This is a genomic window from Gemmatimonadaceae bacterium, from assembly GCA_020852815.1.
GTDB lineage: Bacteria > Gemmatimonadota > Gemmatimonadetes > Gemmatimonadales > Gemmatimonadaceae > SCN-70-22.
The window spans coordinates 1-57,671 of sequence record JADZAN010000036.1 but is presented as its reverse complement, the minus strand read 5'-3'; the positions used below and the strand labels follow the sequence as shown (position 1 = coordinate 57,671).

Below are 57,671 nucleotides of genomic sequence, written 5' to 3'. Positions count from 1 at the left end.
TTGGCGCCGATCACGAGCACGACGTCGGTTTCCGGGAAGTCCTGGTTGATCTCGTCCATCTCGAGGACGATGTCGTACGGAACGTTGGCCTCGGCGAGGAGGACGTTCATGTGTCCCGGGAGGCGCCCGGCCACCGGGTGGATCGCGAAGCGCACCGTCGTCCCCTGCTTGCGCAGGACCTCGACGATCTGGCGGAGCGGGTGCTGCGCGTGGGCCACCGCCATCCCGTAGCCCGGGACGATGATGACCGAGCGCGCCTGCTTGAGCTGGTCGGCGACGTCCTCGGCGGAGGTGGCGATCATCTCGCCCTCGACCTTGGCGCCGCCGGCGGGGGCGGCCCCCTCGTCGGCCCCGAAGCCGCCGAGGATGACGGAGATGAACGAGCGGTTCATCGCCTTGCACATGATGTAACTCAGGATTGCACCTGACGACCCGACCAGCGCCCCGGTGATGATGAGCAGGTCGTTGTTGAGCATGAAGCCCGCCGCCGACGCCGCCCACCCGGAGTAGGAGTTGAGCATCGAGACGACGACAGGCATGTCGGCGCCGCCGATCGCCATCACGAGGTGGATCCCGATGATGCCGGAAATCGCCGTCATGATCAGGAGCGACTGCATGGCCTGCGGCCCGTCCTGCACGAACAGGACGCCGAGCCAGAGCGACGCCACGAGCATCGCCACGTTGATCAGGTGGCGCCCGGGGAGGAGGAGGGGCTTGCTGCGGATGACTCCCTGCAGCTTCCCCCACGCGATGACCGACCCGGTAAAGGTGAGCGCCCCGATGAAGACGCCGAGAAATGTCTCCACGCCGTGCACCGTCTTTTCCGCGCCCTCGAGCTGCGCCAGCGGGGCGAGGTAGCCGGAGACGCCGACCAGCACCGCCGCCGCCCCAACGAAGGAGTGCAGGATGGCGACGAGCTGCGGCATCGACGTCATCTGCACGCGGGCCGCGAGGACCGCGCCGACGCCGCCGGCCACGAGGATGGCGCCGATGAGGAGCGGCGACGTGATGATTTGCGCCTGGATCGCGACCGCGAGGACGGCGATCGCCATCCCGATGGCACCGTACAGGTTGCCGCGCCGCGCCGTCTCGGGGTGCGAGAGCCCCTTGAGGCTCAGGATGAAGAGGACGGCGGCGCCGATGTAGGCAGAATTGAGAAGGGAGTCGCTCACCGGTGGAACATCCTCAGCATGCGCTGCGTGACGAGGAAACCGCCGGCGATGTTGATCGTGGCGAGGACGACGGCGGCAAGCCCGACGAGGGAAGCCGCGGAGCTCCCCCGCACCTGCAGCATGCCGCCGATGACGATGATGCCGCTGATCGCGTTGGTCACGCTCATGAGCGGGGTATGCAGCGCCGGCGTCACGCTCCAGATCACCTGGTAGCCGATGAAGCAGGCGAGGACGAAGACCGTGAAGTGCGTGATGAACGTCGCCGGGGCGGCGAGCCCGATCCCAAGCAGCGCGAGACCGGCGACGAGGAGGACCCACTTCCCTGAACTCGAGGGGCCGCCGGTGGGTGCGCCGTGCGCTTGCCCGTAGATCGGCGCCTTGGGAGCAGCGGGCTTCGGTACCGGAGGGGCGGCGGCGGGGGCTGGCGGCGGCCACTTCATCGCGCCCGCGTTCAGCACCGTCATCGGGCGAACGATGTCGTTGTCCTCTGACAGCGCGAACTTCTCCGCACCGCCCATCTCCTCGAGCAGGTGCGTGATGTTCGTGGCGTACAGCGTCGACGCCTGCTGCGCCATGCGCGACGGGAGGTCGGTGTAGCCGATCACGGTCACGCCGTTCACGTCGACCGCCTGGTCGCGTTGCGTCAGTTCACAATTTCCGCCTTGCTCGGCGGCGAGATCGACCACGACGGAGCCGCGCTTCATCGCCTTGACCATTTCGGCGGTGATCAGCGTCGGGGCCTTCTTGCCCGGGATGAGCGCCGTGGTGACGATGATGTCGACTTCCCTGGCCTGCGCCAGGAAGAGCGCCATCTCCGCCTCGATGAAGGCGGGGCTCATCTCCTTCGCGTAGCCCCCCTGACCGCTCCCGTCTTCCTCGAGGGTGATCTCGAGGAACTCGGCGCCCATCGACACCACCTGTTCCTTGGCGGCGGGGCGCGTGTCGAAGGCGCGGACGATGGCGCCGAGTGCGCGCGCCGCACCAATCGCCGCGAGTCCAGCGACGCCGGCGCCGATGATGAGCACCTTGGCGGGGTGAATCTTCCCCGCGGCGGTCGACTGGCCGCGCAGCGGACGCTGCATGACGTTGACCGCTTCGATGATGGCGCGATAGCCGGACAGGTTCCCCATCGACGACAGCGCATCGACTTTCTGCGCGCGCGTCGTGCGCGGGACCTGGTCCATCGCAATCGCGCTCACGCCGCGCGCGGCGAGCTTCTGCACCGTCTCGCCATTGAAGGCGGGATACAGGTAGCTGATGACGGTCTGCGATGCGTTGAGCCGCGCGATCTCGTCGTCGGCGGGGGGCCGGATCTTGGCAATGACTTCACTCGCCCAGACCTGATCCGGGGGGGCGATGGTGGCACCGGCAGCGAGATACGCGGCGTCGTCGAAGCCGGCGGCGAGGCCGGCGTTCGTCTCGACTCGCACCGCGAAGCCAAGCTTGGCCAGCTTCTTCACCGAGTCAGGGATAGCGGCCACCCGGCGCTCGCCGGGGAATCGCTCCCTTGGGATTCCAACGTTCATGGATGTCGTGGTCGCTCGAATGAGGCGGGAAACTGGTAACCGATTTCCTGCGAGCAGCACACAAAGCTCGCCTGACGGCGGTGCGCCGGACAAGAGAGGGACGTGAAGTGGCGGATGAAAAGCGTGCTCGGCGCCTCGCGGCAGGCGCGCCCTGGGGAGGCATGACCTCGTGCGCGGAGCGCGTCAGAACAGCTCGGGCTGCGCCTCGCTGGTGGTCGGCGGCGTGAAGCCGAAGTGCCGGTATGCGAGCGATGTGGCGACGCGTCCGCGCGGGGTGCGTTGCAGGAAGCCATTCTGGACGAGGAAGGGTTCGTAGACCTCCTCGATCGTTCCGGCGTCCTCGGCCACCGCGGCTGCAATGGAGCCGACGCCGACCGGTCCGCCCTCGAACTTCTCGATGATGGCGCGGAGGATGCGCGCGTCCATGTCGTCGAGGCCGAACTGGTCCACGTCCAGCAGCTGCAACGCGACGTCGGCCACGTCGCGCGTGATGGCGCCATCGGCGCGCACCTGTGCGTAGTCGCGCACGCGGCGCAGGAGGCGGTTGGCAATGCGTGGCGTCCCGCGCGAGCGGCGCGCGATCTCGTGGGCGCCCGCGGCATCGACCTCGACGCGCAGCACCTCCGCGGTGCGGCGCACGATGTGTTCGAGATCCTCGGCCGGGTAGTAGTTGAGCCGTTGCACGATGCCGAAGCGCGCACGCATGGGCGGCGTGAGCATCCCCTGGCGCGTGGTGGCGCCAATGAGCGTGAAGCGCTCGATGGGCATGGTGATCGTCTGCGCCTTGGGCCCTTCCGAGAGGCGGATATCGATGCGGTAGTCCTCCATGGCGGGATAGAGGAACTCCTCGATCACCGGGCGCAGGCGATGGATCTCGTCGATGAAGAGGATGTCACCTTCGCGCAGGTTGGTGAGCGTCCCCACCAGGTCGCCCGGCTTCTCCAGTGCCGGGCCCGATGTTGTGCGGATGTTGACGCCGAGTTCGCGAGCGATGAGTTCGGCCAGCGTCGTCTTGCCAAGGCCGGGCGGGCCGAAGAAGAGCGTGTGATCGAGCGGCTCACGCCGGGTGAGTGCGGCATCGATGGAGATGCGCAGGCTCTCCTTGACCTTCGTCTGCCCGATGAACTCGCCGAGCCGTTGCGGTCGGAGTGAGAGCTCGACCGGTCCTTCCTCGGGGAGTTCGTCGGGCGTCGTGATTTCGCGAGGCACGGGAGGGCGGAAGGGGACGGGGGACGGGAGACGGGGGACGGGGCGGCGTGCGGGGCAGACTCTTGCCGCGTGGGCGTGGCGCGGGTGTGAGCGCGGGCGCGGGTTTTGGCGCGCGGGCGACCGCGGGGAATATGGGCCGAATGAACGCCGAAAACAAAGATCGGGGGAGTGGGGGCGTGCTTGGAGGCGGGAGTTGTCGTGATGGGGTTCGTGTGGCGGTGGCGCGGGGGCGGGGGGGGGTGAGCGGGATTGGCTTGGGTGACGGGGCCGTCCGCGACTTCAACGGCAACGGCAACAGCAACTGCCTTTAACACGGAGGAGGCACGGAGGCACGGAGGACCACGGAGTACAACAGTGAAAAGGTCTCCCCCGTGTGCCTCCGTTCCTCCGTGAGTCCTTCGTGTTAAGAGCTCTTGAACTACGCGAACCGCAACGACTCCGTGTTAAGAGCTCTTGAACTACGCGAACCGCAACGACTGCACGGATCGGCCACCGCTATGCTCCCGACCCGCAGTCGGGCAAGCCTCACATCCCCAACCTACGCTGGGGCAGGCTGCTTGTCCTCGCGGCTGCTCGACCTGTGCAGTTCCAGAAAGCGGCGGTCGAGACTCAGCGGGAGACCATGTCGCTCATCGCCCCCTGCCTCACTCCCGCTCCGCGAGCGCTTCGCGGCGGCCGTGCCGCCGCTGGCGGTCGTCGGCGTTTCGGGGCGACGTCGTAGATGCGTCGTCGCGTTGGTTCGATCGCGGACACCGCGCTGATCGTCGGCGCCGTGGGGGCGCACGTGGCGCTGCTCGCGGTGTTGCAGCTGGTGCCCGGCACCACGCGCGACATGCGGCACGTGGTGCAGCTGTGCGCGAGCGTGGTCAGCTACGCCCTGCTGGCCCTCGCGGCGTGGCGCGTGTCGACCGATGCACGTGTCGACGAAGAGTCGCGCGATGCCTGGCGCCTGCTGTCGCTCGCGGTCGTCACGCAGTGGGTGTTCTACGCGGCGTATTTCGTCGTCGAATCCGGGTGGGGCGCCCCGCCGCCGCTGTCGTGGCTCGACGCCATCTATCTCCTCTCGTATCCGTTGCTGCTGGCGGGAATCCTCCGGCTGCCGCAACCGTCGCGCGCGGGCTTCCGCGTGGCCACGCACTGGATCGACGCGGCGCTCGTCATCGTGGCGGGTGGCGTCGCGATCGTCCACTTCGCCCTCCCCGACGGTGCGGTGCTCGAGCGCATGCCCGGGCGTGCGCTGGCCACCCTCCTGGTGTATCCCGCCGGCGACGTCGTGCTCCTGCTCGGCGCGACGACGCTCTGGATGCGCGAACCGGCCATGCGCCGGCATGGAACGGCGCTGCTGCTCACGCTGGCGCTGGTCGCGATGATGGGCGCAGACGTGACCTACTCGTCTCGCATGGCGCACGGCAGATACCACGTGGGGAGCTGGCTCGACGTCGCCTGGACGATCCCGGTGGCGCTGATGGCGATGGCCGCGCACTGGCAGCGCGTCATGGCGCGCCGCGTGTATGCGCATGGAGAGCCGTCGGCGATTCGGACGCGCCCGGCGGGACTCCCCTACGTGGCAACGGCGTTCGTGTACCTGCTCGCCATCGGCTACCGTGCCTTTACCGGAACGACGGCACCGCGAGTCCTGGCGGTCGGCGCGGTCGTCGTGACGGTGCTGGTCCTCCTGCGCCAGTGGCTTGCGCTCAACGAGAACGCCCGCCTGGTGGGCGCCGCCGCCGCGCGCGAGAGCGAGGCGCGCTTCCGAGCCCTCGTGCAGCACGCCTCGGAGATGCTCCTCATCGTCGACGGTGACTTCACGGTCACCTACGCGAGCCCTGCAGCCGTGAAGGCGCTGGCGATGCGCACGGAAGACGTGGTCGGCGCGCGCCTGCTGTCGCTGGTTGAGAAAGATGATGTCCCGGCCGCGGTGCGCCTGCTGGGGAGAGCGGTGGCGGCGGGGCGCGAGTCGGTGCGCGGCGAGTGGCGCCTGCGCGCCTCGGATGAACGCGTGGTCCTGGCCGAGCACGTGGCCACCTGTCTCCTCGACGAGCCGGCTGTGCGCGGCATCGTGCTCAACTCGCGCGACGTCACCGAACGTTCGGAGCTGGAACAGAAGCTCACGCACCAGGCGCTGCACGATCCACTCACGCAGCTGGCCAACCGCACGCTCTTTCAGGATCGACTCGACCACGCCTGCCGCCGCGCGGCGCGCGCGCCGGGGTCGGTGGCGCTCCTCTTTCTCGACCTCGACGACTTCAAGCGCATCAACGATTCGCTGGGGCATGCAGCTGGCGACGCCCTCCTGGTGGAGACGGGCGCGCGTGTGGCGTCACAGCTTCGCGACGGCGACACGCTGGCGCGCCTGGGCGGCGACGAGTTCGCCATCCTCCTCGAGGGAGTGGAGGATGTGGAGATGCCGACCTCGGTCGCGGCCCGCGTCCTCTCGGCGTTGCGCGACCCGATCACGATTGCCGGGAAGGAGATCCATGTGTGCGTGAGCATCGGGATCGCGACCACACGCGATGCCGTCACGCCAGTGGAGCTGATGCGAAACGCCGACCTGGCGATGTACCTCGCCAAGTCGCGCGGGAAGGACGGCTGCGCGGCCTACGAGCCGCACATGTACGAGGCGATGGCGATGCGCCTCGACGTCGAGGCGGACCTGCGCCGCGCCATCGATGCTGGCGAGTTGCGGCTGGTCTTCCAGCCGGTGATCAGGCTGCGCGACCGTCAGGTGGTGGGCGCCGAGGCGCTCGTGCGCTGGACGCACCCCGTGCGTGGCGAGATCTCCCCGTCGACGTTCATCCCGATCGCCGAGGAAGCGGGGCTCATCGTCCCCATCGAGCGGTGGGTGCTGCACGAGGCATGTCGCCACGCACGACGTTGGCACGATGAGGAAGGCGTACCGATCGTCGTCGGCGTCAACATCTCGGCGCGGCATATCCACGACCCGTCGCTCCTCGGCGACGTGCGCGACGCCCTGGCGGCGAGCGACCTGTCGCCGGATCAGCTGGCGCTCGAGATCACCGAGAGCGTCCTGCTGCGCGACAGCGCCGATGTGGCGCGTGTGCTCGGCGATCTCAAGCGCCTGGGCGTGCGGCTCGCGCTGGACGACTTTGGCACGGGCTACTCGTCGCTGAGCTATCTGCAGCGCTTTCCCATCGACATGCTCAAGATCGACAAGGCGTTCGTGGCGCCGATGGCGGCGGCGTCGTTCGATGCGCGTCTCGTGCGGGCCATCATCGCGTTAGGCGAGAGTCTCGGCATGCTGATCGTGGCCGAGGGGATCGAGACCGAGGTGCAGCGCCGCGCGCTGTGCGAGCTGGGGTGCGCGGTGGGGCAGGGGTTCCTCTTCTCGCGCCCGCTGGAGTCCGGTGCCCTCGTGGCGCTGGTGCGCCGCCTGGGCGTGGCCGCGCCGGAGCTGCACCTGCCGGTCGCGGCGCGGGCGCTCGAAGCCGCGGATCGTTAGGCGCGCGCGGGAATCGTGGCCAGGCGCTCCGCCGCCGCCTGCAACGTCTCGGCACGCTTGCAGAAGGCGAAGCGCACGTAGTGGCGTGGGGCGCCCCCCGCCACGTGGAACGATGAACCGGGAACCGTCGCCACGCCCACCTCGCGCGCCAGCCAGCGCGCGAAGTCGACGTCGCCCAGGGCACTCATCGACTCGTAGCTGGCCAGGATGTAGTACGCTCCCTCGGGCGCGGTGAAGGTGAAGCCGGCGTTGCGCAGCGCGTCACACAGGATCTCGCGCCGGGCGCGGTAGTCGAGCGCGAGGTGGTTGTAGTAGTCGGCGTCGAGCGCCATCCCGACCGCCGCCGCCTGCTGCAACGGGGCGGGCGCCCCCACCGTGAGGAAGTCGTGCACCTTGCGGATCGCCACCGACTCGCGCTCCGGCGCGATGGCGTAGCCCAGGCGCCATCCCGTGCAGCTGAACGTCTTCGAGAGCCCGGAGATCGTGATGGTCCGCTCGGCCATGCCTGGCCACGTGGCGAGGACGTGGTGCGAGCCAGCGTAGCGGATGTGCTCGTAGATCTCGTCGGTGATGGCCCAGACGTCGTTCCCGATGCACAGCTCGGCGATGAGGTCGAGCTCCTCGCGCGTGAAGACGCGTCCCGTGGGGTTGTGCGGCGTGTTGACGATGATGGCCTTGGTGCGCTCGGTGAAGGCGTCGCGCAGGCGCTGTGGGTCGAAGTTCCACCCGGGCGGCTCGAGCGGGACGAAGACCGGGCGCGCGCCGGCCAGGATGGCGTCGGGGCCGTAGTTCTCGTAGAACGGGTCGAAGACGATCACCTCGTCACCCGGGTCGAGCAGGGCGAGGAAGACCGCCGCCATCGCCTCGGTGGCGCCGCATGTCACCGTCACGTGCTTGTCGGGATCGACCGTGTAGTCGTACATGCGGTGGTACTTCTCGGCGATCGCCAGCCGCAACGCCGGTGCCCCCCAGGTGATCGCGTACTGGTTGATGTCACCATGGATCGCGGCGCAGGCGGCGTCCTTCATGACCTCGGGCATCGGGAAGTCGGGGAAGCCCTGGGCGAGGTTGATCGCGCCATACTGCTGGGCGACGCGCGTCATCTCGCGGATGACCGATTCGGTGAAGGTCGCGGTGCGTGCGGCGGGCATGGGGAGATGTGGGCGGGAGACGGGAGTCGGGAATCGGACGATGCGCCGCGCCTAACGCGCGAAGCTATCGCCGTCCCACCAGCGGAAGGGCGGCACGGACAAGTTCTGCGGTGGTCGGGGGTGCGCCAGTGGGGCTCAGCGAGTCGCGCGACGCGCGCACCGCCTTCTCGGCGTCGGGAGCAGCGTAGCCCAGGGAGACGAGGGCGCGGATCGCGTCCGCATCCGAGGCACCGGCCGCTCGCGCCCCGTCGACGGGACCGGCGGCGACCTCATCGAGCTTGTCGGCCAAGTCCAGGATCAGTTGCTCCGCCTTCTTGCGCCCGACGCGCGGAACCTGCTGCAGGGTGGCGATGTCCTTCTCGCGGATTGCGCGGACCAGACGCTCGGCCGAGAGGGTGGAGAGCATCCCGAGCGCGAGCGACGGGCCGACCCCCTTGGCCTGAAGGAGCTTGCGGAAGACCGCGCGCTCGAAGGGCGTGGCGAAACCGTACAGCAGCCACTCGTCCTCTCGCACGACGAGTGACGTGTGGAGGCGCACCTGCTCGCCGGCACGCGGGAGCGACTCGTAGGTGCCGAGTGGGATCGCGAGTTCATAGCCCACGCCGCCCGAGGTGAGGACTTCGGCGCGATCGAGGTCCTTGGCGACGAGTGTTCCGGTGAGGAGTGAGATCATGGGGTCGCTCGGGCGGTTCGGCGCGCGGAGGCTCGCCGGATGCTACCCAGTCGGTGGCGGCGGCGGAATGATGCGGGGGGCGGCGGTTGGGGGGGGGCGGAATCTGGGGAGGGGGATTGGGACGGAGATTGGGGTCAGCGGAAATCGGGGGGGAATCGGGGTCAGAGTCACCGAGAATTTGGTTCGGTGACTCTGACCCCAATGCTGGAAATGTGGAAAACTCGGTTCGATGGCGCCGGCTGGAGTAACTGCCTCGAGTGCTAAGTCTCTTCAGCACACGATCTTGGGTCGGCGAAAGTTGGGGTCAGAGTCAGCGAGAATGTGGTTCGGGGACTCTGCCCCCAACTCGCTGACACCAATTCGGCGCTTCAGCGGAACGGCCTACCACTCAGCGTCGCCACCCGCGCCGTCATCAGGCAGGTGATCGCCGCCGCCACTCCGTCGGCGGCGTCGGCCGGCGTCGGCGCCGCTTTCAGGCGCAGCAACCGCGCGACCATGAACTGCACCTGCTCCTTGGTCGCCGCCCCGGTCCCGACGATCGCCTTCTTGATCTCCGACGGCGGGTACTCGTAGATCGCCAGCCCCGCCCGTTCCCCAGCCAGCAGGATCACCCCGCGCGCCTGCGACAGCGTCACGGTCGTGCGGACGTTACGGGCGTAGAAAACGCTCTCGATCGCCAGCGCGTCGGGGCGGTGGCGGTCGATGAGTTCACGGATGCCGTCGAAGATCTCGGCGAGGCGGGAGGGGAGCGGGTCGCGCGAGCGCGTGCGGATCACGCCGCACTCGACCAGCGTGCTCACCCCGCGCTCGCCCGGGCGCACGACGCCGTAGCCGGTGACGGCGGTCCCGGGGTCGACGCCGAGTACGATCACGGGAGCGGTCGGCGCACGAATGGGCGTTCGAAGTCGTCGCCGTGCACTACGGCGTCACGCCTTCTCGAGCTCCGCATCGTCCATCTCGAAGTTCGCGTCGACCTTCTGCACGTCGTCGAGGTCCTCGAGCGCCTCGATGAGCCTGAGCAGCGTCTGCGCGGCCTCGCCTTCCACGCGCACGGTGCTCTTGGGGATCCACGACAGCTCGGCTTCGGTCGCCTTGAGACCGACCGCTTCCAGCTCCGAGCGCACGGCGTGCAGGTCGGCCGGTGCGGTGGAGATGACGAAGACGTCGTCCTCCTTCACGAAGTCCTCGGCACCTGCCTCGAGCGCCTTCTCCAGCGCTGCGTCCTCGCTCATCGCGCTCGCCGGGACGACGATCTGTCCCTTCCGGTCGAACATGAACGAGACCGAGTTGGTGGTTCCCATGTTGCCGCCGCCGCGCGAGAGCTTGGCGCGGACCTCGGCCACGGTGCGCGTGGCGTTGTCGGTGAGCGCCTGGATCATCAGCGCCACGCCGCCGGGGCCATACGCCTCGTACAGCACATCCACGTAGTCGACGCCTTCCAGCTCGCCGGTTCCCTTCTTCACGGCGCGCTCGATGTTCTCCTTCGGCATCGACGCGGCCTTGGCCGTTTCGATCGCCGTACGCAGGCGCGGGTTTCCGCTGGGGTCACCGCCGCCGAACTTCGCGGCGACGGTGATCTCCCGGATCAGCTTCGTGAATTTCGCGCCGCGCTTGGCGTCGGCCGCGGCCTTGTAGTGCTTGATCTGCTTCCACTTGCTATGACCGGCCATGGTTCGCGTCCCGTGGGTCCTGGCGAGGGGTGGGGGCGAAATATAGGCGCGCGCTGCGGGATGGGAGATGGGTCCGATCTCGCGGGAAGGGTCGAGCGACGTTCAGCGATCGGGCTCCACCATGTCCTCGAAGCGAAGCCATTGCTTGTAGAAGTACAGGTCGGCGTAGCCGGTCCCGCCGCCTCGATGCTTGAGGACGTGCAACTCGGTGGCGCCGTCGACGTCGCGCGACGTCTCGTACAGCTCCTCGCGGTAGACGGCGAGGACGGTGTCGGCGAGCTGGCGCAGCGAGCCTAACGCGCCCAGGTCCTGCAGCTGCGGTCGCGCGTCGCCGCGGTCGCGAACCGACGTGGCGAGGTGCGACACGAGGATCACCGCGCAGTCGCGCCGCACGGCGAGCCCCTTGAGGTCGCGCACCGCCTGCGCGAGTTCCTCGTCCATGGGGAGCGCGCCGCGGGCGAGTGATTGCACCGGGTCGACGACGAGGAGGTCGAGGCCGAGGTGCTCGATGAGGAGGTCGGACAGCCCGGCCACTCCGGTGGGAGGGAGATGGGCGAAGAGCGGTGCGCGCTCGCGCATCGCGAGTGCGGCGCTGGCGACGGCGGCATACGACAGTTCGTCGAGCCGGCCGTGGCGCAGGTCGTCCACGCGCGCCCTCCCTTGTACGGCGAGCGCGCGCTCCAGCAGCCGCTCGGCGCTGAACTCCCCCGAGAAGAAGGCGACGCTGCGCCCCGCCTCGGCCGCACGGAGTGCGATCGCCATGGCCAACGACGTCTTGCCGCAGCCCACGTCGCCGGCCAGGACAACGAGATCGCCGCGCCGGAGGCCTCCGCCTAACAAGGCGTCGACCGAGGGGAAGCCGGTCGACAGCGTGTCGGCCGTGCCGCCAGCCGCATGGATCCCCTCCAGGTAGCTGGCCGCGTCCAGCACGCGCGCCGGCTCACCGCGCGCCGGCTCACCGCGCGCCGGCGGTTGCTGGGGTTCGCCATCGGGAGGCGGACCTTGGTCGTCGGTGGGGTCGTCGGGGGGGATCAAGTCGGAGGCGGACATCGGCGATGCGTGAGCGCGAGAGTGACGGGTGGAGCGGCAGTCGGACCAACCTAGGCGCGGGCAGCGCGCGTCCCAGACGCATCGCTCGCTCGTCGGCCGGCGTGCCGACGCGTCGGCTCGCATGCCGCTAACCGCGCTACGGCGCGCGCAGTTGGACGAGCAACTGACGGAGCTCCGAGCGCGACGGGGGGTCGAGGATCGGGGCGACGACCGACATGAGCTTGTCGAGCGCGGCGGCGACGCTTTCACGGGACTCCCCAGCCGTGGCCTCGGCAACCTGTTGGGCGGCGGTGCGGGCCGCTGGCGTCAGGGTGAGCGTTCCCATCCAGTGTCGTGCGCCCTGGCCGCGTGCCTTGCGCAACTCACCGGGCAGCGCGGCGCGCGCGGTGCAACCGTCGGCGAGTCGCGCCCCGAGGAGGAGCGCCATCGCCTGTTCGCGTTCACCCCCGAGCGGAAGTCGACCGGCGAGCGCTTGCAGGGCGCGGTACCGGAACACGACCGGCGAGAGGGCGTATGGGGGATTGGAGAGCACGCGGGGAATCTACGGCTCCAGCGTCCCTCGGCAAACGTACGCGCCATCCCCTACATTACCACGCCATGCCGTCGTTCCCGAAGCTCGGCCAGCCACCGAAGCAGGTCCTGTGGGTCGATGATGAGGCCGAACTGCTCGAGCCGCATCGCCTGTTCCTCGCCGACAAGGGGTACGACGTCACCGTGGCGACCAACGCCGACGACGCGGTGGAACTCATCCGGCGGCGCCCCTTCGACGTCCTGCTTCTCGACGAGCAGATGCCGGGAAAGCGCGGCATGGAGGCCTTTCGCGAGGTGCGCGAGCTGTCCCCCACGCTCCCGGTCGTCATGGTCACCAAGAGCGAGGACGACGCCACGCTCCGCGAGGCGTTAGGCGCCAACGTCCGCGACTACCTCGTCAAACCGGTGTCGCCGCGACAGGTGCTCACCGCGGTCACGAAGATCCTGGAAGGGTCGAGGATCAGGAAGCAGGCCGTGGCGCGCGCCTTCGTGGACCGTTTTCGCGCCATCGAGCACGAACGTCACGGGGCGCTCGACTGGCGCGGATGGATCGAGCGCTTCGACGAGTTGATGCGCTGGGACGTGGACCTGGCCGATGCCGGGGAGATGGGGCTCTACGAGTCGTTGCGCGGCCTGTATCCCGACTTGCAGCGCGAGTTCGCCGGCTTCATGCAGCGCGCCTATCCACGCTGGCTGCGTGAACTCGAGGGCGATCGGCCCCCGCTGTCGATCGACATCGTCCCCGAGTTCGTCCTCCCCGTGCTGCAGCGCCAGAAGCGCGTGATGCTGGTGGTGGTGGACTGCATGCGTGTCGACCAGTGGCGCATCCTGGAGCCCACGCTCACCTCGCTGTTCGACGTGGAGACGACGCACTATTTCGCCGTCCTCCCCACGGCGACGCCGTATTCGCGCAACGCGCTCTTCAGCGGGCTCTTTCCCGGCGAGATCGCGGCGCGTTTTCCCGACTGGTGGGGCGAACGCGACGACGAGACGCTCAACGCGCACGAACGCGACCTGCTGGAGGCGCAGGTGCGGGAGCTGCGCATCGGCGCGCCCGTGCGCTACCAGAAGATCTCGACGCCGTACGACTCCGAGGAGTTGGAGCGGCACCTGGCCAACGCCATCGCGCCCGAGGGGATCAGCGCCTTCGTCTTCAACTTCGTCGACCTGCTCACGCACGGACGTTCGGAGTCGGCGATCCTGTTCGAGGTGGCGAAGGATGAGATCGCGCTCCGGCAGCTCACGCTGCAGTGGTTCCAGCGCTCGTCGCTCCTGTCGCTGCTCAAGGAGGCGGCGCGCAAGAAGGTCCACGTCGTGCTCACGAGCGATCACGGCTCGATTCACTGCACGACACCGGCGACGGTCTTCGCCAAGCGCGACGCGACGCAGAACCTGCGCTACAAGTTCGGCGAGGACCTGCGCGCCGAGCGGCCGGAGCAGGCGCTCCTCTTTCCCAACGAGGATGCGTTGCGGCTGCCGAGGCGCGGGCTGGGGGCCAACACCCTGATGGCGGTCGGGAACACCTTCTTCGTGTATCCCACCAAGCTGCGCGAGTACCAGAGCCGGTATCGCGGGTCGTTCCTCCATGGCGGCGTGACGCCGGAGGAAGTGATCGTCCCGCTGGCCCTGCTGACGCCCAGGGCGTGACGAGACATCCGGACGGGAGACGGGGGACGGGAGACGGGGGATGTATCGGCGCCTCCTAGTCTTCCTGCGGCCGCATGCCTGGCGCATGACGGCGACCGTCGCCTGCAACATCGGGGCGGCGTTGCTCGACGTCTTCTCGTTCACGCTGCTGATCCCGTTCCTCGATGCCCTGTTCGGGACGCAGACGGTGGGACGCGTGTCCGCCATCCAGCAACGGATCGTTGGGGCCTTCCTGCGTTCCGGCGACGCGATGGGATCGCTGCGCAACATCATCATCGTCATCCTCATCGCCGTCACCCTCAAGAACGTCCTGGTCTGGCTCAGCGGACAGTTCGGCGCGGCGCTGCAGGAGTACGTGACGCGCGACCTGCGCAACACGCTGTACGCGCACCTGCAACGCCTCCCGCTCGCCTACTTCACGCGCACCAGGGCGGGGCAGATCCTCGCCCGCGTCCTGCAGGACACGCAGCAGACCAAGCAGGTCATCACCGAGGCGGTCACGCGTTCCATCCAGAGCGCGGCGATGGTGATCACGTCGATCGTCGCGATGTTCATCATGTCGTGGCGCCTGTCGCTGCTGGCGCTCGTCGTTGCCCCGCTCCTCATCGGGCTGCTGCAGCCGATCCTGCGCAAGCTGCGCAAGGGGCACAAGCGACTCGGCAACCAGTACGGCGAGATGACGAGCGTGGTGCAGGAAGCCGTCAGCGGCATGCGCCTCGTGAAGTCGTACCGCGGCGAAGCGTACGAGGAGGGGCGCTTTCGCGAGGCAAGTGACCGCTACTCGCGCGGGATGGTGAAGGTGACGCGCCTGGCCTTCCTCGCCCAGCCCATCACGGAGACGGTGGCCACGGTCATCGCCATGCTCATCCTCCTCGTCGGTGCCCGACAGGTGCAAGTCGAGGGGACGCTCACGGGGTCGGAGCTGATCGCCTTCCTCGCCATCGTGATGCGCATGTTGCAGCCGCTCAAGCAGCTGTCGCAGGTGCCGACGGTGGCGCAGCAATCGCTGGCCGCCGCGGAGCGACTGTTCGAGGTCTTCGACCAGCCCACCGAGGTGGCGCGCGACCGCGGGACGCGCGACGTGGCCGACGCCGTCGGGACGGTGACCTTCGAGGGCGTGGGCTTTGCCTACGACGACGAGCCGGTGCTGCGCGACGTCTCGTTCACGGCGCGGCGCGGCGAGGTGATCGCGCTCGTGGGGCCGAGCGGGGCGGGGAAGAGCACGCTCGTCGACCTCATCCCGCGTTTCTACGACCCCACGCAGGGGCGCATTCTCCTCGACGGTATCGATACGCGGGAGATTCGCCTCGCGTCGCTGCGCGCGCTGACGGGAATCGTGTCGCAGGACACGGTGCTGTTCAACGATACCGTGCGGGCCAACATCGCCTATGGCGCGCCGGGAAAGTACACGCCGGCGCAGGTGGAGGCGGCGGCGCGCGCGGCCAACGCGCACGACTTCATCGTCGCCCTCCCCGAAGGCTACGAGACGGTGCTGGGTGAGCGCGGCACGCGCCTCTCCGGCGGCCAGCGCCAGCGCCTCGCCATTGCGCGCGCCCTCCTTGCCGACCCGCCCATCCTCATCCTCGATGAAGCCACCTCGGCGCTCGACACCGAGAGTGAGCGCCTGGTGCAGGAGGCGATCGACCGGTTGCTGTCGGGGCGCACGGTCTTCGTCATCGCGCATCGCCTGTCCACCATCCAGCACGCCTCGCAGATCCTCGTGCTGGAGCGGGGGCTCGTGGTGGAGCGGGGGACGCACGACTCCCTGCTGTCGTTAGGCGGGACGTATCGCCGGCTGCACGCGCTGCAGTTCGCCGAGCGTGTGGCGGCGGGGGCGACCTGAGATGCGGGCGCTCTTCCTGAGCGGAATGACGGCGTACGAAGGGTCGGCGCGGATCTTCGAGACGGTGGCGCGTGCGCTGGGGGTGCGCGGCTACGAGACCTGGTTCGCCGTCCCCGCGGAGAGCGAGGCGGCCCGCTGCGCGGCGGCGCGTGGCGCGCGCGTGGTCCTCATTCCCGAACGCCGGAACGCCCGCGCCGACGCCCGCGCACTGCGCGAACAACTGCCGCGCGACTTCGTCGACGTCGTCTTCACGGACGACGAGCGTGTGCAGCTGGCGGCCACCTTCGCGGTGCGCGGCGCCAAGCGCGGCGGGATCGTGCGGCGCGTCCCGGCCGGGGGGGCGCTGGTGCAGGGGTGGCGCGGACGGCGTGCCGAGCGACTCGTGCCGGCGCGCCACCTGTACACCAGCGAGTCGCCGCCCACCGGCTACGCCGCCCCCAGTGGCACGCTCTCGCCGATGCGGGCCGAACTGGGCGCCGAGGTAGCACCGCTTGCCGATGCTGCCTCCGAGTCCGCGACCGATGGCTCGGGTGACTCCAACTCTGGAGTGCGTGACATGGCCGAGCGCGACGCGCCCGCTGCCCAGGCGCCGCCCGTCACCCTGGCCTGCGTGGCGACGCGCGCCTCCCTCCGCCGCGCCACCAACGTGGTGCGCGCCGCCGCGCTGCTGGCGCAGCGGCACACCGCGCTGCGCCTGCGCGTCTTCGGGTCGGTCGCCCACGACGAGGAGATGAAGCTCCTCGCGGCCGCGTTAGGCATCGCGCGCCGGGTCGAGTGGGTGGGGTATCCGCTCGACTGGCGGGCGGCGATGCGCGACGTGGCCGCGGGATGGGTGGTGGCCGATGGCGACGACGCGGCGATGGGGGCGCTGGACCTGATGGCGCACGGAGTCGCCGTCCTCGCCGAGCGAACCTCGGTGGCGGCGCGCTACGTGAGTCACGGCATCCAGGGGACGTTGATGGCGACGCCGGATCCACCCCTCATGGCGGCCGAGACGGCGATCCTCCTCTCCGATCGCGCCCGGCGCATGGCGATGGGGGCGGCAGGACGCTCGCGCGTCGAGCGCGAGTTCCCCCTGCGCGACATGCTCTCGGCCTTTGAGCACGCCGCGCGCTCGGCGCGCGAGCGCGGAAGCGAGCGTTTAAGCGAGCGCCCTGGCGACCGCGGAAGCGAACGGCGCGGCGCGCGTGGCGGGAAGGAGGGGTGGCTGCGCGGGGGTGAGCGCGACGGCGGGCGCCCGTGACAGCGGCAGCGCCGGACGGGATCGTCGCACGCGGGGCGGTTCCGGTAAGCGTCGTGATCGCCGCGCGCAACGAGGCGGGAGAGATCGGCGATTGCGTGCGCAGCGTGGCATGGGCGCGCGAGATCATCGTCGTCGAGAACGACTCGACCGACGACACGGTGCGTGAGGCACAGGACGCGGGGGCAACCGTCTTCTCGCATCCGTTCACGACCATCGGGGCGCAACGCAACGCGGCGATCGCGCGCGCAACGGAGCGATGGATCCTGGTCGTCGATGCCGATGAGCGCGGAACGCCGGCGTTAGGTGTCGAGGTGGCGGGGCTCGTGGGCGCGCCGACGGTTGCAGCCACAGGCGCAACGACAGGCGCGCCGGCAGGCGCAACGCGCGAGGTGGGCGGAACGAACGCGGCGCCGGGCGATGGCCCGGCGTGCCGCGCGTACCGGGCGCGACGCCGCAACTTCTTCCTCGGGCGTGAGATCCTGCATGGCGGATGGGAACGTGACCGCCCGGTGCGCCTGTTCGATGCGTCGCTGCGCTACGACGAGCGACCGGTGCACGAGCACGTGATCGTGGAGGGGGCGGTGGGACTGCTGCGCGAGTCGCTGTTGCATACGCCGTACGCGTCGCTGGATGAGTACATGGCGAAGCTCGCTCGCTACTCGCGCGCGTGGGCGGAGCAGCATCACGCGCGTGGGCGGCGTGCGGGCGTGAGCGACCTGTTGCTGCGGCCGGTGGCGCGGTCGATGAGCATGCTGGTACTGCGCGGCGGGTGGCGCGACGGGATGCACGGCGTGGTGCTGGCGACGCTCGCGGGGGTGAGCGTGGCGGCGAAGTACGCGCAGTTGTGGGCGGTGGAGAGGGCGGTGGAGAGGGCGGTGGAGAAGGCGGTGGAGAGGCGTGGGGGGCCCCCCCCAAAGACACGTTAACCCCCATGCGTCACCTCTTCGTCACTCAGGACTTCGCCCCAGACCTCGGCGGCATGGCACGCCGGCACGTCGAACTCTGTCGGCGCTTCGCCCCAGACTCCCTCGTCGTCTCTACCGTCGCCGCCCCCCACGCCGCTGCGTTCGACCGCGGCGAACCCTATCGCATTGCGCGCGAGCCGTTCCCCTTCGCCGCCGCCAAGCGATTCTCGTCACAGCTCACCTGGTCGTCGCACCTCACCCGGCTCATCGGCGATGGCGTCGACGTCGTTCACCTCGGCAACATCCGCCCCTGCGGCTACGCCATCGCGATCGCCACGCGCCGCGCTCCCACGCCGTACCTCGTCTACGTCTACGGCGGTGACCTCCTGCGCGAGCGCCAGAAGACCGCCCGCTCGCTCGTCAAGCGCTGGTCGGCGCGCGACATCCTCGGGCGTGCGGCCGGAGTTGTCGCCATTTCGCAGTGGAGCGCCGCGCTCGCCCGCGAGGTGATGGCGGACGTCGGCATCGGCGATCCCCCACCGGTCGCCGCCATCGACCTTGGCACCGATCCCGTGCAGTTCCATCCCGCTCGCGACACGCGCGCCCTGCGCACCAAACTCGGGATAGGCAACGCGCCGCTCATCCTCACCGTTGCACGGCTGGTGCCGCACAAGGGGCAGGACACGGCGATCCGCGCCATTGGCGCGCTTGGCCCATCGTACGGCGACACGCACTACGTGGTGGTGGGCGATGGCGAGGACGGCGCTCGCCTCCGCGCCCTGGCCGATGCCCTCGGCATCGGGGCGCGTGTGCACCTGACGGGCGCACTCCCCGACGAGGCGATCGCCGAGGCGTATGCCACGGCCGATGTCTACGTCGGGCTGTCGCGCGTCGACAGCGCGATCAACGCCGAGGGGTTCGGGCTCGCCTTTGTCGAGGCATCGGCCAGCGCGACCCCGTGCATTGCCGGCGATTCGGGCGGCGTGCGATCGGCGGTGCGCGACGGCGAGAGCGGCTTCGTGGTCGCCCCCAACGACGTGGCGGCGGTGTCGTCGGCGCTGCGTCGCCTCCTGGGCGACTCCGAGTTGCGCACTTCCATGGGGAACGCAGGGCGGAGAGCCGTCGAATCCCATTACAATTGGGATCGCGTGGCGCGCGAGACGCTCGACTTCACGCGCACCGTCGTCACCTCCTCTCCCCGTCGCTGAACGTGGACGCACCGAACGACCCGCCCCCCATCGCACCCACGTCCGCGCCCACTCCCGCGAGCACCGCAGCGCCCACTCCCGCGGCACGCGTCGCCCGGGGCGCGGCCGTCGCGCCGAGCCAGCGCCCGCCAACGCTCGCGCATCGCGCGCAGTTCGCGATTGCCAAGGGGTTGGTGGGATGGCTGTCGACGATGCCGCTGGACCAGGCGCGGCGCGTGGGCGAGCGCATCGGGATGCTCGGCTATTGGCCGTTAGGGATCCGCAAGCGCGTGGTGACGCGGCAGATTGCCGCCGCCTTTCCCGGCCTCGATGACAGGCAGGTCCGCACGATCGCGAAGCGGGCCTACGCGCACATCGGACGCGTCTTCGTGGAGGCGGCGCTCGTGGGGCGGCTCGGGCGCGACGGCGTGCTCTCGATGTTCGAGGACGAGTCGGACATCGACATCATCCGGAGGCACCTCGTCGATGGGCGCGGCATCATCGCCTTTGCGGGGCATGTGGGGAGCTGGGAACTCACGGGGGCGTACCTCGTGGCGCGCGGCATCCCGACCGATGCGGTGGCGCGTCGCATGAACAACCAACTGTTCGATGCCTTCGTGAACGAGGCCCGGACCTCGGCGGGGATCACCGTCGTGTACGACAACGAGGCGGTGCGTCGCATCCCGCGCTCGATGAAGGAGGGGCGCCTGGTGGGGCTCATCGCCGACCAGGGGGTGATGGGACTCGCTTCGTCGTATGTCCCCTTCTTTGGTCGGCCGGCCAAGACACCCAAGGGACCGGCGGTGTTTGCGCTCCGCTACAAGGTCCCCATCATCTTCGTCGGCGCGCTGTTGCAGCCCAGCGGCAAGTACCGGTTCTTCGCCACCGAGATCGAGCCGGCCGACACCGGCGATCGCGAGCGCGACGTGGACGAGACGGTGGCGCGCTTCACCGCGGCACTCGAGCGCGTGGTCCGTCGCTACCCCGAGCAGTACTTCTGGCATCATCGCCGCTGGAAGCGACAACCGCCCGACACGCCAGTCGAGCTGCGCGAACCCCGATGAACGGCCCGGCCATCCCCATGACCATTGCACCTGACGAGACCCGCGCGACCACCCAGGCGGCGTTCGCCACGCTCGACGCGGTGGCGGCGCGCGAGTTTCCCCGCGTGCGGCGCCCCGGGATCGCCTTCCTCAACAATGCCTCCACGGGGCCGCTCCCCGAGTCGGCGTTGCGCGCGCTTGCCGACTTCAACGCGATGCGCGCCGAGCCGTGGACCATCACGCAGGAGTTCCAGTTCGGGACCGTTGCGCGCTCGCGCGAGCTGCTCGCCCGGCTGGTGGGGGCCGCGCCCACCGAGATTGCGCTGATGACCAACACGAGCTACGGCCTCAACCTCGCCGCGCGCGCGCTCGACCTGCGCGAGCGCGACGTCGTGGTCACCAGCGACCGCGAGTTCCCGTCGAACATCTACACCTGGATGGCGCTGGCCAGGGCGCGGGGGGTGGTGTTCGACCGCATTCCCTGTGTAGGGCGCCTCGCCGACGAGGCGGCGATCCTCGCCGCCCTCGACCGGCCGGGGGTGCGCGTCCTCGTCCTGTCGTGGGTCTCGTTCGAGACCGGCTACACGCTCGACTTGGCGCGCCTGGGGCGCGCCTGCCGCGAGCGGGGGATCACCTTCGTCGTCGACGCCATCCAGGGACTTGGCGCGCTCACCCTCGACCTGTCCTCGCTCGACGTCGACATCCTTGCCTGCGGCTGCCAGAAGTGGCTCGTGTCGCCGTGGGGGACGGGCTTCGTCTACGTGCGGCAGGGGCTCGTGACGCAGCTCGAGCCCAGCGATGTGGGGTGGATGTCGGTGCAGGGGTCTGATGACTTCACGCGCATGCTCGACTACCGCTTCACCTATCGCGACGATGCGCGCCGCTTCGAGGTCGTGACGCTCCCGTTCCAGGAGTTCGCCGCGCTCAACGCCGCGCTCGACCTCTTCTTCGAGGTGGGCCCATCGGTCGCCGCGGCGCGCATCGCCCGGCACGTGGCGCACCTCTACGACTGGGCAGCGGCGCACGCGCGCGTGCAGCTCGTCTCGTCCAGCGAGCCCGCGAGGCGCTCGGGGATCGTCGCGCTCGTGCCGCCGGACCCGTCACGCGCCAGCGCGGCGCTCAGCGCGGCTGGGGTGGCGCACTCGCTGCGGGAGGGGGCCATCCGCCTCTCGCCGCACTGGTTCACGCCGGGCGAGCACGTGACGTACGCGCTCGACGTGCTGGAGCGGGCGACGGACCGGGCCTGACCCGCCGGCGCCTGCTCGTTAGGCTCCGGCGCGCGCCAGCGCCACGTCGCGCCCCCCCTTCCGCACCAGGAAGTAGCCCCCCGCCAGCGCTTCGTGCCGCGGGACGGTGGTTTCGTCGGCGGCGAGCTTGCGCCCGTTGACCGTTACCGCTCCCTGTTGCAGCTGTCGGCGGGCATCCCCCTTGCTCTTGACCAGCCCCGTCTCGGCCAGGACGTCGACCACCGACACCGGCGCGTCGTCGCCCGGCGGCAGGGTCGCGTGCGGCAGCTCCTCCCACAACATCGCCAGCACCGGCAGCCGCAACGTGCGCGGGTCCAGCTTGCGGTCGAACACCACGCGCGACGCCTCGCGCGCCGCGGCGGTCGCGTCCGCGCCATGCACCCGCGTCGTCACGTCGGCCGCCAGCGCCGCCTGGGCCTCGCGCTGCTCCGGCGCGCTCGCCACCTGGGCGTCGAAGGCCTCGATCGCCTCCTTGTCCAGCAGCGAGAACATCCGCAGGTAGCGCCCCACGTCACGGTCGTCGCAGTTGATCCAGTACTGGAAGAACTTGTACGGCGACGTGCGCGCCGGGTCGAGCCAGACGCTCGTCCCCGCGGCCGTCTTCCCGAACTTGCTCCCGTCGGCGTTCGTGACCAGCGGCAGCGTCACGCCGTGCGCCTCGAGCCCCGCGTGCTTGCGGATCAGCTCCGTCCCCGCCGTGATGTTCCCCCACTGGTCGCTCCCTCCCAGCTGCAACGTCACCCCGTCGCGACGGTTGAGCTCGAGGAAATCGTATGCCTGCAGGAGCATGTAGCTGAACTCGGTGTATGAGATCCCCGTCTCCAGCCGCGACTTCACCGAGTCCTTGGCCATCATCTGGTTGATGCTGAAGTGCTTCCCCGTGTCGCGCAAAAAGTCCACCAGGGAGATCGACATCAGCCAGTCGGCGTTGTTGCGCATGCGCGCCGCGTACGCTCCCTCGAAGTCGAGGAACCGCTCCAGCTGCCCCTGGATCGACGACGCATTCGCGCCCACCTGCTCCAGCGTCAGCAGGTTGCGCTCGGCGCTCTTCCCGCTCGGGTCGCCGATCATCCCCGTCCCACCCCCGACCAGTGCCACCGGGTAGTGCCCCGCGCGCTGGAGGTGCACCAGCCCCATGACGGGGACCAGGTTGCCGATGTGCAGGCTCGACCCGGTGGGGTCGAAGCCGCAGTAGCCCACGACGCCCGTGCCGGCGAGCGCCCGCGTGGCGCCTTCGGTATGCTGGAAGAGGAGCCCGCGCCAGGCGAGCTCGTCGAGGAAGGGACGAGTCATGCGCGCAAGATAACCGCGCATGAAGACCGCTGAATTGCCCGCCTCGCAGATCGCGGGTTAGCTTCACCTCCCCAACGCCTCACCCCGCCGCATGGCCAGCTCGTCCCGTCCTTCCCGACGCTCCGGCAGCTCCTGGTTCGCCCGGCATCCCCGCTCGACGCGCGTGCTCACCCTCGGGATCACGTTCGGCGCGGCGGTGGGACTGGGCGGGGCCTACGGGATGTGGTCGCTCATTTGCCGCGGGAACCGCTGCCCATCGATCGCGGTCCTCGAGAGCTATCAGCCCAAGCAGACGTCCAAGCTCTACGCCATCGACGGGCGCTTCGTGGCCGAACTCGGGCTCGAGCGCCGCACGCTGGTCCGCATCACCGATATTCCGCAGGTGGTCAAGGACGCCTTCGTGATCACCGAGGACAAGCGCTTCTACTCGCACTCGGGGATCGACTGGTTGCGCGTGCCCGGCTCGGTGCTGAGCAACCTGCGCGCCGGCTACTTCAAGGAGGGCTTCTCGACCATCACGATGCAGCTGGCGAGGAACATCTTTCCCGAGCACCTGTCGCGCGAGAAGTCGGTCATTCGCAAGGTCAAGGAAGCGCGCGTGGCCCGTGACATCGAGGCGCGCTACCCCAAGGACAAGATCCTCGAGCTGTACCTCAACCAGATCAACCTCGGGAGCGGGGCATACGGCGTCGAGACGGCGTCGCAGCGTTACTTCGGCAAGCACGTCCGCGACCTCAACCTGGCCGAGGCGGCCACGCTGGCCGCGATGCCCAAGGCGCCGGGGCGCTACAACCCGCGCCGATTCCCCGAGCGCGCGGTGCAGCGCCGCAACACGATCATCGAGCTGATGCGCCGCAGCGACGCCGTCACCGATGGCGATGCCTCGCTGGCCAAGGCGTACCCGTTGCAGCTGGCGAGACGCGTGGAGTCGGGCGACGTCGCCCCGTACTTCGTGGAGTGGGTGCGCCAGCAACTGGAGAAGAAGTTCGGCGCGCGACTCTACGACGAGGGGCTCAAGGTCTACACCTCGCTCGACCTCGACATCCAGACCGCCGCCGATCGCGCCCTCGAAAACCAGCTCCGCGTCATCGAGGGCGGGAAGTACGGGAAGTGGAATCACCAGACGTACGAGCAGTACCAGGCCAGGGGAGGCGGCAGCGGCGAAGCGGCGACCAGCGAGTCGCCCTACATCCAGGGTGCAGTGGTCGTGATCGAGCCGCGCACCGGGGCGGTGCGGGCCATGATCGGCGGCCGCGACTTCGACGACTCCAAGTTCAACCGCGCCACGCAGGCGCTGCGGCAGCCCGGCTCCACCTTCAAGCCCATCGTGTACGCCGCGGCGGTGCAGGCCGGCCGCACCCCCGCCACTCGCGTCGACGACTCGCCCATCTCGGTCCCGCAGGTCGACGGCACCGAGTGGACCCCGCAGAACTACGACATGAAGTTCGAGGGGACGATGTCGATGCGGCGCGGCCTCGCCCAGTCGCGCAACCTCGTCGCCATTCGCACGGGGATGGAAATCGGCGAGCAGGCCGTCATCAACGAGGCCAAGCGCTTCGGCATCAACACCCCCATCCCGCCCTACCCGTCGATCTTCATCGGCTCGGCCGACGTCTATCCGCTCGAGCTCATCGCCAGCTACGGCACGTTTGCCAACCTCGGCTCCCGCGTGCAGCCTAACGCGATCCTGCGTGTCGAGAACCAGCAGGGACAGGTGATCTGGGAGCCCAAGCCGGCGCGCACGCAGGTGCTGGCCCCGGGTGAGGCGTGGCTGATGGTGAGCATGATGAAGGACGTGGTGCTGCGCGGCACGGCGGCGGGGAGCGTGTGGGGGGCCGGCTTCCACGTTCCCTCGGCCGGGAAGACCGGAACGACGAACGACGGCGCCGATGTCTGGTACGTGGGATACACGGCCGACCTCGTGGCCGGCGTCTGGATGGGCTTCGACAAGCCGCAGAAGATCATGGCCAACGCGCAGGGCGGGCGACTGGCCGCGCCGGCCTACACGCAGCTCATGCTCGAGGTCTATCGCCGCAAGCCGTCGCCGCCGGACTGGCCGCGCCCCGAGTCGGTGATCATGAAGGAAGCGTGCGGCGCCAACGGGACGTATGCCGAGTACTTCCTGGCCGGCACGGAGAGCGACGATGGGTGCGGGGGCGCGGAAGGCGACATCTTCCACATCCCCGCCGATACCACCGACAAACAGGCGAATGCCGCCCGTCGCCTGCCGCCGGGTGCACCGGCGCCGAACGCGCGCGCCCGCGCCGACACCGCCAATCCCTTCAGGATCCCGGACGCGCGATGAGCTGGGCGCCGCTCGACTGCCACGCCCACACGACGTGGTCGGACGGGCACCTCGATCTCGACGCGATGCTGGACGCGGTGCGCGCGCGCGGGGTGCGTCCCACCGTGGCCGATCACGTGTCGCGCGACGTGAACGGCGCCATCGACTCCGTGCCACGACTCGAGGCGTACCTCGAGGCGCTGGAGGGGCGCGACACGCTTCGCTCGGCGGAGTACTGCTGGCATGACGCCCTCTGGCGCGAGGTTCCGCCGGCGCTGGACGCGCGCTTCACCCACACCATCGGCTCGCTGCACGCGGTCTGGTTCCCAAACGGTTCGCTGCAGCGCGTCTTCACCCGCCAGTGGCCCGAGGGGCTCGCCCCCAGCGCCTATGTCGTGGCGCTGGTCGACAACCTGGAGCGCCTGGCCCGCGACATGCCGGTCGACCTCATCGCGCACCCCACCCTCCTCCCGCTCCCCATCCGCGGAATCCCCGCCGAGGAGCTGTGGCGGGAAGAGGACGAGGAGCGGTATGCGCGCGCCTTCGCCGAGTCGGGACTCGTCTTCGAGGTGTCGTCGCGCTACCGCCCCCACGAACGCCTGGTGCGGCGCGTGCTCGATGCCGGCGTGCGGTTGTCTTTGGGCTCGGACGGTCACCATGCGGACCAGGTCGGCGACATTGCCTTCTCCCTGGCGTTGACGCGCGCCCTCGGCGTCCCCGACACATCGCTGTACGATCCGGCCGTCCACGGCCGCCGCGAGCGCTGACCGGCGGCCACACGCGAGTCCAGGATGAAGACCTACACCGCACGCTGGATCGTTCCCATCGCCGCTCCCCCGATCGCCAACGGCGCGGTTACCGTCGAGCGGGGGCGCATTGCATACGTGGGATCGCGCGAGGGTGCGCCGGGCGGGGCCGTCGTCGACCTGGGTGATGCCGTCCTCCTCCCCGGGCTCGTCAACGTGCACTCGCACCTCGAGCTTACCGCGATGCGCGGCTTCCTCGAGGAGCTTCCCTTCCGGCGCTGGGTGTTGCGCCTGACGAAGGCGCGCGCGGCCGTCCTGTCGCCCGATCTCCTCCTCGCCTCCGCCAAGGCGGGGATTGCCGAAGGGTTCCTGAGCGGCGTCACCACCTACGCCGACACCTGCGAGTCGGGGGTCGTGCTGCAGGCGCTGGTGGAGATGGGGGCGCGCGGCATCATGTACCAGGAGGTCTTTGGCCCCGATCCCGCGCAGTGCGACGCCGCGATGGCTGCCCTGCAGGGCACACTCGAGCGCCTGCGCGACGCCGCGACGCCACGCGTGCGACTGGGTATCTCCCCGCATGCGCCGTACACCGTGAGCGATGCGCTCTTTGCCGCGTGCGCGCGCCTCGCGGCGAGCGACGGATGGCCTGTCGCCGTGCACCTGGCGGAGAGCGATGCGGAATCGAGGCTGGTGCGCGACGGAAGCGGGATGTTCGGCGACGCGCTGCGCGCGCGTGGCATCGCGGTGGCGCCGCGCGCCGACTCCCCCGTCTTCCTCCTCGATCGACTGGGGGTGCTGGCGCAGCGGCCACTCCTCATCCACTGCGTGCGCGCCACCGCGCCCGACATTGCCCGAATTGCGCGACACGACTGCGCCGTGGCGCACTGTCCCGTCTCCAACGCCAAGCTCGGACACGGCATTGCCCCGCTCGTCGCGTTCGTCGAGGCCGGGGTGCGCCTCGGGCTGGGGACCGACTCCGTAGCGGCGAACAATCGCCTCGATCTCCTGGACGAGGCGCGCACCGCGCTCCTGATGCAGCGCGCCGCCACGCACCGCTTCGATGCGTTGAGCGCGGCGCACCTCCTCGAGATGGCAACGCTGGGCGGGGCGAACGCGCTGGGAATTGCCCACGAGGTGGGATCGCTGGAGGTGGGGAAGCGCGCCGACCTCGCCGCCTTCTCGTTAGGGTCGCCGCGCACCACCCCCTCCTATGCGCCCGAGGATGCCCTCGTCTGGGCCGCGGCGGGGCGCGAGGCGTTGCTCGTCGTGGTCGATGGCGAGGAGCGCGTCCGCGACGGGCGACTCGTCTCGCCGCCCACCGAGGCACTCGCCGCCCTGCACGACGTGGGCAAGTCGCTGGCGGCGTGGCAGCGCGCGCATGACGCGTCGACGCGCGGTGAGGGCGGCGCAGGGTAGGGCGCCGCGCCTCCGATTTGCCGCGCCTCCGATCCGCTACGCCTCCGATCTGCTACGCCAGCGGCGTGAAACGCGCACCGCCAGCGCGGCGCGACACTCCCCCCGCCTGCGCTCGCCAGTTATTCTTGGCCATACCCCTTCAGGAGATCGGCATGGCGGACGCCTCCTCCGGGCGCACCGACAAGATCTGGCGTGACGGCGAGCTGGTGAACTGGGAAGACGCCACGCTCCACGTCATGTCACACGTGGTGCACTATGGGTCGTCCGTCTTCGAGGGGATCCGCTGTTACGACACGCCCAACGGCGGCGCGGTCTTCCGCCTCCGGGAGCACATGCGGCGCCTGCTCGACTCGGCGCAGATCTACCGCATGCCGCTGCGTTACACCGCCGACGAATTGGTGCAAGCGGTCGTCGATACGGTGGCGGCCAACGAGCTGCGCGAGTGCTACCTGCGCCCCCTCGTGGTGCGCACCGGGCAGCAGATGGGGTTCTACCCCGTCGGCGTCCCCGTCGAGTGCTTCATCATCGCCTACAAGTGGCCCACGTACCTGGGGGCCGAGGCGCTGGAGAAGGGGGTCGACGTCTGCGTGTCGTCGTGGCGGCGAGCCGCCCCCGACACCTTTCCCACGCTGGCCAAGGCCGGCGGCAACTACCTGAACTCACAGCTCTCCAAGCTGGAAGCCAAGCAGAACCAATACAGCGAAGGGATCATGCTCGACGCCTTCGGCTACGTGGCCGAGGGAAGCGGGGAGAACCTGTTCCTGGTGCGTGACGGTGTGCTCTACACCGCCGGCGTGTCCAACGGAATCCTGCAGGGAATCACCCGCGACACGATCATCACGCTCGCCCGCGACTTCGGCTACGAAGTGCGCGAGCAGCAGATCCCGCGCGAGATGCTCTATATCGCGGACGAGATGTTCTTCACCGGCACCGCCGCCGAACTCACCCCGATCCGGTCGGTCGACCAGGTCCCGGTGGGCGAGGGGAAGCCGGGCGAGATCACGCGGAAGCTCCAGGCCGAGTTCCTCGGGATCGCGAAGGGACGCCTTGCCGACCGCTATGACTGGCTGACGCCAGTCCCGGCGGGCGCGCTGAGCCGGTAACCATGCCGTCGTCGCGCCCGGGCGTGAGCGGTATTCAACTGTCAGGCTTTCCAAGTACCAGGAGGCCCCGTCGTGTCGCGCGGCGGGACCTTTGGCGGTCCATCAACTGCGCCACGCGCGTTGCCTGCACCAGCGCGAGTCGCACCAGGAGCATCGCCGCCATGTAGTGTCATCGCGACTCCCGCCCCGGCCTGGGCGGGAGTTCGTGCATAGAAGTGGTTTCAGAACCGGTGGCTGCAGCGCCGGCGTACTTCGCCGGCGTACTGCGCCGGCGAGGGTGCGGCCAACGGTTTTGAAACCACGTTTACAGCCGTCAGGTGCGTCGCGTCGCCCCAGCCAGGGGCGAGGCTCGTTCCGGGCACCACCGTGAGGAGGGCCGCGTGATTGTCGGTTGTCTCGCACTCAACGCCTCGTTCGAGCCGCTCACCATGGTTCCACTGAAGCGGGCGCTCCGTCTCGTGATCGACGGCAAGGCCGAGATCGTGGAGGCGGACGACGGGCGACTGGTGCGCTCCGAGCGCCTGGCGGTCCCGCGCCCGGTGGTGATTCGGCTGACCAAGTTCATCCACGTTCCGCGCAAGTTCCGCCGGCAGGTGACCAACACCTTCCTCTTTGCGCGCGACGGCTACAAGTGCCAGTACTGCGGGCGCACGGGGATCGACCTCAAGCCGCGCGAGGCGCTCACGCGCGACCACCTCATCCCGCTCTCCCGCGGTGGCTCCAACGAGTGGACCAACGTCGTGACGGCGTGCTCGTCGTGCAACACGCGCAAGTCCAACCGTCTCCCCAGCGAGATCGGGATGTACCCGTTGCACGTGCCGGTGGAGCCGCACTTCGTGCACCTGAGCTGGGCGGTGCGCCGCCTCACGCCGATCCAGGCGCGCTACATCCGCTTCTTCTACGGCGAAGCGACGCTGCACCAGTTGGAGGAACTCGAGGCGCGCACGCAGCACAAGGTGCCGGCGCCGCAGAAGTCGCACGGCCATGGGCATGGCCACGGGCACGGTCATGGTCATGGTCATGGTCATGGTCATGGTCATGGACCGACGCATGCCCACGGCCCCTCGCACGCACTTGATGGTTAGCGTTCACCGCACGATCGGCCGCCGGCGCGTGGCGGGGCGTGGTGTGCCGATGCGATGCGGGGCGTTTGCTCGCCTCAGGGCCTGAACGTCTTGCTGCGCGCGTCGAGCCGGCGCATCTCGCCCCCCAGCACGCGCGCCAGGAGGGTGCGCATCCCGCGCCCCACCGCCGTGCCGGGATTCCGCTCGCCGCGCACCGCCGGCTTGAGCTCCCCGCGTAGCCAGCGCTCCACCTCGTCGAGGTCGGAGACGGAGAGCATCTCCAGCTCCAGCGTCACGCTGTAGTACTGCGACTTTCCCTTGATGGGGGCGATGGGGATGCGCATGGCGCGCTCCACGTCGGCCACCATCTCCTCGAACCGCGCAAAGCGGTCGCGCGCCGTGGCCGAGTCACCGCGCACGCGAACCACCTCGTACTGCTGGCCGAGCGCGTCGAAGCGCACGAGCACGTCCCATTCGGCGCGCCGCTGCATCGAGTTGAACAACCCGCCGGCGCTCCACAGCTCGGCGCGAAAGTGCAGGCGCGCCGGGAAGCCGTTGCCCAGGAGGTCGCGCACGTAGCGTTCTCTGAGCGCGTTCTGCACCCGCACCGTGGCCGTCACCTCGCCCGGAACACCGCCAGGTGCACCGCCGGGCGATGCGGTCGACGACGCGCTCGACGCGGCGCTCGGCGATGCGCCAGGCGTTGCGCCTGACGAGCCACCGGTCACGAGCGCGACGTCGAGGCGCGGCCGCTGCTGGGCGTACGCGGATGCCGCCGCCCCCGCCAACGCCAGCCCGACGAGGATCGCGCGGACCAACGCCCCGCGCCTCGCACGCCGCATCATCGCCCCCACAAACGGCACCTCCACGCGCGTACCCCTAGAATCTCGGCTTGATGCGAACGAACACATTCACCGGCGCGTCGCGATCTGACAGCGACTTGGCCGCATAGATCCCCACGTCGTCGAGGACGATCCCGATCCCGACGTCGGTCTTGAACGTCCCCAGCCGCGGCAGCGCGCCCTTGCGGTAGGTAAGCCCGTTGTCCGGCTCGCCCACCATCCAGCCGCGGCCGGCGTCGGCAAAGAGCACCCACTGCGTCCCGCGCCCCCACCCCGCCCGCCGCCTGTCCCGCTCCTCGTCCAGGATCCCGAAGAAGTCGAAGTGGAGGTCGCCCCTGAACTCGGCCTGCGCCATCGCGAAGCGCTCGCACAAGGCCGGCGCGCCTAACGGGACCGAGGCGTCGAGCGCCACCGGCCCCGAGCACTGCCACACGTCGGGGGTCGACGAGACGCGACGGAAGTCGTAGCCGGGAAGCGTCCCCGGGCCGCCCACGCTGAAGCGACGCTGCAGCGGAAGGTCGTCGCCCGACAGCCACCCGCCAGCTACAAGCCGCAGGTTGAGCGAGGCGTCGGGGGCAATGCGGTTGTACCGCCGGACATCCAGGAAGAGGCGGTCGTACGTCGTGAGCCCGTCCACGTTCTCCTGGCGCGTGGACGGGTAGGCGATCCCGTAGCGGGAGATCTCACCCGTGCCGTACTCGTAGTCGGCCAGGATGTACCAACCCGTCCACGGGTTTCGATCGTCGTTGCGAGTGTCGTAGCGCAACGTGGCGTTGACCAGGTGGAAGTTCCCCTCGTCCAGCACCGGGTTCTCGCGCCACGGCTGCTCGTCGCGAAAGAGCGTCCACGGGTCGCGCGTGCGCCGCGCGCCCCACCGCTGGTCGGAGTACGACACCGTGGCGTCGAGCGCCCTGCCGCGGAACAGCGAGGCGTACACGCTCCCGCCATGCCGGTCGTAGTAGTCGCGGAAGTCACGATGAAGGAGGAACGACGCGAGCCCCACCTCCTCGTCGGAGAGGTGCCACGTTTCCACCGGTTCGACGAGGTCAAAGAGGCGCCCGCCTAACCGCACGCCGCGCCGCTCGCCGAGCTTGACCTCGGTCTTGGCCGAGTGACCGATGTTCTCCGGCTTCCACTCGAAGCCCTCGGCGCTGCGCCATACGCCAAGCATGTCGACCGAGAGCCGCCCCCACCCGAAGTCGCGCCCGAACGCTGGGCCAAGAAAGACGGGCAACCCCTCGACGCGATTGTACGTGCGCGCCGACACGAGCCGCAGGTCGCCCCACCCGCGATCGCGCCAGCGCTCGTTGCGGCGCCACCACGGGCGCGGCGGTTCCTCGTCGCCACGGCGCGGCGTGATGCGATCGCCCTCGCGCGCGTACTCGAGGCGCGCGCGATAGGTGCGAATCTGGCCGCCCACCGTTGCCACGTCACGCCCCGTGACGCGCCCGCCGACCACGAGGATCTCGCCATCCACGCGCGCGCCACTCGTCAGGCGCACGTCGGCGTTCACCGCCACGACGCGCCCGCCGACGTGCCCGGCAACGACCAGCTCGCCGCCAATCACCCCCACGTCGCCCGCCACGTCGCGCCCTGCTTCGATCGTGTAGGGCCCGTCGACGCGCAGCGTGGCCGGTGCATTCCAGATGGCCAGCAGCTCGTCGGCCACCTCGCGGGGAAGGACGCGCTCGTCAGGCGCCTGCGGGGGCTGCGCTCCCGCTCGCCCGGGAGGATCCTGCTGCCCCCACGCGACGCGCCCGCCCGACACCATCATTGCCAGGAGTGGCACCCCCGCCAGCATCCATCGGTTTCGCATATCGGCTCCAGTCGTAGCGAACGGATCCCGCGCAAGGCACGTCGCGTACCGCGCCGAACGATCTCCCCGTGAACGCTGTCACACAACGACTTCCACGTCTGTCGTCCGTTCGCCGATGCGCGCGGGCGCCCTCCGCTGTCCCCGCGTGGTGTCAGGGGAGGTGTGTCAGATTGCCTTCCGCTCCCACCGCCCGCACGTCCAGCCGCTTCATGCGGCGATAAAGGTTGGGGCGATCGGTCTGCAGGCGGCGCGCCGCCTCGGAGATGTTGCCGCTGGAGGCGGCGAGCGCGCGCGCGATGAGGAGGCGCTCGTAGTCGTCGAGCTGTTCGCCGAGCGAGCGATCCAGCCCCGACGGGTCGGGGAGCGTGGCGCGCTCCGGCGCGGCCAGCGGGGCATCCTCCACCGCGATCACGCGCCGCACGTCGTCCACGTGGATCGGTTGCCCCGCGTGCAAGATGATGAGGCGCTCGACGATGTTGCCCAGTTCGCGCACGTTGCCGGGCCAGCGATAGCGCGTAAACAGCTGCAACGCGTCGTCGTCCCACTCCGGGAGGCGATGGCCGGTGCGCAGTCGCGTGAGCGTGGCGAAGTGCCGCACGAGGAGCGGGATGTCATCCGGCCGCTCGCGCAGCGGCGCCAGCGCCACCGGAATCACGTTGAGGCGGAAGAAGAGATCCTCGCGAAAGACCCCATCGCGCACGGCGCGCGGCAGGTCCTTGTTGGTCGCCGCCACCACGCGCACGTCCACCGGGATCGGCTTGCCGCCGCCGACGCGTTCGATCTCCCGCGCCTCGATGGCGCGCAGCAGCTTGGCCTGCGCCTCGCTTCCCAGGTCGCCCACCTCGTCGAGGAAGAGCGTCCCGCGATGCGCCAGCTCGAAGCGTCCGATGCGGCGCTCGGTGGCACCGGTAAAGGCGCCGCGCTCATGCCCGAACATCTCGCTCTCCACCAGGTCGCGCGGGATGGCGGCGCAGTTCACGCGCACGAACGGGCGGTCGCGCCGCGGGCTCCCGGCGTGGATCGCCGCCGCGACCAACTCCTTCCCCGTCCCCGATTCTCCCGAGATGAGGACGCGGGCATCGGTGGGGGCAATGCGCTCGATGAGTGCGCGCATCCCCTGCATTGCCGCGCTCCCGCCGATCATCTCCCCCGCCAGCCCCAGGTCGGCGCGCAGCACCTGCGCCTCCCGCTTCGCCAGCCGCAACTCCAGCGCCGAGCTGAGCGAGAGCAGCACGCCCTCCGGCGTGAGCGGCTTCTCGAGGAAGTTGAAGGCCCCGAGCTTGGTGGCGCGCACCGCATCGGCCAGCCCTGCCTTTCCGCTCATCATCACGACCGGGAGGTCGGGGTGCCGGTCCCGCAGCGCCCCGAGCACGGCAATCCCGTCCATCGTCCCCGGCATCATCAGGTCGACGAGTGCGACGTCGGGCTCGGCCTCGGCGGCGAGTGCAACGCCCGCCTCGCCACTCGCCGCCTCGCGCACTTCGTATCCCTCCGACGTGAGCAGCGCCCCCACCATGCGGCGGATGTTCGGCTCGTCGTCGACGATGAGGATGGTGGGCATGCGGGGCGGACGGGAGACGGGGGAGGGGGAGGGGGGAGGGGGAGGGGGAGGGGGCGGGGGGAGCGGCGTTGCGGCCGGCGGAGTGCGCCGTCAGCCGCCGGCGCGGCGGTCGACGGGAATGGCTTCCTTCTGTGCGCCCTGCGGCCACTGCTCCATCGCGTTAGGGGCGGGGAGGGCCCGCATCTCGCTCATCAGCTTGTTGGTGAAGCGCTGCCCCTCGGACACGCGCTCCACCTCGATGGCAATCGCATCCACGCCCTGTTCCAGCCGGTCGAGTCGTTGGGCGAGGTCGGCGGGGATGGCTGGCGATGGCCTCGCTCCGCGACGGTCGAGCCAGCGGGCAAAGGCGCGCGCCAGCGGAACTCCGATGGCGACTACTGCCACCGTCGTGAAGAACATCGCCGTCATCGCGACCGCTTCGCGCGGAATCACCTCCACGTCGGGCGGCGGCGGTGGCGCGGTGGTTCCCGCGATCGTGGCCGGAGGGCCGCCGCGCGCCATGTCGAGTTGCACCTGCAGCGACGACAGGCGCTGTTGCGCCGCTTGCAGCTGCTCGGTGATCGCGTTCTCCTTGGCGTCCGAAAGCCCGGGGACGAGTTGTTGCGTGAGCTTGTCGATCGCCACGCGCTCGGCCGTCATCTGTGCCGTGATCGCGTCGATCATCGCCTGTGACGCCTGCGGTGACGCCACGACGGGCGCCGCCGGGGCCGGTGCCCCCTGTGCCGCGGCGCGCGCGTCGTTGACCGCATCGCGCACCGCTTCCCGCACCGCATCCTGCACCACGCCGCCAACGTCGCCTTGCAGCTCGCCGCCGTGCGCGGCGCCGGAGACGGGAAGGCTCGATGAGGAGTAGATCGTCGGGTGTGACATGGGCGTGTCCCTTCAGCTGGACTGGTTGGGCGGGAGCGACTTGCCCGCGCCGGGGAGCCGCTCCGCCAGCACCTTGGCCGTGAAGCGCTGCGATTCCGACATCCGTTCCATTTCGACGGCGATCGCGTCGATGGCCTGCTCGAGACGTTGCAGCCGCAGCTCGCTTTCCGGATTCGCTCCGGCGCGCAGCTGGTCGCGGGCGTTGGCGCGATTGGCGATCGTCTTCACGACCGTGATGATCGTCCCGCTGATCGTGCCCAGGATCACGGCGGCCATGGCGACATCGGCGCCCGTCGTCATCAGCATGCGCTCGCCTCCCTACGGACGGCGCGGCTCGCCAGCCGCAACGCCGCTCGCGGCGCCGGCGCCAAGGCTGGCCGGCTCCTTCGCCCGCTCCGACAGGAGCTTGGTCACGAAGCGCTGCCCCTCCGAGATGCGCTCGACTTCCACCGCCATCGCCTCGATCGCCTGCTCGATGCGGTCCAGGCGCTGCGACGTGTCGCCGTGCGACGGCATCAGCGCCTCGCGGTCCATCATCCGCATTCGCTCGCGCGACTTGATAGCCGTCGTGACGATCGTCGTGATCATGATGAACGCCCCGAGCGGGACGAGGATTCCGGGATCCATCAGGCTACCTCGGGTGGTGCAGGTGAATGGGACGCGACGCTGGCGAGTGGTGGCGTGACCGGGAGCACGAAGGCGATCGTCGTCCCCACGCCGGGAGTGCTCTCCGCGTGCACCGACCCATGATGGGCGAGAATCGTCTGCCGCGCGATGGCGAGCCCCAGCCCCGTTCCTCCCGCCTTGTGCGTGACGTAGGGGTCCCAGATCGACGCCAGAAGCGTCGGGTCGATCCCCTTGCCGCTATCGGTCACCGCAAGTCGAAGCGCCTCGCGACCGTTGAGCGGCGCCGACCGTTCCACGCGCACGCGAATCGTGCCCGGCATCTCGCGGCCATGGCAGGCATCCACCGCATTGAGGAGGACGTTGCTCAGCGCGCGCTGCAGCGCATCGTGGTGACCCATCACCAGCGGGAGTCCGTCTTCACACTCCACCGACACCGTGAGCCCCGGTGGAACCGACGCCTGCGCCGTATATCGCGCGAGTTCGGCCAGGTCGACCTCGGCGGCGGGCCCCGATGGCAGCCGGCCAAACTGCGAAAAGGAGCGCGCCAGCATGTCGAGCCGGCGCGTTTCCGTCTCCAGGACCTCGATCGCGTCGCGCTGTGACTCGCTGGCGTCGCGCCGCAGGCGGGCGACGGCGAACTGGATGGGAGTGAGCGGGTTCTTGATCTCGTGCGCCACGCGCTGCGCCGTTTCGCGATAGGCGCGCAGTCGCTCGGCCTCCACCGCGCGATCGCGCCCCAGCGCCAGTTCGCTCGCCATGGAGCGCATGCGATCGCGCAGCATCCCGAACTCGGGCGCCCCGCGTGCGGCGTCCCCATCGGGGAGTGGCGCGCCGCGCTCGATGAGGCCCGTCCACCCCACCAGCTCGTCGAGCGGGCGACTCATCTGCCGCGACAGGTGCCCGGCCACGCGCGACGCCGCCACCCAGAGCACCGCCAGCGTGATGAGCGCGCTGACGACGACCACCGGCACAAGGCGCGTGGCCAGGAAGCGAAAGCGGCGAGCCTGGGTCACCGACTCCTCGAGTTCGAGTTCGTGTGCGCGCAGCGCCTGGCGCTGCGCGGGCGAGAGCGGCGCGCGCCTGACGGCCCCCACCGCCGCTCGCCCCGACTCCGCCAGTCGCTCCCACGCCGCGCTCCCCGAGACCAACGGGAGCGTGCGAGTCGCCACCACCCCCCACACCAGCGTCAGCGCGAGCGCCGGCACCAGGGCAAAGACCGAGAGGATGGCGAAAAGGCGTGTGCGGAATCCGGGCGATTTCACGTACGAGTGACGGGGGATGCGGTTTCGGATAAGCTACGGGATTTCCCGTCTCCCGTCTCCCGTCCCATGCAAACCCACACCAACTACCTCACCTTCAACACGAAGAAACGCCAGGAGATCATCGACATCACCGACCAGGTGGAGGCATGCCGAGCCGCCGCCGCGATCCGGGAGGGATTTGTCCTGGTGTCGGCGATGCACATCTCGGCGTCCGTCTTCGTGAACGACCACGAATCCGGGCTCTGGCACGACATCCTGCGCTGGCTCGAGGAGCGCATCGCCCCCTGGAGCCCCGAGGCGTATCGCCACAACGATACCGGGGAGGACAACGCCGCCGCGCACCTTCGGTCGCTCACGGTTGGGCATGAGGTGATTGTCCCGGTCACCGCCGGGCGGCTGGACCTGGGCCCGTGGCAGCGCGTCTTCTACGGCGAGTGGGACGGCCAACGCCCCAAGCGCGTGATCGTGAAGGCGTTGGGCGTGTAGGGGCACGCGGGAGGGGGAGGGGGAGGAGGAGGGGAGCGGGCGCAACGACTCCGTCGGGGGGTGGCTAACCGTTTGCGGGCATTCGCATTACATTTCTGCGTCCAACGGTCGTGCCACCTGACGGGGGTTGGGGATCCCAGGCGATCCATCCCCGGTGGGCGGTGCCGGCGAAGTTGTGCGACATCGGTGTCTCCGCGACCGCGTGGGGAGTCGGTGCGCGCGCAGCCCGTCACCCGGGGGACCTGGCGTAACGAGCGGACTGCGGCCCAGTGGGTCGCGCCGTCGGCGCCCGAGTCATTCGCCCCACGCGCGGCATAGCGCGCGACGGAGCGGCACCCAAACCATGGGCGCCAAGCGCCCGCACACCGTTTTCACCACATGATCGCTCGTACCCCACGGCACGCCGCTCCGCGCGCGCCGATCGCCCCGTTGCACCGGGGCCCGCAGGCGCTGCCGCAGGGAGCTGCGGCCACGTACGGCGCCCCCATCCAGCACGCGCCTAACGCCGCGTTGCTCATCGACTTCGACAACGTCACGATGGGGATCCGCTCCGACCTGGCCAGCGAGCTTCGCTCGCTCCTCTCCTCGGACATCATCAAGGGAAAGGTCGCCGTCCAGCGCGCCTACGCCGACTGGCGCCGCTATCCGCAGTATATCGTCCCCCTCGCCGAGTCCTCGATCGACATGATCATGGCCCCGGCGTACGGCTCGTCGAAGAAGAACGCCACCGACATCCGCCTCGCGGTCGATGCGATGGAACTCGTCTTCACGCGCCCGGAAATCGGGACGTACATCCTCCTCTCCGGCGACTCCGACTTTGCCTCGCTGGTGACCAAGCTCAAGGAGTACGGCAAGTACGTCATCGGCGTCGGCATTCGCGAGTCGTCGAGCGACCTGCTCGTCATGAACTGCGACGAGTACTACAGCTACAACGCCCTTGCCGGCCTGGTGAAGGCCAGCGAGGAGGACGTGCACAAGTGGGACCCGTGGGAGCTGGTGGTCGAGGCCATCGGGCGCATGAAGAAGAACGGCGACGTGATGCGCTCCGATCGCCTCAAGCAGGTCATGCAGGACATCGACGCAACGTTCGACGAGAAGAACTACGGTTACTCGAAGTTCTCCAAGTTCGTCTCCGATGCCTCCGAGAAGGGGCTCGTCACAATCACCAAGCTCGAGAACGGCCAGCTCGAAGTCGGCCCCGCCGACACGGCGCCGGCAGCTGCATCGCAGGGCGAGCGCCGCGCCGCCCCGGATGAGGAAGGCGCGAGTGCGCGTGACGCCCGCGAAGGGCGTGAGGACCGCGGCGCGCGTCGCGGGCGTCGCGGTGGACGCGGGCGCGGACGCGATCGCGACGATCGTGGTGAGCGCAGCGACCGTGGTGAACGCAGTGAACGCGGCGAGCGCGCAGTCGCGCTCGTGGGTGACGGCCCTGCCGCTCCAGCCGCTCCCGTGGAATCGGCCGACGAGAGCACGCCGGAGACTGCCTCCGAGGCGCGGCAGGAGTCGCGCCCCGAGGCGCGGCAGGAGTCACGGCACGAAGGGCGGCACGAATCGCGTCGCGACCGTCGTCATGACGGGCGCGGCGACCAGCGCTCCGAGCCCCGCAGTGACGCTCGCGGCGAAGCCCGCGGCGAGACCCGCGGCGAAGCGCGCAGCGAGCCGCAGGTGTCAGGCGGCGACGAGATCGGGCGTGCCGGCGAGCGCCTCACGCGTTCGGAGGCCTTCGACCTCGTGAAGCGCGCGGCGACGGCGCTCGTCTCGGGCGACCAGGCGGTGCCGGCGCGTGCCGTGCGCGCCAAGTCGTTCGAGCTCCTCGGCCGGGACAGCGAGAGCCTGAGCGAGCGCATGTTCGAGCGCATCCTCAAGGACGCGCACGATCAGGAAGTCATCGACCTGCGGCGTCGCGGGAACGACTTCGAGGTCTCGCTCCCGGCGGCGGTCGCCCCCGTGAGCGAGCAGTTGAATCGCGCCGCAGCGGCGCACGCCGCGGCGGCGGCCGCCGCGGCTCCGCCAGCTGCACCGGCGCCGCGCGGCATGGTCCCGCGTGGTGCGCCGGCTCGCGGCGGGCGTGGGCGCACCCCGGCGGGCCCCCCGCCGGAGCTGCTCCTCGTTGGAGTCGTCGAGGATGTGGCACCGGCGGCCGCTCCGGCGCCGGTGGCGGATCTGGTCGACGAGCCGGCGACCTTGCCCCAGGCCGATGCGCCCAAGGGGCGCGGCGCGCGTACGCCGAAGGCCAAGGCGAAGGAAGCCGCCAAGCGCCCCGCCAAGGCGGCAAAGGAGGCCAGGGCGCCGAGGGCCGCGAGCGCGCCCGCGGCCAAGGCGGCGCGCGGTGCCCGAGGCGGGAAGGCCAGGAAGGCCGCCGCGAAGTGACCGTCCGGGCTAACGCCCCGCAGCAAGCGAACGCCGCGTCCGGGATGCACCGGGTGCGGCGTTCGCCGTTGGTGCCGCTCCCTCGACACTTCTACGACCGCGACACGGCGCTCGTCGCGCGCCAACTGCTTGGCGCCATTCTCGAGTGCCGGCACGACGGCGTCACGGCGCGGGGACGCATCGTCGAGGTCGAGGCCTACCTGGGGCCGCACGACCCGGCCTGCCACGCCGCCGTTGGACAAACCGCGCGCAACCGGCACCTGCACGGCCCGCCGGGCACCGCCTACGTGTATCGCATCTACGGGATGCACTGGTGCGTCAACGCCGTCACGCGCGAGGCGGGACATGGAAGCGCCGTCCTCGTCCGTGCCCTGGTCCCGCTCGCCGGGCTCGCCGCCATGGAGCAACGACGCGGCACCGGGCACGCATCATCGCTCGCCAACGGCCCGGGCAAGCTGTGTCAGGCGTTAGGCATCGGCGGCGCCCACGACGGCACATGCCTCGATCGCGGCCCACTGCGCATCCTGCGCCCCGCGACCGGCGAGGGAGCCACGCCGCTGCCTGACGAGTCGATCGTCGTCACGCCGCGCATCGGGATCTCGAAAGCCGCCGAGTGGCCGCTGCGCTACGCGCTGGCCGCCGAGCCGCATTGCTCCCGAACGCCGCGGAGCTTCGCGCGCTACTCCGTGCACGAGGCCGACGAGTGGCTGCGCCGGCGCGCCCTGCGGTGACGCGAGCCAACGCGCGCGCTCACGCCAAACCTTCACCGGCCAGCATCGACTGCACCGCATCGAGCAGCGCCTCCGTGCTGAACGGCTTGTGCAGCAGGCGCGTGCGACGGTCCAGCGCGAGGCGCGACGAATCGATGTCGAGGTAACCCGAGATGAAGAGGATTCGCACGTCGGCACGCCGGCGGCGAAGCTCCTGCGCCAGTTCGCGCCCCCCCATCCCCGGCATCACCACGTCCGACACCACGAGGTCGATCCCCGAGCACGTTGCGTCCATCAGCGTGAGCGCCTCGTACGCGTCACGCGCGGCACGCACCGCGTAGCCCGTGCGTTCGAGGACGCGCGTCACGAGGTGGCGCACGGAGGGATCGTCCTCCACCAGCAGGATCACCTGCGCGGCGCCCCCCGCCGTTGGTGCGACGATGGCCGTTCCTCCCGACGGTGACGACACGGCGTCGCGCGTCGCGGCCACGCGCGGGAAGAAGAGGCGGAAGGTGCTTCCTCGCCCCGGTTCACTCTCCACCGTGATCGTGCCGCCGCTCTGCTGCACGATCCCATACACGGTTGCCAGCCCGAGCCCCGTCCCCTTGCCCTGCGGCTTCGTGGTGAAGAACGGCTCGAAGATGCGCGAGCGCACCTCGGCGGTCATCCCCGTCCCTGTGTCGCGCACCACCAGCGAGACGTACTCGCCCGGTGAAAGCCCCATGGCCGCCCCCTCGGTGCTCGTCAGGCGCACGTTGCGCGTGTCGATGGTGAGCAATCCGCCCTCGGGCATCGCGTCGCGGGCGTTCACCACCAGGTTCAACAGCGCCTGTTGCACCTGGCCGGGATCGGCGCGTACGAGCCCCAGGGCGTCGCCCGGGACCGTCAGCAGCGCGATGTCCTCGCCAATCACGCGACGCAGCATCTTCTCCACGTCGCGCACCAGGCTGTTGAGGTCCAGCTCCCGCGGCTGCAGGAACTGCTTGCGGCTGAAGGCGAGGAGCTGGCGCGTGAGCGTGCTCGCCCGCTCGGCGGCGTCGCGAATCTCCGTCACCTCCTCCACGCGCTCATCGCCATGCGCCAGCGTCTCCAGCAGCAGGTCCACGTTGCCGCGGATGGCCGTGAGGATGTTGTTGAAGTCGTGGGCAATGCCACCCGCCAGGCGCCCCACGCTCTCCATCTTTTGTGCCTGGAGCAGGTTGGACTCCAGCTCCTTCAAGTCGGTGACGTCGAGGAAGATACCGTTCCACCGGATCACCCCCTCCGGGCGCTCCGTCTCCGGATAGCCGGTCCCGCGCACCCAGCGCACCTTGCCGTCGCGGTGCCGGATGCGGATGTCGAGACGCCACGGCTCGTTGGTCGACGCCGACTGCATCGTCGACTGGATCACGAGGTCGCGCTGCTCCGGGGCGATCGCCTCCCAGACATTCTTGAAATCCCCCACCGCGTCTTCAGGCGCAACGCCGAGCAGCTCGCGCACCCCTTCCGAGACGTAGGTGAAGCGCATCTCACCGGAGGGAGAGAGCGAGAACTGGTACACCGCCCCCGGGAACGCCTGCGCGATGTGGCGCAGCTGCTCCTCGCTGGCCTGCAGCGCTCGCTCGGTGCGCACGCGCTCGGTCTCGTCGGTGACCGTCTGCACGACCGTCGACACTCGCCCGGCCTCGTCGCGCAGCGGTGCGGCACTCACCCTGATGCGACGCGCTTGGCCACCGGGCAACTCGATCGTCAGCGGGACGTCGAGCACTGGGCGCCCGCTCCTGAGAACGCGGGCCAGCGGGCGCTCGGCCGGCCCGATAACTCGTCCCTCCGCATCGCGCGTGACCCACGGGACCTCGCCCGACGCCGCCTGCATGAGCTGCTCCCGCGGCAGGCCGATGATCTCCACCAACCGCTGGCTCACGAATACCGGGCGCGAGGTCGCCGCATCGAGCGCGATGATCCCCGACGAACTCGTGGCCAGAATGCCGTCAAGCAGGTCGCGCTCCGCCTCCATGGCATCGACCGCGCGACGACGGGCGGTGACGTCGCGCAGGATGAGTTGCGACGTGCCGTCGGGAAAGGCGCGCGCCGAGAGTTCGCCCACGAAGGTGGAGCCGTCGGTGCGCACCAGCTCGCGCTCTGCCAGCACGCCCGTCGATGAATGGCGCGCTTCCCTGAGCAGGCACGGCGGCACCGAGGTGCCACCGGGAGGTGCGACCGGGCGCAGCAACTCGGTGCACGCCACGCCGATCATTGCATCTGGCGACCACCCCAGGAGCTCCGAGGCGCGCGCGTTCGCCAGGGTGCAGCGCCCGTCGCTGCCGAAAACCAGGATGGCGTCCGACGCCTCGGTGACGAGCACGCGGTAGCGCCACTCGCTTTCGCGCACCTCGCGCTCGCGCTGCACGAGGCGCTGCCGTTCGCGGCGCATGCGCCCCTCGATGCCGGCGGCTCCGAGTGAGAGTGCGAGCCCGATCGTGAAGCGCATCACGTCGGCGAGGTCGGATATCGCCAGCGATTCGCGCGGCGCCAGGAGGAAGTACGAGGTGGCTGCGTACGCCGACACGATCGTGATCGCCGCCGGGCCAAAGCCACCGGCCACGAAGATCCCGACCACGACCGCGCAGTTGCCCACGAAGTAGACCGACTGCGGCGACTGCGGGCCGTAGACCTTGACCGCCGCAATGGCCAGCACGCCCAGCGCCGTGCCCACCAGGTAGCGCAGCAGCAGGTGTCGCTGCGCCGCGGCTCCCCCGGCCGCCGCGAGGGCGGGGCCTGCCGTCTCGACGGCGGCGCTCGTCGCGCGCCCCGGAGGGTGCTGGGCCTCGCTGCGGCGCTCGGCCGCTCCTGCGTCGGGTGTGGTCACGCTACGATCCAGCTTACCGGTCGCCGACGCCGGACGCAACCGCACCGGGCGCGCGCCTGCCCGGGAGGCGTGCTGGCGCTGGGAGTCGTTAGGGAGATTGGAATTTGCTCAACTTCCATCACCCAAACGTGGCGCGGGAGCCAGTCCCGAGGGGACCGGCTCCCGCGTTCGCCCTGCGTCGACCCCGATTCAGGGGAGTCGTTCGATCGCACTGAGGAGGTTGAAGCGAAGGCCCGCTTCGAACACGAAAGTGTTCGCCGCACCGTTGATGAGGAAGTTGTTGCGCGTGGGGAGCGTCGCCGCCTGGGCAAAGAGCGCCACGCGTTGCAGCTGGTACTGCGCCCCCAGCGTGAAGCGCGCCGACACGCGGCTGCTCTGGTTATCCACCTCGAGCAGCACCGCCTCCTGCGCGTCGGTGCTCGTGTACGTCCCCTGCGGCTCCGCGTTCTGGATCACGTTGATCGAGAGCCCCAGCCCCGCGTAGGGGCGAAGGTTCCCGTAGTGGAGCGGGAAGAAGAACACCCCCGCGCTGTAGCTGCGCAGGTCGCCGATGCTGACCGCGCGCGCCGAGCCGGCGGCCGTCGGGTCGTAGACCGCGGCCGTGTTGTCGAAGAACGCCTGGTCCACGCCGATCGACAGCGCGATGCGCTTGCGCGTGATGAGCCACTCGCCGCCGACCGTCGGCGCGCTCACCTTCTCGTTGCCCGAGGCACCGGTCGTGATCATGGTCGAACCGCCCTTGATCCCCCAGAACCACGAGTTGTCGAAGTCGCGCGGCGACTGCGAGCTGGCCTGCGCACCGGCGATCATGGGAACGACGGCGGCGGCCGCGAGGGCCAGACGGAACGTGCGAACGATGCGCATACGCAGAGCCTCGGGAAACGCGCGGAGTGATAGGCAGCGTCACCCGGGCCAAGCTCCGGCGGGCAACGCGTTGAACGACAGCGTGAACGGGTCGTGTCGCGCCAGGACGCCAGCGTCCCGCACCGACACCGAGGCGCGCGAGCAAGCAGCGTCCGAGCGCACCCCGTAACTCATGTCAGGGACGAGGACGACGCCTCGCTGGTCACGCCGACGTCGCTTCCCGTCATGCCGATGCCCCCATTGGTGATGTAGGGCACGCCGCGGAGGTGCCGGGGTGGGGGAGGGGGGGGCGCACGGCGGGGCGCGCCTGGCGGACTGGCCAGCGATGAGGCCATCGCATACCGTGTCATCATTCCCACAGCGAGACTCGCCGTCCTTGTACTCCACCTGCCTGTACTGCAATACCTCGCTGGGGAGCAACGAGGTCGTGGAGCACTTTCCGGTCGGGCGGCGCCTGGCCTTCGACCCGGCGCGCGGACGGCTCTGGGCCGTGTGCCCGAGCTGCGCCCGCTGGAACCTCACCCCGCTCGAGGAACGATGGGAGGCGATCGAGACGTGCGAGCGCCTCTTCCGCGACACGCGCCTGCGCGCCTCGACCGACCACATCGGGTTGGCCAGGCTGCGCGAAGGACTCGAGCTCGTACGCATCGGCCAGCCGCAACGCCCGGAGTTCGCCGCGTGGCGCTACGGTGAGGTGTTCCGGCGACGACGCCGGCGGACGCTGATCCTCACCGCAATCGGCGGCACCACGATCGGGGCGCTGCAACTCGCCGCGCAGGACTTCATGCTGGCCTGGTGGGTCCTTCTCCCGGCCCTCTCCAACGCACACAACGCGATCGACGCCTTCCTCCTCGGGCGCGGCAAGATGCGCAGTGTCGTTCGCGTCACGACGGAAGACGGATCGGCGGCGACGGTGCGCGGAAAGCACGTCGACGACGCCATGCTACTGCTCAACGACGACGGAAGTGGCTGGCGCCTTCGCGTCGACCATCGCAAGGGGTTCACCGTGCTCGAGGGCGATGCCGCCTCCCGCACGCTCGGTCGGCTCCTGGCTCACACCAACTACGCCGGAGGCAACCGCAAGTCCGTCGACAGCGCGGTGGCCCAACTCTCCCTTGCGCGCTCGGCCGATGAGTTCATCCTTCACTACGCAAAGCGCGTGAATCGCGAGTCGCACTACACGAGGCGATCGCCGCCCAAGCGTGACCCCGAGTCGCTCGGCGGGCAATCGGCAGTTGATCGCCTGGCGCTCGAGATGGCCCTCCACGAAGAAACCGAGCGCGCCGCCATGGAAGGCGAACTCTCCGCCCTCGAGGATGCGTGGAAGGAAGCCGAAGAGATCGCCGCCATCGCCGACAATCTCCTGCTCCCTTCCGCCATCGCAGAACGCCTCGGCATCCTGCGCTCGCCCCCCCCAGACTGACGAGAAGGAACCGACCCCAGGTCGCCACCCTCTCGTCTTCTCGTCCTCTCGTCTTCTCGTCTTCTGTTCTTCTCAAGCCAGCCCGAGCTTCCCCCCCACCTTCCGGAACGCCCGCACGGCGAAGTCGATGTCGTCGCGCGAGTGCGCCGCCGAGATCTGGCATCGCACGCGCGCCGTCCCGTGCGGTACCACGGGGAACCCGAACCCAGTCACGAACACCCCCTCGGCGAGCATCAGTTCGCTCATCCGGATTGCAGCCGCGGTCTCACCGATGATGATCGGGATGATCGGAGTCTCACCGGCCAGCGGCTTGAACCCCGCCTCGATGATCTGCTCGCGGAAGTAGCGCGCGTTGTCGCGCAGACGTTGCACCCGCTCGGGCTGGGACTCGATCACGCGCACCGCCTGCAGCGCGCTCGCCGCAACCGTGGGGGGAAGAGCGTTGGAGAAGAGCTGCGGGCGCGAGCGCTGTGTCAGGATGTCGCACAGCGCCGCGGAGCCGGCCACGAAGCCCCCCGCCGCGCCCCCCACCGCCTTGCCTAACGTCGACGTGATCACGTCCACCTCGCCCAGCACGCCGAAGTGCTCCGCCGTCCCGCGCCCGCACGTCCCCAGCACCCCGGTGGCATGCGAGTCGTCCATGATGACGATGGCGTCGTGGTCGCGCGCCACCTGCAGTATCTCGGGGAGCCTGGCGATGCTCCCCTCCATCGAGAAGACGCCGTCGGTCCAGATGAGCCGCCGCTTGGCGCCTTTGTTCGCCTCGAGCTTGGCGACCAGGTCGTCCATGTTCGAGTGCTTGTAGACCGCCGTCGTGCACTTGGTGATGGCCTTGGCCAGGCGAATCGAGTCGATGATCGAGGCGTGGTTCAGCTCGTCCGAGATGACGAAGTCCCCTTCCTCCACCACGGTCGCCGTCAGCCCTTCGTTGGCGTTCCAGGCCGAGACGTACGACATCGACGCTTCCGTCCCGACAAAGCGCGCCAACGCCTGCTCCAGCTCACGATGCACCGTGAACGTCCCGCAGATGAAGCGCACGCTCCCCGTCCCCGCGCCGTACTTCTTCAAACCGTCAATCCCCGCCTGCACCACGCTCGGCTCGTCGCACAGCCCGAGGTAGTTGTTGGAGGAGAGGATGAGGATCTTCCCCCGCCCCTCCATCTCCACCCACGCCGACTGCGGCGAGTCGAGGTAGTTGAGGCGCTTGTAGACCTTGTCGACCTTGAGCTGCTCGAGGCGCGCCTCAAGGTCGCCCGTGAATTTCGCGTTACCCATTCTCGTCTTCTCGTCCTCTCGTCTTCTCGTCTTCTGTCGTCCCTAGCCGACCTCAAAGACAACCTTCCCCGCGTCGCCGGCCTTGATGGCGTGAATCGCCTCGTCGTAGCCCTCGAGCGGGAAGCGGTGCGTGATGACCGGCGTGGGATCGAACTTCCCCGAACGCAGGAACTGCGACATCTGGATCCAGGTGTCGTACATGCGGCGCCCGATCACGCCATACACGGTAATCCCCTTGAAGATGATCTCCGTGGCGAAGTTCACCTCCATGGGCCGCGCGGGAATGCCGAGCATCTGCACGCGCCCGCCGACGCGCACTTCCTTGAACGCCTGGTGGATCGCCGCAGGGACGCCGCTCATCTCGAGGACGACGTCGACGCCCAGTCCATCGGTCGCGCGCTTCACCGCTCCCTCCACCTCCGACGGGTGCACCGCATCGTGTGCTCCCATCGACCGCGCCAGCTCGAGCCGGCGAGGATTCACGTCGCTCGCAATCACGCGCGACGCCCCCGCCGCCGCACAGATCCCCACGGCGAAGATTCCGATTGGTCCGCATCCGGTGACGAGCACCGTCGCGCCGGGGATCTCGGTTCCATGCAGCGCCGTGTGGAAGGCGTTCCCCATCGGGTCGTGGATCCCGCCAATCTCGTAGGGGATGCTCGCATCGAGGTGCCACACGTTCGTCGCCGGCATCGCGATGAACTCGGCGAAGCAGCCGTCGCGATCGACCCCGATGATCTTCGTGTTGGGGCAGACGTGCGAGTTGCCCGTGCGACACAGGTGGCAGCGCCCGCAGACGATGTGTCCCTCGGCCGTGACCCGATCGCCCACGGCAACGTCGCGCACCAGCGAGCCCACTTGCACCACGTCGCCGGCGAACTCGTGCCCGACGGTGAATGGCGGCTTGCAGCGATTGCTCGCCCAATCATCCCATTCGTAGATGTGTACGTCGGTCCCGCACACGCCGGCGCGCCGAACCTCGATGAGTACTTCGTCGTCGCGAATGGTCGGGACAGGGACGTCCTTGAGCGTGAACCCGGGGCCGGACGCGGCTTTAACGAGAGCTTTCACAGGAGCAGAAGACGAGAAGACGAGAGGACGAGAGGACGAGAGAAGATCGTCGCTCGGGGCGGGAGGCCGGCGCGCCCGATGGAAAATGAACTCGCCATCACCAGCCCCAGCAAGCGGTAGTTCCTCGTCTTCTCGTCCCCAGCCTTCGCTGGGGCAGGCTTCTCGTCCTCCCGACTTCTCAGACGAGCGAAGAGATCTGCCCCCCGTCCACCTGGATCGCCGTCCCCGTCACGAACGAGGCGCGCTCGCTGGCCAGGAAGGCGACAACCGCGGCGAATTCCCTCGGGTCGCCGGAGCGCCCCATCGGGATCCCCCCCTGTCGCGCCGCCAGCACCTCCTCGATCGGGCGCTGCTCGCGCGCTGCGCGCATCTGCGCCAGCTCGATGGCGCGCGCGGTGTCGAAATGTCCCGGCATCACGGTGTTCACCAGCACGCCGTCCTTCGCCACCTCGTTGGCCAGCGTCTTGGCGAAGCCTAACAAGCCGGCGCGGGCGGTGTTCGACAGCAGCAATCCCTGGATCGGCATCTTGGCTGCCATCGAGGTGAGGAAGAGGACGCGCCCCCACTTTCGCTGGCGCATTCCCGGCACCACCGCGTGCGCCAGACGGATCGACGCCATGAGGTTGGTGTTGAGCGCAGCCTGGTAGTGCTCCTCGCTCGTCGATTCGAACAGCGTCGACGGTGGGCCGCCGGCATTCGCCACGAGGATCTCGACCGGGCCGATGGTTTCCGTCACCTCGGCGACGATGCGCGCCGGCGCGGTCGCGTCGCTCACGTCGGCGCCGATCGTGTGGATCTTCCCGTACGTGCGCCCGGCGATCGCCGCGGCCTGCTTGTCGAGTTCGTCCTTGCGGCGAGCGACCATCACCACGCTCGCCCCTTCCTGGCTCAGCTCATTCGCGATGGCGAGGCCGAGTCCGCTCGATGCCCCGGTGACCAGGGCAACCTTGTGTTTGAGTCCGAGGTCCATGCGGGGAAGAATGCACCGCTGCGCCGGGCACTGCCAGCTCGCCTGGGCGTCCGCGACTCATGGCGCTTGCTTCACCGTGACACTCTGCCAGTCGCTCGCCATCAGCTGCTTCCCGATCCAGTAGCGCGCACGAAGGCGCACGGTCTGCGTTCCCGCTGGGCGGTTCACGCGAGACGGGGCGTAGCGCGCGGCGCGCCACTCCCGCGACCACGTCGTCGATGCGCCCGGCGCGAGCCGTACCGTCTGGACGTAGGCGGCACAGAGGATGAGTTCGACCCTCGGGTCGATCCGCTCGCCGGCCGCATCCTGGACCTCGAAGACGTCGAATGGGCAGGTGTTGCCCTGGTAGGTGATGGTCGCGTCGCTCGTGTTGGTGAGCGTGACTTTCAGGGGAAGCAGGTCGCCCTCGGTCACTGTCGTTGTCGTCAGCTGCAGCCGCATTGCCTCGGTCCCGAGGATGCTCTGCGACGACGCCGGTGAGAGGTCGAGGATCGTGCCGCACGCCGCGTTGCCCGCGCAGAGCGCCAGCGTGGCGAGAGTCGATCGCAGGGGAGGGACTGCGCGCATCGGGGACACCAGGGTTGAAGGGGGGCGCGTGCCGGATGTCGAACGGGGGCGGCGCGCGCCGCGATCGTTCCGCATGTACGACGCGCGACGCACGCGCGTCTAGCACACTGCGCCCTTGTGACCGTCGGCGTCGAGGGCATCCAGCCGCGGCGCCTCATGCCCCGCGACGCGTGCCGTTTCTCCTGCGGCGCGAGGCCGGCGCCGGGGGGGGGCGAGGGTGCGTACTCGTTAGGCACGCGGTGGCTCGGCGCGTCTCGCGAAACGAATGACCTGTGGTCTCGATATTGCGCAACACGAAGGGCATTCATATATTCGCGTCCAGCACCTATCGCGTGTGCGCGAGGAGAAGGCGTGGTACCATCACGAATCGAGTGCCTCCACAACGCAACGCTCCAGGAAACCTCGCCGAGTCGGGTCACGCTGTTGACCACTGCACTCGCCCGGGGGCGGTTCGCCTCCCCTTCGAGTCTCGCCACTCCCTCGGTGAGCGCCACGCATCCCCGCAAAGAGCCGATGAACTCTCGTCGAGCGACCATCGCGATGCGACGAAACCCTCCACATCTCTCGCGGTCCTGCGCGCGCGCGTTGCACGTGCGTCTTTCCTTGCACGATGACGCGCGGCCCTCAGAGAGTCGCAGTCGCACCATCTCGCAGCGCGCGTTTGATGTACGCCATGTTGAAAAGCTCGCCCTCTGCTTTACGAGTGCGGGTGATGTGATATAGATTGCGCGCGACTTGAAACCAGTCGTCTTGTCAAGTCGTCCATTCGAAGGTTGCACGACATCACGAATTCTACCGTTGGTGTTTTCGACATAGCGCTGCTGTTAGGCGCGAAGGACCAGCCGGATGCGAATGCGCCGGTTGCTGCCGACCGATCCACCGGGGGATCGGACCGGTGATCCACACCAGACCAGGAGATACTCTCATGGCTGCGAAGAAGAAGACTGCCAAGAAGGCCGCGAAGAAGACCGCGAAGAAGGCCGCCAAGAAGACCAAGAAGCGGTAGTTCTTCGAAGTCTCGAAACAACAAGAAAGCCGGCGCGATCGTTGCGCCGGCTTTCTTGTTTCCCTGCTCTGTGTCGTCTCGATCGATCGGGCTGCGGGGCTCCGTTGCCGAATCGCCCCGCCCTGACTGGTCGCCCTACGCGGCCTTCGGTTCCGTCGCCGCTGGCTCGTTTTCGGGGACCTCGCCCCAGACGTATGCCCACACCCGCGGCGGCGGCTCCGCGCGGCTCCCGCGCGAGATCACGATGCCGATCGGTTCCTCGAGTACGACGCCTTGGCCCTTCTCCGTCATCCCACTTCTCCCCTTCATATAGTAGATGCGTTCTCTCGTGCGATCGGCCGCAGCCGGCGAGAACGGTTCGCCGAATGCGGCCGGTCTGCGAGGCCATGGAGTCGCCTCACATCTTACCGCAAAGCACTCCGCATGCCACCTCCCGCCATCAGGAGCGCTCGGCGCAAGTCATTGATATAAAAGGTGTTATAGAGAAATCGCCGCCCGGGGGGCGGCGACGAATGTAGCCAAATGACACGTCTTCTTCTGACACGCCCGTATCGTCGCGTGTCGCCAAACTCTTCTATTGAGTCAGGTCGTTCAGGCGCTGGGACGCTCGTTTCAGGCGACGTTCTTCCGCGCGAGGAAGGTCCGCGACGAACTCTCATCGCGTACGATGGAGACCTCCCAGCCGCGATAGCGCGCGCGCAACTCGTCCACCTCGACGGCGGTGTGTCCCGCGGCCAGCGTTTGCACGAGGTGAACGCCACCGTCGAGCGTGGCGCTCTTGAGGATCTCGATCACGCGCTCGCGCTCGCTCACCGTGAGGCGGTCGAAGGCGGCCGGGGAGCAGACCACGGCGTGGAGCGGCGCCTCGGGATACCACTCGCCGAGCCCGGTGACGCATCCGTTTACGCGCGAGGTGAGCCCCACCACGCCGGCAGCCGCAATGACCTTCTCCACGACCTCGGGGTCGTCCTCCACCGCGGTGACCTGGCAGCCGTTGGCCGCGAGGTACAGTGCGGTACCTTCCTCGCGGGCGCCGACGACCAGCACATGGGCCTCGGCGTCCGATGGGATTTCCCGCACGATGGGGGCGTCGGCGCTGAGCCCCCATCGCTCCGGGCGCCGGTACTCGGCGATGAGCTTCAGGCGACGGCGACGCCAGCCGGCATACGAGGGAATCCTGAGCCGGTTGCGGATGATCCGGTCGACCTCGGCCCAGATGAGGATCTCATCGAAGGCCACCTGCTCCGACGCCCGAAGGTTCGCCACCGCCTCGTCGCCGATGCGCAGGATGGTCGAGCGGGGAATCGAGTCCTTGTAGTTCTCGATTTCCTGCTCGACGAAGCACTCGTACTCGTGCTTGAGCGATCGTTGCGGTTGATGAGACACGATGCATTCACGCCTGTTAGGCTCGGACCAAACCTACGGACTCTCGTAAGGCGCGCAAGTGCTTTCGCCATTCACTCGTTAGATTTGTTGCTGCCTGACGAGCCTCGCATGCCTCATCGCTCCCTCGATCGCGCCTTACGAGTGCCGCCTGCGTGCCTGACGAGCGCCGGTCGCTCACCCGTGACGCGCGCCGCACGTGCCTGACGAGTCGCCCTCACGAGTCGCTCCCACGAGTCGCCCTCACGAGACTTCCCGCCCCCCATGACCTCCCTGCGACCTGTAACCGACGGCATCACCTGCGGTGACCTCCTCCACCTCGGGCGTGCGGAAGCCATCGCCGTGTACCTCATGGAATCGCCCGACGGCCTCGTCGTCGTCGATCCGGGACCGTCCTCGTGCCGTGAGGCGCTCGAGCAAGCCATTCGCGACGTCGGCGCGCGCACCAGCGACCTGCGCCACGTCCTCCTCACGCACATCCACCTCGACCATGCCGGGATCACCGGTACCCTGGCGCGCGAACTCCCCGACCTGCGCGTACACGTGCATGCGCGTGGCGCGCCGCACCTGACGGACCCGTCCCGCCTCCTCGACAGCGCCCGGCGCATCTACCAGGGGGAGATGGAACGCCTGTGGGGGGCGTTCGAACCCGTTGCACCTGAACAGCTCATTGTCCTGGCCGGCGACGAACGCCTCTCCATCGGCGGACGAAGGCTGCGGGTGGCCTACACACCGGGGCACGCCTGGCATCACCTCTCGTACCTCGACGAGCAGTCCGGCGTCGCCTTCGTGGGCGACGTGGCCGGCGAAGCCTCGCAGCATGGAACTCCCGCGCTCCCCGCCGCGCCGCCGCCCGACATCGACCTCGAGACCTGGAAGCCCTCGCTCGACCTCATCGCCGCGTGGGGGCCGGAAGCCCTCCTGCTTACGCACTTTGGGCCGGTGCGCCATGTCGTGGCCCACCTCGACGCCCTCTGGGATCGCATCATCTCCTGGAGCCTGGCCGTCCGTGCCTCCCTCGGCACCGGGAGCGACGACGATGCCCGCGCCGACGCCTTCGCCGACGCCGAACTGGCGCGCCTGACGAGTGCCCTCACCCCCGAACAGGCGCGCCACGTCGACCGCGAGACGATACGCTCGTCGTGGTTCGGCTTGGCGCGCTACTGGCGCAAGAAGGCCGCTGCCCCTGCCTGACGAGCGCCGAGCACGTGCCCGAGCTTCCGGAGGTCGAGCACGCGGTTCGCGTGGCGCGCGATGCCTGCCAGGGCAAGCGCCTCCGCGCGGTGCGGGCGTTGCACGCGTCGCAGCGTCGATCGCTGCCTGACGAGATCGCGAATGCACTGACGGGCGACACCGTCGTCGCCATCGACCGGCGTGGCAAGCACCAGCTCCTCCGGCTGGCCAGCGGGCGCACGCTGCATGTGCACTTCCGCATGACGGGCGACTGGCGCGTGGCCACGGTCGACGACAGCGCGTCACGCACCACGCGCGTCGTGCTCGACTTCGAGGACGGAACGCGACTCGCGCTCGATGATGCGCGCGCGCTGGCCACCGTCGCCGTCGTCTCCCCGGGCGTGGATCCCTGCCCGGATCTCGGTCCCGAGGCCACCGACCCTGCGTTCAACGCCGAGTGGCTGGCGCATCGGCTGGCACTCCGGCGCGGCCCCATCAAGCCCGCGCTCCTCGATCAACGCCTCGTCGCGGGCATCGGCAACATCTACGCGTCCGAGTCGCTGTGGTACGCGCGCATCGATCCCCGGCGCGCCGCGAATCGGCTCCGCCAGCTGCAGTACCGGGCGCTGGCCGCGGGAGTCAAGCGCGCGATGCAGAAGGCGCTCGAACGTCCGGAGCGCTACTACGGCGCCCTCGCCGTGAGTGACGCCGTGCGCTTCAACGTGTACCAGCGCGACGGCAAGGGCTGCCGCCGCTGCCGCTCGCCGATCACCCGCCTCGTGCAGGGCGGGCGCAGCACCTACTATTGCCGCCAGTGCCAACGGTGAGCGGCGGGGGCGGTGTTGCGTGTCCCGCCGCCCACCGCGTCACCACGCGATGCCGTAGTCCTCGCCGTGGTTCGACGCGGCACCCCACAGCGTTCCGTGCCGCCGGTCGAGCCAGATCGCGGTGATGGGGCCCGACGTCAACCGCTCCACCTCGAGCGTGTAGCCCATGCGCTGCAGCTCGCGGCGTGTCCAGTCGGGCACCGACTCCGCCAGCAGCAATCGCCCGGGACGCGACTCATGCGCGCCGAACGACGAGCGCATCTGGAACGAGTTGATGTTCGGTGCCTCGGCCGCTTCCTGAGGCGTCATCCCGAACTCCACCGTGTTGAGCAGGAACTGCAGGAGGTTCTGGTCCTGCGAATCGCCCCCCTGCACGCTGAACGCCAGGTAGGGTGCGCCATCCCGGAGTGCGAGCGAGGGCGTGAGCGTCACGCGCGGGCGCTTGCCCGGGGCAATCACGTTGAACGGCCCGTCGCCCGGATGCGTCACGAAGCTCTGCGCGCGTTGGCTCAACCCGACGCCGGTGCGCCCCGCGATCACCGCCGGTATCCATCCGCCGCTCGGCGTCACCGAGATCACCCACCCCGCCGAATCGGCCGCCTGGATCGACGTCGTGCCGGCGTAGAACGCATCGTCGGGCGACATGGGCGGTTCACCGTCGCCGCTCACGCGGTCCTGCTGCCCGCTTTTGGGGAGCTCGGCGGGTGCCCCGGTCACGCTCCACGCGTCGAGCAGGGCGCGAAACGGATTCGTCGCCCCCTGGAACGGGTACGGGTCGCCCGGCCGGATCGTGGCGTCGTTGCGGTCCGCCTTGAGCTGCGCATAACGAGAACGGGCGTACGCCTTGGACAGGAGCCCCTGCATCGGCTCTGCCGGCTCGAACGCGGGGTCGCCGTAGTAGAAGTCGCGGTCGGCGAAGGCCATCGACATGGCCTGGTACACCGTATGGATGTAGCGCGACGAGTTGAAGCCCATCGACTTGAGGTCGGCGTTCTCGAGGATGTTCAGCGCCTGCAGCAACGCCGGCCCCTGCGTCCACTGTTGCAGCTTGTAGACCTCGACCCCGCGATACGTCGTCGAGAGCGGTTCCTCGATCTTCACTTTCCAGTTTGCCAGGTCCTCGCGCGTGAACAGCCCCCCTTCCTCGCGAACGCCGCGCACGATCTCATCGGCGATGTCGCCCTTGTAGAAGCGATCATAGGCGGCATAGATCGCCTCCTTGCGCGACTTGCCGCCCCGCAGCGCGTTGCGCTCCGCCTCGACGAGCTTCCGCAACGTGGCGGCAAGATCCTTCTGGACGAAGATCTCGCCGGCCGCCGGCGCCTCGCGCGCGTCGCCGAGGTGCGGAAGCATCACGTCGCGTGAGTACTTCCACTGCTTGAGACGTCCCTTGTTGGACTCGATCGAGTTCGCGCCCTGCGCCTCGATGGGATACCCATCCGCCATCTGGATCGCCGGCGACAGGACGTCGGCCAGCGACAGGGTGCCGTACTCGGCAAGCATCGTCATCAAGCCACCTGGCGTGCCCGGAGTGACGGCGGCCAGCGGCCCGAACTCCGGCGGCGTGTTCATGCCACGCGATCGATAGAACTCCGCCGTCGCCCCGCTTGGTGCCACGCCCAGGGCGTTGATCCCGATCACTTTCTTCAGTTTGGGGTGATAGATCAGCGCCTGCGTCTCTCCTCCCCAACTCAGCACATCCCACATCGTCGTGACGGCGGCGAGCATGGCGCACGCCGCGTCGACGGCATTTCCGCCTTTCTGGAAGGTCATCGCGCCGGCCGTCGCGGCGAGTGGCTTGCCGGTGACCGCCATCCAGTGCCGGCCGTGCAGCGGTGGCTTCTGTGTGCGCTGGGCGTCGGTCGGCGAGGCGAGCAGCACGATCGCGACCGCGACGACGTTCGCCAGGCGCGCGAGGGTTGGGAGTGAGCGGAGCGACATGGATGCGGGGGGAGGAGGCGGTGTTGCCGAATGACGGAATTGGTCGGCCTCACGACGATGCCACATGGAACGTCCCAGCGCCATCGGCGCTCACGCCTCAGGTGTCGTGCGCCTCGAGGATCGCTCCCTTGAGGTAGCCCGTCTCGGGGATCGTGATCACCTCGGGATGGTCGGCGGGCTGCACGCAGAGTTCGCGCAGCGTGACGCGGCGGGCGCTGTCGGCGGCGGCGCCCTGCAGCATCTCGAGGAAGTGCGATTTCGTGAGATGATAGCTGCAGCTGGCGGAGAACATCACGCCGCCGGGCGCCAGGAGCCGGAGCGCGCGGAGGTTGATCTCGTGATATCCGCGCAGTGCGGCCGCGAGCGACGGGCGGTTCTTGGCGAAGGCTGGCGGGTCGACGACGATCGTGTCGAAGCGCTCGCCGGCGCGTTCGCGTGCGCGCAGCTCGTCGAAGGCGTCGGCCTCGACGAAGGAGATGTTGGATCGTCCGTTGAGCCGGGCGTTCTCGCGCGCCCGTTCGAGCGCCGCGGCCGAGACGTCGAGCGCCACGACCTCGTCGGCCCTCGCCGCCAGATGCAACGCGAAGGAGCCGTGATACGCGAAGCAGTCGAGCGCGCGTCCGCGGGCCAGCGCGCCGATGCGGTGCCGGTTCTCGCGCTGGTCGAGGAAGGCGCCGGTCTTCTGTCCCGTCCACGGGGCCGCGAGGTACTTCACGCCATGCTCGTGGACCTCGATCTCCTGCGGCACGTCGCCGAGCAGGAGCGACGTCTCGCGCGGCAGTCCCTCTCGCTCGCGGACGGCGCCGTCATGTCGCGCGAGGATCCCCTCGCATCCCGTGAGCGAGCGCAGCGCGTCGACGATGTGTTGGCGGTGCGCCTCCAGCCCGGCACTCATCAGTTGGACCACCAACCAGCGGTCGTATCGGTCGCAGGTAAGCGAGGGGAGTCCGTCGCCCTCGCCGTGGACCAGTCGACACGCGGAACTGCGGGTCAGGATCTCGCCGCGCCGTGCGATCGCCAGTTGCAGGCGTTCTTCCCACCACTCGCGCGTCAACGCGGGGAGGGGGCGCCGGTCGACCATGCGGAGCGAGATCTCGGAGTTCGGCGACCACAGCGCCGTACCGATGGCTCGGCCGCGGCCATCCTCGACGCGCACCGCGCCCGCGGCGGAGGGCGGGAATCGGACGACGTCGCTCCTGAAGATCCAGGGGTGCCCTTGGCTCCAGCGCGTGGCGCCGCGGTTGGAGACCACGGCGAGGGCCAGGTCCGCGGCGGGACTCATGGAGAAGTCCTTGGCGGAGCCGGCGGAGCCGGCGGCGCGCGGCGGCTGCGTGGCGCGGCCGTGGGCTGCGCGGCGGTGGTCGGGGGACATGTTGCGATAAGGTAGCGAACGCCGGGCGAGCGTTCGCGAGGCGGGCTCGTCGTCGATTGGCGCGCTGTCGTGTGCGGCGCGAATGGAAGGGGGGAATTCCCGTGGTGGGCGAGGGGCGCAGGGGTTGATATGCGTCCGCGGTCTATGTACAATTCGCGCCCTTTCGCTACCGGCACTGGACATCGCGTGAGCGGTCCGGCGGTGGTGCAGAGGTTGGAGTTGTCATGAATGCCGCGCGGCGACTGCCGGCGGATGCTGATTGAAAAGTGAAGGTAGGGAAGATCGTGGGAAGTGAATCCTTACCGCTGATGACCTGCGCGAGCGGGTTGTTGGCGGCGAGATTGCTTGATCACAAGCAAGATCTGAAGTAGTAGATCGCGCGTGCTCTGCTTGACGGAGAATGGGTCAAGCGAGCGAAAGCATGTGGGGGATGCCTGGGCACACAGAGGCGAGGAAGGCCGTGGTAAGCTGCGATAAGCTCGGGGGAGTGGCACACACGCGGTGATCCCGAGATGGCCGAATGGGGCAACCCGGCGGGCGGTGACGTCCGTCATCCTGGGCGACCGGGAAGCGAACCCTGGGAACTGAAACATCTCAGTACCGGGAGGAAGAGAAATCAAACGAGATGCCCGGAGTAGCGGCGAGCGAAAGGGGCAGAGCCTAAACCGGTCTCCTTGCGGGACCGGGGTTGTAGGACCCACGGACGGAGCCAGTTAACGACGCGAAGTCCCCTGGAACGGGGCGCCAGAGACGGTGACAGCCCGGTAGTGGAAGAGCGCTGGCCCAGTGGAGTTCCTGAGTAACGCCCGACTCGCGAAATCGGGCGTGAAGCTGGGGGGACCACCCTCCAAGGCTAAAGACTCCTGTGTGACCGATAGTGGACGAGTACCGTGAGGGACAGGTGAAAAGCACCCCTGGGCGGGGAGTGAAAGAGATCCTGAAAC

The 57,671-nt window shown here is 69.3% G+C and carries 45 protein-coding genes and 1 rRNA gene (1 of these 46 running past the window's edge); 20 read left to right on the top strand and 26 right to left on the bottom strand.

Translation table 11 applies throughout. From position 1 onward, the window contains the following. The 3 genes from pntB to ruvB all read right to left on the bottom strand — a co-directional run. A protein-coding gene (gene pntB / locus IT359_17895) for a Re/Si-specific NAD(P)(+) transhydrogenase subunit beta (protein ID MCC6930868.1) crosses the window boundary here: on the bottom strand, window positions 1–1,172 show its 5' portion. It extends 223 nt beyond the left edge of the window; the window shows 1,172 of its 1,395 coding nt (coding positions 1–1,172); its start codon is at window positions 1,170–1,172; the stop codon falls past the left edge of the window. Continuing rightward, complete coding sequence (locus IT359_17890) at window positions 1,169–2,698, bottom strand: Re/Si-specific NAD(P)(+) transhydrogenase subunit alpha (protein MCC6930867.1); 1,530 nt, start codon at window positions 2,696–2,698, stop codon at window positions 1,169–1,171. The genes pntB and IT359_17890 overlap by 4 nt, the downstream gene beginning before the upstream one ends. Before the next feature lie 183 nt (window positions 2,699–2,881). Continuing rightward, entirely contained in the window at window positions 2,882–3,907 is a 1,026-nt protein-coding gene (ruvB, locus tag IT359_17885) for a Holliday junction branch migration DNA helicase RuvB (protein ID MCC6930866.1), read from the bottom strand. Between the two features lie 721 nt (window positions 3,908–4,628). Between ruvB and IT359_17880 the strand changes: the two genes are divergently transcribed. Next, complete coding sequence (locus tag IT359_17880; GenBank protein MCC6930865.1) at window positions 4,629–7,367, top strand: EAL domain-containing protein; 2,739 nt, start codon at window positions 4,629–4,631, stop codon at window positions 7,365–7,367. On the opposite strand, the gene IT359_17875 is transcribed toward IT359_17880, so the two are convergent. The 6 genes from IT359_17875 to IT359_17850 all read right to left on the bottom strand — a co-directional run bounded on the left by IT359_17875 (window position 7,364) and on the right by IT359_17850 (window position 12,443). Further along, the gene (locus IT359_17875; GenBank protein MCC6930864.1) at window positions 7,364–8,518 is read right to left on the bottom strand and encodes an aminotransferase class I/II-fold pyridoxal phosphate-dependent enzyme; all 1,155 of its coding nucleotides are present in this window, start codon (window positions 8,516–8,518) and stop codon (window positions 7,364–7,366) included. The genes IT359_17880 and IT359_17875 overlap by 4 nt on opposite strands. A 64-nt stretch (window positions 8,519–8,582) precedes the next feature. Further along, complete coding sequence (gene ruvA, locus IT359_17870) at window positions 8,583–9,191, bottom strand: Holliday junction branch migration protein RuvA (protein ID MCC6930863.1); 609 nt, start codon at window positions 9,189–9,191, stop codon at window positions 8,583–8,585. Window positions 9,192–9,559: 368 nt separating this feature from the next. Beyond that, window positions 9,560–10,084, bottom strand: coding sequence for a crossover junction endodeoxyribonuclease RuvC (gene ruvC / locus IT359_17865; GenBank protein MCC6930862.1), 525 nt, complete (start codon window positions 10,082–10,084; stop codon window positions 9,560–9,562). Between the two features lie 33 nt (window positions 10,085–10,117). Next, the gene (locus IT359_17860) at window positions 10,118–10,861 is read right to left on the bottom strand and encodes a YebC/PmpR family DNA-binding transcriptional regulator (protein MCC6930861.1); all 744 of its coding nucleotides are present in this window, start codon (window positions 10,859–10,861) and stop codon (window positions 10,118–10,120) included. A gap of 102 nt (window positions 10,862–10,963) precedes the next feature. Continuing rightward, on the bottom strand, window positions 10,964–11,911 hold the full coding sequence (locus IT359_17855) for an AAA family ATPase (GenBank protein ID MCC6930860.1): 948 nt from the start codon (window positions 11,909–11,911) through the stop codon (window positions 10,964–10,966). A gap of 136 nt (window positions 11,912–12,047) precedes the next feature. Beyond that, on the bottom strand, window positions 12,048–12,443 hold the full coding sequence (locus tag IT359_17850; GenBank protein MCC6930859.1) for a hypothetical protein: 396 nt from the start codon (window positions 12,441–12,443) through the stop codon (window positions 12,048–12,050). 65 nt (window positions 12,444–12,508) lie between these two features. On the opposite strand from IT359_17850, the gene IT359_17845 reads away from it, so the two are divergent. The 7 genes from IT359_17845 (at window position 12,509) to IT359_17815 (ending at window position 21,557) form a co-directional block, all read left to right on the top strand. Beyond that, complete coding sequence (locus tag IT359_17845) at window positions 12,509–14,089, top strand: response regulator (GenBank protein MCC6930858.1); 1,581 nt, start codon at window positions 12,509–12,511, stop codon at window positions 14,087–14,089. Between the two features lie 85 nt (window positions 14,090–14,174). After that, a complete protein-coding gene (locus tag IT359_17840; GenBank protein ID MCC6930857.1) occupies window positions 14,175–15,932 on the top strand; it encodes an ABC transporter ATP-binding protein in 1,758 nt (585 codons plus the stop codon). Window position 15,933: 1 nt separating this feature from the next. Then, window positions 15,934–17,175, top strand: a complete 1,242-nt coding sequence (locus tag IT359_17835; protein MCC6930856.1) for a glycosyltransferase — start codon at window positions 15,934–15,936, stop codon at window positions 17,173–17,175. Next, window positions 17,172–18,101 (top strand): glycosyltransferase family 2 protein, encoded by a 930-nt coding sequence (locus tag IT359_17830; GenBank protein ID MCC6930855.1) that lies wholly within the window; start codon window positions 17,172–17,174, stop codon window positions 18,099–18,101. Before IT359_17835 ends, IT359_17830 begins: the two co-directional genes overlap by 4 nt. 5 nt (window positions 18,102–18,106) lie before the next feature. Continuing rightward, a complete protein-coding gene (locus IT359_17825; protein MCC6930854.1) occupies window positions 18,107–19,288 on the top strand; it encodes a glycosyltransferase family 4 protein in 1,182 nt (393 codons plus the stop codon). Between the two features lie 2 nt (window positions 19,289–19,290). Continuing rightward, window positions 19,291–20,331: a lysophospholipid acyltransferase family protein gene (locus IT359_17820; protein MCC6930853.1), complete on the top strand. Its 1,041-nt coding sequence runs from the start codon at window positions 19,291–19,293 to the stop codon at window positions 20,329–20,331. After that, window positions 20,328–21,557, top strand: coding sequence for an aminotransferase class V-fold PLP-dependent enzyme (locus IT359_17815; GenBank protein MCC6930852.1), 1,230 nt, complete (start codon window positions 20,328–20,330; stop codon window positions 21,555–21,557). Before IT359_17820 ends, IT359_17815 begins: the two co-directional genes overlap by 4 nt. Window positions 21,558–21,575: 18 nt before the next feature. On the opposite strand, the gene IT359_17810 is transcribed toward IT359_17815, so the two are convergent. Further along, entirely contained in the window at window positions 21,576–22,850 is a 1,275-nt protein-coding gene (locus tag IT359_17810) for a tyrosine--tRNA ligase (GenBank protein ID MCC6930851.1), read from the bottom strand. A 163-nt stretch (window positions 22,851–23,013) separates the two neighbouring features. On the opposite strand from IT359_17810, the gene IT359_17805 reads away from it, so the two are divergent. The 5 genes from IT359_17805 (at window position 23,014) to IT359_17785 (ending at window position 29,484) form a co-directional block, all read left to right on the top strand. Continuing rightward, window positions 23,014–25,155, top strand: coding sequence for a PBP1A family penicillin-binding protein (locus IT359_17805; protein ID MCC6930850.1), 2,142 nt, complete (start codon window positions 23,014–23,016; stop codon window positions 25,153–25,155). Beyond that, window positions 25,152–25,901, top strand: a complete 750-nt coding sequence (locus IT359_17800) for a hypothetical protein (GenBank protein ID MCC6930849.1) — start codon at window positions 25,152–25,154, stop codon at window positions 25,899–25,901. Before IT359_17805 ends, IT359_17800 begins: the two co-directional genes overlap by 4 nt. A gap of 24 nt (window positions 25,902–25,925) precedes the next feature. Then, entirely contained in the window at window positions 25,926–27,296 is a 1,371-nt protein-coding gene (locus tag IT359_17795; protein MCC6930848.1) for an amidohydrolase family protein, read from the top strand. 152 nt (window positions 27,297–27,448) lie between these two features. Beyond that, window positions 27,449–28,399 carry a branched-chain amino acid transaminase gene (locus IT359_17790; GenBank protein ID MCC6930847.1) on the top strand — a complete coding sequence of 317 codons (951 nt, stop codon included), beginning with the start codon at window positions 27,449–27,451 and terminating at the stop codon, window positions 28,397–28,399. 380 nt (window positions 28,400–28,779) lie between these two features. Then, window positions 28,780–29,484 (top strand): HNH endonuclease, encoded by a 705-nt coding sequence (locus IT359_17785; GenBank protein MCC6930846.1) that lies wholly within the window; start codon window positions 28,780–28,782, stop codon window positions 29,482–29,484. Between the two features lie 74 nt (window positions 29,485–29,558). Here the strand turns inward: IT359_17785 and IT359_17780 are convergent, their stop codons facing one another. The 7 genes from IT359_17780 to IT359_17750 all read right to left on the bottom strand — a co-directional run bounded on the left by IT359_17780 (window position 29,559) and on the right by IT359_17750 (window position 36,441). After that, the gene (locus tag IT359_17780; GenBank protein ID MCC6930845.1) at window positions 29,559–30,332 is read right to left on the bottom strand and encodes a hypothetical protein; all 774 of its coding nucleotides are present in this window, start codon (window positions 30,330–30,332) and stop codon (window positions 29,559–29,561) included. A gap of 10 nt (window positions 30,333–30,342) precedes the next feature. After that, window positions 30,343–32,121, bottom strand: coding sequence for a BamA/TamA family outer membrane protein (locus IT359_17775; protein MCC6930844.1), 1,779 nt, complete (start codon window positions 32,119–32,121; stop codon window positions 30,343–30,345). A 151-nt stretch (window positions 32,122–32,272) separates the two neighbouring features. Further along, window positions 32,273–33,682, bottom strand: coding sequence for a sigma-54-dependent Fis family transcriptional regulator (locus IT359_17770; protein ID MCC6930843.1), 1,410 nt, complete (start codon window positions 33,680–33,682; stop codon window positions 32,273–32,275). A gap of 90 nt (window positions 33,683–33,772) precedes the next feature. Then, entirely contained in the window at window positions 33,773–34,552 is a 780-nt protein-coding gene (locus IT359_17765; GenBank protein MCC6930842.1) for a hypothetical protein, read from the bottom strand. Window positions 34,553–34,564: 12 nt separating this feature from the next. After that, window positions 34,565–34,858, bottom strand: coding sequence for a hypothetical protein (locus IT359_17760; GenBank protein MCC6930841.1), 294 nt, complete (start codon window positions 34,856–34,858; stop codon window positions 34,565–34,567). Window positions 34,859–34,870: 12 nt separating this feature from the next. Continuing rightward, a complete protein-coding gene (locus tag IT359_17755; GenBank protein ID MCC6930840.1) occupies window positions 34,871–35,179 on the bottom strand; it encodes a hypothetical protein in 309 nt (102 codons plus the stop codon). Next, the gene (locus IT359_17750; GenBank protein MCC6930839.1) at window positions 35,179–36,441 is read right to left on the bottom strand and encodes a hypothetical protein; all 1,263 of its coding nucleotides are present in this window, start codon (window positions 36,439–36,441) and stop codon (window positions 35,179–35,181) included. The genes IT359_17755 and IT359_17750 overlap by 1 nt, the downstream gene beginning before the upstream one ends. Before the next feature lie 66 nt (window positions 36,442–36,507). Between IT359_17750 and IT359_17745 the strand changes: the two genes are divergently transcribed. The 3 genes from IT359_17745 (at window position 36,508) to IT359_17735 (ending at window position 40,028) form a co-directional block, all read left to right on the top strand. Beyond that, window positions 36,508–36,927 carry a YjbQ family protein gene (locus IT359_17745; protein ID MCC6930838.1) on the top strand — a complete coding sequence of 140 codons (420 nt, stop codon included), beginning with the start codon at window positions 36,508–36,510 and terminating at the stop codon, window positions 36,925–36,927. Between the two features lie 378 nt (window positions 36,928–37,305). Further along, window positions 37,306–39,297: an NYN domain-containing protein gene (locus IT359_17740; GenBank protein ID MCC6930837.1), complete on the top strand. Its 1,992-nt coding sequence runs from the start codon at window positions 37,306–37,308 to the stop codon at window positions 39,295–39,297. Window positions 39,298–39,341: 44 nt separating this feature from the next. Then, window positions 39,342–40,028, top strand: coding sequence for a DNA-3-methyladenine glycosylase (locus tag IT359_17735; protein ID MCC6930836.1), 687 nt, complete (start codon window positions 39,342–39,344; stop codon window positions 40,026–40,028). Between the two features lie 19 nt (window positions 40,029–40,047). On the opposite strand, the gene IT359_17730 is transcribed toward IT359_17735, so the two are convergent. Further along, window positions 40,048–42,855, bottom strand: coding sequence for a PAS domain S-box protein (locus IT359_17730; GenBank protein ID MCC6930835.1), 2,808 nt, complete (start codon window positions 42,853–42,855; stop codon window positions 40,048–40,050). A 189-nt stretch (window positions 42,856–43,044) separates the two neighbouring features. Then, complete coding sequence (locus IT359_17725; protein MCC6930834.1) at window positions 43,045–43,719, bottom strand: hypothetical protein; 675 nt, start codon at window positions 43,717–43,719, stop codon at window positions 43,045–43,047. Between the two features lie 376 nt (window positions 43,720–44,095). Between IT359_17725 and IT359_17720 the strand changes: the two genes are divergently transcribed. Then, window positions 44,096–45,142, top strand: a complete 1,047-nt coding sequence (locus IT359_17720; protein MCC6930833.1) for a hypothetical protein — start codon at window positions 44,096–44,098, stop codon at window positions 45,140–45,142. A 72-nt stretch (window positions 45,143–45,214) separates the two neighbouring features. On the opposite strand, the gene IT359_17715 is transcribed toward IT359_17720, so the two are convergent. The 5 genes from IT359_17715 to IT359_17695 form a co-directional block, all read right to left on the bottom strand. After that, window positions 45,215–46,417 (bottom strand): glycine C-acetyltransferase, encoded by a 1,203-nt coding sequence (locus tag IT359_17715; protein MCC6930832.1) that lies wholly within the window; start codon window positions 46,415–46,417, stop codon window positions 45,215–45,217. A 42-nt stretch (window positions 46,418–46,459) separates the two neighbouring features. Next, window positions 46,460–47,488 carry an L-threonine 3-dehydrogenase gene (gene tdh / locus IT359_17710; GenBank protein MCC6930831.1) on the bottom strand — a complete coding sequence of 343 codons (1,029 nt, stop codon included), beginning with the start codon at window positions 47,486–47,488 and terminating at the stop codon, window positions 46,460–46,462. Between the two features lie 178 nt (window positions 47,489–47,666). Further along, on the bottom strand, window positions 47,667–48,458 hold the full coding sequence (locus IT359_17705) for an SDR family oxidoreductase (GenBank protein ID MCC6930830.1): 792 nt from the start codon (window positions 48,456–48,458) through the stop codon (window positions 47,667–47,669). A gap of 57 nt (window positions 48,459–48,515) precedes the next feature. Next, window positions 48,516–49,025 carry a hypothetical protein gene (locus tag IT359_17700; GenBank protein ID MCC6930829.1) on the bottom strand — a complete coding sequence of 170 codons (510 nt, stop codon included), beginning with the start codon at window positions 49,023–49,025 and terminating at the stop codon, window positions 48,516–48,518. 1,618 nt (window positions 49,026–50,643) lie between these two features. Further along, window positions 50,644–51,417: a hypothetical protein gene (locus IT359_17695; protein MCC6930828.1), complete on the bottom strand. Its 774-nt coding sequence runs from the start codon at window positions 51,415–51,417 to the stop codon at window positions 50,644–50,646. A 261-nt stretch (window positions 51,418–51,678) separates the two neighbouring features. Here IT359_17695 and IT359_17690 point away from each other — a divergent pair, with 261 nt between their 5' ends. Beyond that, on the top strand, window positions 51,679–52,608 hold the full coding sequence (locus tag IT359_17690; GenBank protein MCC6930827.1) for an MBL fold metallo-hydrolase: 930 nt from the start codon (window positions 51,679–51,681) through the stop codon (window positions 52,606–52,608). Between the two features lie 14 nt (window positions 52,609–52,622). Next, window positions 52,623–53,414, top strand: a complete 792-nt coding sequence (gene mutM / locus IT359_17685; GenBank protein ID MCC6930826.1) for a bifunctional DNA-formamidopyrimidine glycosylase/DNA-(apurinic or apyrimidinic site) lyase — start codon at window positions 52,623–52,625, stop codon at window positions 53,412–53,414. A 39-nt stretch (window positions 53,415–53,453) separates the two neighbouring features. Here the strand turns inward: mutM and IT359_17680 are convergent, their stop codons facing one another. Beyond that, the gene (locus tag IT359_17680; GenBank protein ID MCC6930825.1) at window positions 53,454–55,355 is read right to left on the bottom strand and encodes a gamma-glutamyltransferase; all 1,902 of its coding nucleotides are present in this window, start codon (window positions 55,353–55,355) and stop codon (window positions 53,454–53,456) included. Window positions 55,356–55,452: 97 nt separating this feature from the next. Further along, the gene (locus IT359_17675) at window positions 55,453–56,727 is read right to left on the bottom strand and encodes a class I SAM-dependent rRNA methyltransferase (GenBank protein ID MCC6930824.1); all 1,275 of its coding nucleotides are present in this window, start codon (window positions 56,725–56,727) and stop codon (window positions 55,453–55,455) included. Between the two features lie 403 nt (window positions 56,728–57,130). On the opposite strand from IT359_17675, the gene IT359_17670 reads away from it, so the two are divergent. Then, window positions 57,131–57,671 (top strand): 23S ribosomal RNA (locus IT359_17670); the annotation flags it as partial.

Bases quoted from the DNA above. Each gene is read 5' to 3' on its own strand.
- IT359_17700 (MCC6930829.1), bottom strand. From the start codon at position 49,025: ATGCGCGCAGTCCCTCCCCTGCGATCGACTCTCGCCACGCTGGCGCTC.
- IT359_17890 (MCC6930867.1), bottom strand. From the start codon at position 2,698: ATGAACGTTGGAATCCCAAGGGAGCGATTCCCCGGCGAGCGCCGGGTG.
- IT359_17680 (MCC6930825.1), bottom strand. From the start codon at position 55,355: ATGTCGCTCCGCTCACTCCCAACCCTCGCGCGCCTGGCGAACGTCGTC.
- IT359_17765 (MCC6930842.1), bottom strand. From the start codon at position 34,552: ATGTCACACCCGACGATCTACTCCTCATCGAGCCTTCCCGTCTCCGGC.
- IT359_17800 (MCC6930849.1), top strand. From the start codon at position 25,152: ATGAGCTGGGCGCCGCTCGACTGCCACGCCCACACGACGTGGTCGGAC.
- IT359_17690 (MCC6930827.1), top strand. From the start codon at position 51,679: ATGACCTCCCTGCGACCTGTAACCGACGGCATCACCTGCGGTGACCTC.
- IT359_17705 (MCC6930830.1), bottom strand. From the start codon at position 48,458: ATGGACCTCGGACTCAAACACAAGGTTGCCCTGGTCACCGGGGCATCG.
- IT359_17860 (MCC6930861.1), bottom strand. From the start codon at position 10,861: ATGGCCGGTCATAGCAAGTGGAAGCAGATCAAGCACTACAAGGCCGCG.
- IT359_17775 (MCC6930844.1), bottom strand. From the start codon at position 32,121: ATGCGAAACCGATGGATGCTGGCGGGGGTGCCACTCCTGGCAATGATG.
- IT359_17825 (MCC6930854.1), top strand. From the start codon at position 18,107: ATGCGTCACCTCTTCGTCACTCAGGACTTCGCCCCAGACCTCGGCGGC.
- IT359_17855 (MCC6930860.1), bottom strand. From the start codon at position 11,911: ATGTCCGCCTCCGACTTGATCCCCCCCGACGACCCCACCGACGACCAA.
- IT359_17790 (MCC6930847.1), top strand. From the start codon at position 27,449: ATGGCGGACGCCTCCTCCGGGCGCACCGACAAGATCTGGCGTGACGGC.
- IT359_17770 (MCC6930843.1), bottom strand. From the start codon at position 33,682: ATGCCCACCATCCTCATCGTCGACGACGAGCCGAACATCCGCCGCATG.
- IT359_17760 (MCC6930841.1), bottom strand. From the start codon at position 34,858: ATGCTGATGACGACGGGCGCCGATGTCGCCATGGCCGCCGTGATCCTG.
- IT359_17715 (MCC6930832.1), bottom strand. From the start codon at position 46,417: ATGGGTAACGCGAAATTCACGGGCGACCTTGAGGCGCGCCTCGAGCAG.
- IT359_17815 (MCC6930852.1), top strand. From the start codon at position 20,328: ATGAACGGCCCGGCCATCCCCATGACCATTGCACCTGACGAGACCCGC.
- ruvA (MCC6930863.1), bottom strand. From the start codon at position 9,191: ATGATCTCACTCCTCACCGGAACACTCGTCGCCAAGGACCTCGATCGC.
- IT359_17675 (MCC6930824.1), bottom strand. From the start codon at position 56,727: ATGTCCCCCGACCACCGCCGCGCAGCCCACGGCCGCGCCACGCAGCCG.
- IT359_17795 (MCC6930848.1), top strand. From the start codon at position 25,926: ATGAAGACCTACACCGCACGCTGGATCGTTCCCATCGCCGCTCCCCCG.
- IT359_17735 (MCC6930836.1), top strand. From the start codon at position 39,342: ATGCACCGGGTGCGGCGTTCGCCGTTGGTGCCGCTCCCTCGACACTTC.
- IT359_17755 (MCC6930840.1), bottom strand. From the start codon at position 35,179: ATGGATCCCGGAATCCTCGTCCCGCTCGGGGCGTTCATCATGATCACG.
- IT359_17845 (MCC6930858.1), top strand. From the start codon at position 12,509: ATGCCGTCGTTCCCGAAGCTCGGCCAGCCACCGAAGCAGGTCCTGTGG.
- IT359_17740 (MCC6930837.1), top strand. From the start codon at position 37,306: ATGATCGCTCGTACCCCACGGCACGCCGCTCCGCGCGCGCCGATCGCC.
- IT359_17745 (MCC6930838.1), top strand. From the start codon at position 36,508: ATGCAAACCCACACCAACTACCTCACCTTCAACACGAAGAAACGCCAG.
- IT359_17835 (MCC6930856.1), top strand. From the start codon at position 15,934: ATGCGGGCGCTCTTCCTGAGCGGAATGACGGCGTACGAAGGGTCGGCG.
- IT359_17725 (MCC6930834.1), bottom strand. From the start codon at position 43,719: ATGCGCATCGTTCGCACGTTCCGTCTGGCCCTCGCGGCCGCCGCCGTC.
- IT359_17840 (MCC6930857.1), top strand. From the start codon at position 14,175: ATGACGGCGACCGTCGCCTGCAACATCGGGGCGGCGTTGCTCGACGTC.
- IT359_17880 (MCC6930865.1), top strand. From the start codon at position 4,629: ATGCGTCGTCGCGTTGGTTCGATCGCGGACACCGCGCTGATCGTCGGC.
- IT359_17810 (MCC6930851.1), bottom strand. From the start codon at position 22,850: ATGACTCGTCCCTTCCTCGACGAGCTCGCCTGGCGCGGGCTCCTCTTC.
- IT359_17875 (MCC6930864.1), bottom strand. From the start codon at position 8,518: ATGCCCGCCGCACGCACCGCGACCTTCACCGAATCGGTCATCCGCGAG.